Source organism: Rhodopila sp. (genome assembly GCF_035548095.1).
Classification (GTDB): Bacteria; Pseudomonadota; Alphaproteobacteria; order Acetobacterales; family Acetobacteraceae; genus Rhodopila.
Genome location: NZ_DASZUV010000022.1, coordinates 56,925 through 114,595, shown reverse-complemented (window position 1 = coordinate 114,595; position 57,671 = coordinate 56,925). Strand labels below are relative to the sequence as shown.

Here is a 57,671-nt window from a genome sequence, read left to right as displayed (position 1 = left end):
CCCCAGGCGGTGGCGCAGCGCGTAGGAGCCGACCAGCAGGGTCAGCCGGATCGCCGGCATCAGGCGGATGAAGCGGTCCAGCCAGAGCGGGGCGCATTCCCGCCGTGGCGGCGCGTCGCCGCCCTTCGGCAGCCGGCCGGGATAGCATAGCCCCATCGGCACGATGGCGATGCGGCCCTGGTCGTAGAAACGCTCACGATCCAGCTCCAGCCAGCCGCGCAGACGGTCACCGGAGGCGTCGTTCCAGGGAATGCCCGTGGCGTGCACCTTGGTGCCCGGCGCTTGGCCGATGATCAGGATGCGCGCCGTGTCCGAGACCCGGAACGTCGGCCGCGGACCCAGCGGCAGGGTATCGGCACAGAGGCGGCAGGCCGCGGCCTCGGCGGAAGCGGCGGCGAGCGTATCCGCGTCGGCACAGGCGGCGGTCATGCTGCTCCCTCGATCCCCGTATCAGTCAGCAGGACGTCCTGCCGGTCCGCGTCGCGACTTGGCCATGGCAACCGGCGGTGGCCGGTCCGGCCCGGTCCTGCTTCGGGATCAGCTGACCGTGCCGGCTCCGCGCAACGCCTCGATCACCTGATCCGCCAGTTCCTCGGGGCTGGCCTCCAGGGTCCGCAACCGGATTTCCGGGCTCAGCGGTTCCTCATAGGGCGCATCGACGCCAGTGAAATTCCGGATCTGTCCGGCATCGGCCTTTTCGTACAGGCCCTTGGGGTCGCGCCGGCGGCATTCATCCACCGGCGTGTCGACAAAGATCTCGAAGAACTCGTCCTTGGCCACGCGGTCGCGCGCCAGCATGCGCTCGGCGCGATAGGGCGAGATGAAGGAGACGATGACGATCAGCCCGGCATCGACGAAGAGGCGCGACACCTCCGCGATGCGGCGGATGTTCTCCACCCGGTCGGCTTCCGAGAAGCCCAGGTCGCGGTTCAGCCCGTGGCGCACATTGTCGCCGTCCAGCGTCATGGTGTGGTGGCCCATCGCCAGCAGGCGCTTTTCCACCAGGTTGGCGATGGTCGACTTGCCGGCGCCGGACAGGCCGGTGAACCACAGCACGGCCGGCTTCTGGCCCTTCAGACGCGCGCGGGCGGTCTTGTCGACCTCCATCTGATGCCAGACGATGTCGGTGGAGCGGACACCCGCCGTGGTGACCATGCCGGCGCCGACCGTGTTGCGGGTCAGCCGGTCGATCAGGATGAAGCCGCCCAGATCACGGCTGGCCGTGTAGGGCTCGCATACCACCGGATGGGTCAGCGACAGGCTGACGCGGCCGATCTCATTCAGCGCCAGCTCCCGGACCGGTTCTTCCTCCAGCGTCTCCATGTCGATCCGGGCGGTGATGTCGCTGACGGTGGCGACGACGGTCCGCGTGCCCAGCATCAGCAGGTAGGCGCGGCCGCGGAACAGCGGGGTCTCGTCCATCCAGACGACCCAGCTTTCCAACCGGTCGGCGGTCACCGGCTGCGGATCGGCGGACAGCACGTCACCGCGGGAAACATCGATCTCCCGGTCCAGCACCAGGGTGACCGGCATGCCGGCGGCGGCCTCCTCGAGGTCACCGTCCATGGTGACGATCCGTTCCACCTTCGCCTCGGTCCGGGCGGCGGTATTGCGGACGATATCGCCGGGCCGGACGCGGCCGCCGGACACGGTGCCGCAATAGCCGCGGAACAGGTGGTCCGGCCGGTTGACGTATTGCACCGGCAGGCGGAAAGCCCCGTCCTGCTGAGTGGTCGAAGGCCGCGCCGCCTCCAGCGCCGCCAGCAGCGTCGTCCCCGAATACCACGGCATCCGATCGCTCGATGTCGTGACATTATCGCCGTCGCGGGCGACGACAGGGATCATCGTCACGCTGGTGAAATTGAACTTCGGCCGCAACAGCTCAAAATCGGTGTCGATCTTGGCAAAGACTTCCTGGCGGAAGTCCACCAGGTCCATCTTGTTCACCGCCAGCACCACCTGGCGCACGCCCAGCAGCGAGGCAATGGCCGCGTGCCGGCGCGTCTGTGGCAGGATGCCCTTGCGTGCGTCGATCAGCAGGATGGCGACATCGGCGGTGGAAGCCCCAGTCACCATGTTCCGCGTATACTGCTGATGGCCGGGCGTATCCGCCAGGATGAAGCGATACGCATCCGTTTCGAAGAAGCGGTAGGCGACGTCGATCGTGACACCCTGTTCCCGCTCCGCTTCCAGCCCATCGACCAGCAACGCGTAGTCGATGCCGTTCTCTACCGTGCCGAACCGGCGCGAATCACGCTCCAACGTCGCGAGCACGTCGTCCTGAATGCCGTCGCATTCGAACAGCATGCGGCCGATCAGGGTGGATTTGCCGTCATCCACACTGCCGCAGGTGAGGACGCGCAGGACCGATGCGGGCATCAGAAATATCCCTCCCGCTTCTTGCGTTCCATCGATGCGCCTTCGTCACGGTCGATCAGCCGTCCGGCACGTTCCGATACGCGCGTGGTGCGCATTTCCCGCAGCAGCGCCTCCATGTCGCCGGCGTCCGAGGCCACCGCGGCGGAGAGCGGATAGCAGCCCAGGGAGCGGAAGCGGACCATGCGCTCGACCGGTGCCTCACCGGGTTCCAGCCGCATGCGGTCGTCATCGACGACGATAATCTGGCCATCCCGCATCACCGTCGGGCGCGGCGCGGCGAAATACAGCGGCACCACGTCGATCCCCTCGGCGGCGATGTAGTTCCACACGTCCATCTCGGTCCAGTTGGACAGCGGAAACACCCGCAGCGTCTCCCCCGGCGCCAGGTTGCCGTTGTACAGATGCCAAAGCTCGGGGCGCTGCCGCTTCGGATCCCAGGCATGGCCGGGCGCACGGACCGAGAAGATGCGTTCCTTGGCGCGGGACCGTTCCTCATCCCGCCGGGCGCCGCCGATGGCGATGTCGTAATTGCCGGCGGTCAGCGCCTGCTTCAGCGCATCCGTCTTCATGATCTGCGTATAGGCGCCGCCATGGTCGAACGGATTGACGTTGTCGCGTACCCCGTCGGGGTTGGTATGAACACGCAGCTCCAACCCGAAGCGCTGCACGATTTCATCCCGGAAGCGGATCATTGCCCGGAACTTCCAGGTCGTATCGATATGCAGCAGCGGGAAGGGCGGCCGAGCGGGGTAGAAGGCCTTACGGGCCAGGTGCAGCAGGACCGAGGAATCCTTGCCGATGGAATAGAGAAAAATCGGGCGGGCGGCCTGGGCGGCAACCTCACGGAATATATGAATGGATTCCGCTTCCAGACTGGCCAGATGGGCCAGATTGACATTCGGCAATTGAAAATTCCCGGTCTTGAAAGGATGTCAGGGCGGTGAGATCAGACCCGCCGGACAATATAGGTTTCCTCAAGCGCTGCAACGATCGAATTGGCATGCGCCTTGTCCCGCGCTTCCACCATCACCTCCAGCTCCGCCGCCTGCACGGAGGAGGATGCGAACAGTCGTTGGTGTGACACCTCGATGATGTTGCCGCCGGACCCGCCGATCTTGCCGGCGATGTCCGCCAGCACGCCGGGACGGTCGGGGATCTGCAGATGCAGGCGCAGCAGACGCCCGTCGCGCAGCAGGGCGCGCAGCAGCACGTTGGACAGGATGCGGGCATCGATGTTGCCGCCGGTCACGGCGATGCCGACGCGCTTGCCGCGGAAGCGTTCCGGATAGGCGAGCACGGCTGCCAGGCCGGTGGCGCCAGCGCCCTCGGCGACCGTCTTCGCCGATTCCACCAGCACGCCGATCGCCTCCTCGATCGCCCGTTCCGGCGTCACCAGCACGTCGGTGACGCGGCGCTCCACGATGCGGAACGGCGTTTCCCCGATATCGCGGACGGCGATGCCTTCGGCGATGGTGGCGCCGCCGACCGAGACGCTGCGCCCGGCCAGGCGCTGGGCCATCGCGGCGTACGTCTCCACCTCGGCGCCGAACACGGCGATGCCGGGCTTCAGCGCGCTGGCGGCGATCAGGCAGCCGGCCAGCAACCCGCCGCCGCCGGTGGGGATCACCAGCGCATCCAGGTCCGGTCCGTCCTGCATCATTTCCAGCGCCAGCGTGCCCTGGCCGGCGATCACGCCGAGGTCGTCATAGGGATGGATGAAGACGCGGGATTCGGTTTCGGCAACCTGGTGCGCGTGCTGGGCCGCCTCGGCCAGGGTTTCGCCCACCAGCACGACCTTGGCACCCCAGGCCTCGGTGCGGGTCACCTTGGTGGAGGGCGTAAATTTCGGCATCACGATGGTGGCATCGATCCCCAGCAGCTGGGCGTGCCGCGCGACGGCCTGGGCATGGTTGCCGGCGGACATGGCGATGACGCCGCGCTGGCGTTCGGCGTCGCTCAACAGCGCCAGACGGTTCGCCGCACCGCGTTCCTTGAACGCGCCGGTCACCTGCATGTTGTCGAATTTCAGCCAGACCTCGGCCCCGGTCAGGCGGGAGATCGCCTGGTTATACAGGATCGGGGTGCGAACAACCTTGCCGGCGATCCGGTCGGCCGCCGCCTGGACATCGGAGAGCGTGAGCATGCCGGTTCCTGCCATCCCGGCGGAGCGACCGCAAGCCGTTATGCGCCCCTATGCTGCGGGAGCGATCCGCCCTCCCCGCCATCGGAGGCGCCGGCCGCGCTCCGGTCATGACGGGCGGCAAGGAATGGGCGCCGATGCGCCCAGCCGCAAGCGTGACAGGATCAGGTTGACCCTGTCATGCCTTGTCGACTTTTTGGTTCGAGAGCGCGACTCACGCCCTCTCACCGCCGGCTCCAGGCGATCGCACTTTTAGCGGAAATGAATCTCCAAGATTTCGTACGACCGATCGCCGCCCGGCGCGGGGACGGAAATCGTCTCCCCGACCTTCTTGCCGATCAGCGCCTTGGCCAGCGGCGAGGAGATCGACAGCCGGGCAGCCTTGATGTCGGCCTCATGCACGCCGACGATCTGGTAGATCGTCTCCCGCTCCGTCTCCTCATCGACCAGCTTCACATGGGCGCCGAACTTGACGTGCTGGCCGGACAGGGAGGAGGGATCGATCACCTCGGCCGCCGAGGTGATTTCCTCCAGCTCCGCGATGCGGCCCTCGATAAAGGATTGCCGCTCCCGCGCGGCGTGATATTCCGCATTCTCCGACAGGTCGCCGTGCTCACGCGCCTCGGCAATGGCACGGATGACGGCCGGACGCTCCACCGATTTCAGGTGGCGCAGTTCCTCCTCCAGCCGCTGCAGACCTTGGGCGGTCATCGGGAACTTCTGCACGTCGTGGTCCTTCAAGCCCAGTGAGACAAGCCAACAAGACAAGTCAGAGTGAGACGACTCATCCGGTTCCATCCGCGGCAGAGCGTGACCCGGCCGCGGAATTCCGTTCAAAATGAACCGCGAAAGTAGGACTGAAGAGGCGCAACTTCAAGCGTTCCCGCTTTCATCGCCGCGATCGCATGCACCGCGGCCCGGGCGCCGGCCAGGGTGGTGTAGTGCGGGACCTGGTGGGTCAGGGCGCTGCGGCGGATGGCGAAACTGTCCGCCACCGATTGCGGCGTGGACGCGGTATTGATCACCAGTTGCACCTCGCCGGAGCGGATCGCGTCCACGCAATGCGGGCGGCCTTCCAGCACCTTGTTGACCACGCTGACCGGGAACCCGGCCTCCCGGATGCGGGCGGCGGTACCTTTCGTCGCCATGATGGAAAAGCCCATCTCGATCAGCCGGCGGGCCAGCGAGGGCAGGCCCTTCTTGTCGGCGTCCTTGATCGACAGGAACGCCGTGCCGGCCATCGGCAGGATCACGCCGGCGCCGAGCTGGGCCTTGGCGAAGGCACGCTCGAAGCTGGAATCCAGGCCCATGACCTCACCGGTGGAGCGCATCTCCGGTCCCAGGATCGTGTCCACGTCCGGGAAGCGGGCGAAGGGAAAGACCGCTTCCTTCACCGCGACATGCGGAGCGATCGAGTCGTCATCCAGCTCGAAGTCCGCCAGCTTTGCCCCGGCCATGACCCGGGCGCCGATCTTGGCGACCGGCACGCCGGTGGCCTTGGCGACGAAGGGCACGGTGCGGGACGCACGCGGGTTCACCTCCAGCACGTAGATCGTGTCGTCCTTGATGGCGTACTGGACGTTCATCAGGCCGACCACGCCCAGCGCCTTGGCCATCGCCTCGGTCTCGGATTTCAGCTCCGTGATCATTGCCGGGGACAGTGAATAGGGCGGCAGGGAGCAGGCGGAGTCGCCGGAATGGATGCCGGCTTCCTCGATATGCTCCATCACCCCGGCGACATAGACGGTTTCACCGTCGGCGATGCAGTCGACATCCACCTCGATCGCGTCGTTCAGGTAGCGGTCGATCAGCACCGGGTTGTCGCCGGAGACGCGCACGGCCTCGCGCATGTAGCGATGCAGCCCGGCGCGGTCGTAGACGATCTCCATCGCGCGGCCGCCCAGCACGTAGCTGGGCCGGATCACCACCGGATAGCCGATGCGTTCGGCGATCGCCTCGGCCTCCTCGGCGGAGCGGGCGGTGCCGTTGTCGGGCTGCAGCAGGCCCAGGCGCTGGAGCAATTGCTGGAACCGCTCCCGGTCCTCGGCCAGGTCGATGGCGTCGGCCGAGGTGCCGAGGATGGGAATGCCTTCCCGCGCCAGCGCCTGCGAGAGCTTCAGCGGGGTCTGGCCGCCATACTGCACGATGCAGCCCAGCACGGTGCCGTTGCGCTGCTCCGTGCGGATCAGGCCGATCACATCCTCCTCGGTCAGCGGCTCGAAATACAGCCGGTCGGAGGTGTCATAGTCGGTGGAGACGGTTTCCGGGTTGCAGTTGACCATGATGGTCTCGAACCCCGCCTCCTTCAGCGCATAGGCGGCATGAACGCAGCAATAGTCGAACTCGATGCCCTGGCCGATCCGGTTCGGGCCGCCCCCCAGGATCACCACCTTGGTGCGGTCGGTCGGGCCGGCTTCGCAGACCGGGGTGCCGTAGCCGCCCTCATAGGTGGAATACATGTAGGAGGTCTGGGACGCGAATTCGGCGGCGCAGGTATCGATGCGGCGATAGACCGGCACGACGCCAAGCGCCTGGCGGGTGGCGGCGATGTCGGCGGGCGTGCTGTCGGTGATCCGGGCCAGCTGCCGGTCGGAGAAGCCCAGCGCCTTCAGCCGCCGCAGCGCCCCGGCTTCCCGCGGCAGGCCGGTGACCGTCAGGGCGCGTTCGGCATCGGTGATGCGCTGCAATTCGCGCAGGAACCACGGATCGAATTTCGTCGCGTCGTGAATCTCCTCCACCGACAAGCCGGCACGCAGCGCCTGGGCCGCCATCAGCAGCCGGTCCGGCCGCGGCTCGGACAGCGCCGCCCGGAACGCGTCCGGTCCGCCATCGCCGGGAGGCTCCACCGGGTCGAGGCCGGAGAAGCCGGTCTCCATGCTGCGCAGGCCCTTCTGCAGCGCCTCGGCGAAGGAGCGGCCGATCGCCATCGCCTCGCCCACCGACTTCATCGACGTGGTCAGCATCGCCGGCGTGCCGGGGAATTTTTCGAAGGTGAAACGGGGAATCTTGACCACGACGTAGTCGATGGTCGGCTCGAAGCTGGCCGGCGTGACCTGGGTGATGTCGTTCGCCAGCTCATCCAGCGTATAGCCGACCGCCAGCTTGGCGGCGATCTTGGCGATCGGGAAGCCGGTCGCCTTGGACGCCAGCGCCGAGGAGCGGGAGACGCGCGGGTTCATCTCGATGATGACCATGCGGCCGTCCTTGGGGTTCAGGCCGAATTGCACGTTCGACCCGCCGGTATCGACGCCGATCTTGCGCAGGCAGGCGATCGAGGCGTCACGCATGCGCTGATATTCCTTGTCGGTCAGCGTGAGCGCGGGGGCGACGGTGACGGAATCGCCGGTATGGATGCCCATCGGATCGACATTCTCGATCGAGCAGATGATGATGCAGTTATCGGCGCTGTCGCGCACGACCTCCATCTCATATTCCTTCCAGCCCAGAACCGATTCCTCGATCAGGACCTCGGTGGTCGGCGAGGCCTCCAGGCCGCCGCTGACGATCTGTTCGAACTCCTCCTTGTTGTAGGCGATGCCGCCGCCGGTGCCGCCCAGGGTGAAGCTGGGGCGGATGACGGCTGGCAGGCCGGTCAGGGCGAGCGCGGCGCGGGCTTCCTCCATCGAATGGGCAATCGCGGAGCGGGGGGATTCAATCCCGATCTCCGCCATCGCGTCGCGGAACTTCAGCCGGTCCTCCGCCCGGTCGATGACGTCCGCCCTCGCTCCGATCAGTTCGACGCCGTGCCGTTCCAGCGCGCCGGAAGCGGCGAGCTTCATCGCCGTGTTCAGCGCGGTCTGGCCGCCCATGGTGGGCAGGATGGCGTCCGGTTTCTCTCGCGCAATGATTTTCTCGACGACCTCGGGCGTGATCGGCTCTACATAGGTGGCGTCGGCCAGGCCGGGATCGGTCATGATGGTGGCGGGGTTGGAGTTGACCAGGATGACGCGATAGCCCTCCTGCTTCAGCGCCTTGCAGGCCTGGGCGCCGGAATAGTCGAACTCACAGGCCTGCCCGATGATGATCGGGCCGGCGCCGATGATGAGGATGGATTTGAGGTCGGTGCGCTTGGGCATTTGAATCGAACTGCCTAGAAGCTGGGGTTGGATGTTTGAGGCGTGTTCCTCTGATGAGTGTTCCCCGGTGATGAGTATTCCCCGGCGCGACCCTGAGGAGAGGTCGGAACGTTCTGCCCATCACCAGACGTGCGGCCACCGCGAGCCGGACGTTTTCCAGTACCGGCTGCCCGTCCGACATATCATCCGACATATCAGTCAGCGGTCGCCACCAGCCATGAAAGATCGGTGCCGAGGCAGTAAAGCGGGTTGCCCCGGCATGATCCGCGCCGATGGACCTGGTATCGAGAGCGATGATGAATGTGCGGCTGTTCACCGCGCCCGTTCCATCAGCCCCACGAACCGCCCGAACAGATGGTGGCTGTCGGCCGGACCCGGGCTCGCCTCGGGGTGGTACTGCACGGAAAACACCGGCTTGTCGGTCACGACGATCCCCTCATTGGACCCGTCGAACAGCGACACATGCGTCACCGCCACGTTCGGCGGCAGCCTCTCGGCATCGACGGCGAAGCCGTGGTTCTGGCTGGTGATCTCCACCTTGCCGGTCACCAGGTCCTTCACCGGCTGGTTGGCGCCGCGATGGCCGCGCGCCAGCTTGTAGGTCCTGGCCCCCAGCGCCAGGGCCAGCAACTGGTGCCCGAGGCAGATGCCGAACACCGGCACCCCACGCTCCAGCACCGTCCGCAGCACCGGCACCGCGTATTCGGCCGTCGCCGCCGGATCACCCGGACCATTCGACAGGAACACCCCGTCGGGCTGGTGACGGAAAATCTCCTCGGCCGAGGCGGTGGCCGGCACCACGGTGACCCGGCAGCCAGCCGAGGCCAGGCAGCGCAGGATGTTGCGCTTCGCCCCGTAATCCACGGCGACGACATGGAACCGGGCTGCGGTCTGCCGGCCGGCACCCTCCGGCCAGGCCCACTCGGTTTCGTCCCAGTCATAGGACTGGCGGCAGGTGACCTGTTTCGCCAGGTCCATCCCCTCCAGCCCCGGCCACGCCGCCGCCTGGGCCTTCATCGCCGCCAGATCGAACACCCCGTCCGCCGGGAAGGCCAGCACGCCGGTCGGCGCGCCGCCGTCGCGGATGCGCATCGTCAGGGCGCGCGTGTCCACCCCGGCAATGCCGGTGATGCCGCGCGCCTGCAGCCACGCCTCCAGCGTCTGGGTCGACCGCCAGTTGGACGGGTCGGTGATGTCCTGCTTCACCACCAGGCCGCGGGCGGCGATATTCGTCGCCTCCAGGTCCTCGGCATTGGTGCCCACATTGCCGATATGGGGGAAGGTGAAGGTGATGATCTGCCCGGCATAGGACGGGTCGGTCAGGGTCTCCTGATAGCCGGTCAGGCCGGTGTTGAAGCAGACCTCGCCCACCGGCAGCGTCCCGGCCGTCCGAGCGCCGAAGCCGCGCCCCCACAACACCGAACCGTCGGCCAGGACCAGGACGGCGGTCGCGCCAGCCGGCACGGCATCGGGGGAAGCGGACATGGCGGGCGTCTCCGAAGGCTGGGTCATCAGGTCGGCCATGGTCAGGCCGGTCGCGGTGGTGATGGCAGGCCAGTGGCGCGTGGGAATGGCCTTGGCCTGGCGCCATTTGCGCACGGCTTCGGTACCGACGCCGGTCAGGCGCGACGCGGCATCCGCACCGCCGAGACGTTCTATGATAGAGTCGACCGATACGGGCATGCCGACACAGTATGGGAAGAAATTTCCCACCGCAAGCCCGCCTGAATAAGACGGGAAATTCTTTCCTTAAACCGGCCTGCCATCAGAAAGACGCCGTCAGAAAGGATGACAATGGCGGATATCCGACCGTTCATGACCGGCGGCTGCCAGTGCGGCGCGATCCGCTATGCGCTGTACGAAAAGCCGGACTCCACCGTCTGCCACTGCCGCATGTGCCAGAAAGCCGTGGGCGGCCCCTTCGCCGCGCTGAGCAAGGTCCCGCTGGACCGCTTCGCCTGGACCCGCGGCCAGCCGGCCGCCTTTCGCAGCTCGACGGTGGCGGAGCGGCATTTCTGCGCCGCCTGCGGCACGCCGCTGACCTTCCGCTATCTGCGCGGCGAGGCGATCGAGGTCACCACCGGCAGTCTCGACAACCCGGCGGCACTGCCGATCACCCGGAACTTCGGCGCCGACGCCAGGCTGCCATGGATCCCGCTGCTGATGCCTGGGACACTGCCGGACGTGCCCCCTTCCAACCCGCCGCTGGAGAGTTTCCAGCACCCTGACCACGAAACGCCCGGTCCCTGACATTTCTCCCGGCCGGATCGCGTTCTATGTAAGGGCCATTCATTCCCTGTTTCACACCGGAAGCCGACCATGAGCCTGAGAGAGCAATTCACCGATCAGCTGAAGACATCCATGAAGGCCGGCGACGCTCCCCGGACCTCCACCCTGCGCATGATCATGGCCAAGCTGAAGGATACCGACATCGCCGCGCGGCCCAAGGGCATCGACAAGGTGCCGGATGAGGAGATCATCGCCATGCTGCGCGGCATGGCGAAGTCCCGCCGGGAATCGGTCGACCTGTACAAGCAGGGCAACCGGCCCGACCTGGTTGCGAAGGAAGAAGCCGAGATCGCCGTGATCGAAGGGTTCCTGCCCCGGCAGATGGACCAGGCGGCGATGGAACGGGCCGTCGCCGATGCCGTCGCCGAGACCGGCGCCACCAGCATCAAGGACATGGGCAAGGTGATGGCGGCGCTGAAGACGAAGCACGCCGCGTCGCTGGACATGGCCAAGGCCGGTCCGCTGGTGAAGACCCGGCTGTCCGGCTGACACCGACCTGCCATGGCCCTCCCCGCCAGCTTCCTGGAGGAACTGCGTGCCCGCATCCCGCCCCAGTCGGTGATCGGGCGGCGGGTGCGGCTGGCACGCTCCGGCAAGCAATGGAAGGGATGCTGCCCGTTCCATGGCGAGAAGACCCCCAGCTTCTACGTCTATGAGGACGGCTACCACTGCTTCGGCTGCGGCGCGCATGGCGATGTCATCAGCTTCGTCATGCAAAGCCAGGGGCTGGGCTTCATGGAGGCGGTGGAACAGCTCGCCGCCGAGGCCGGGCTGGACGTGCCGAAGCCCACCCCGGAAGCCGCCGCGGCGGAGCAGCGGCGGCTGGGCATCACCGAGGTGCTGGCCGCCGCCGAACAGCATTTCCGGCGTCGCCTCGCCCTCCCCGAGGGCCGCGCCGCCCGCGACTACCTGTCGGGCCGCGGGCTGACCGAGGAGACCATTGCCCGCTATGGCCTGGGATGGGTCGGTGAGCGCGGCGTGCTGACGGCGGAGCTGCGGCGCGACGGCATCGAACCAGCGCAGCTGGAGGAAGCCGGCCTGCTGCGGCGCGACGAGGATGGCGACCGCACCTTCGAGCTGTTCTCCAACCGGGTGATGTTCCCGATCCGGGACCGGCGCGGCACGACGATCAGCTTCGGTGGCCGCATCCTGGGCAGCGGTCAGCCCAAATACGTCAACGGGCCGGAAACCCCTGCCTTCTCCAAACGCCGCACCCTGTTCGGCATGGACCAGGCGCGCGGCGCGGTGCGGAACGGCGCGGCCCTGGTGGTCGTTGAAGGCTACATGGATGTCATCGCCGCCGCGCAGGCCGGGTTCGGCGGTGCCGTGGCCCCCCTCGGCACCGCGCTGACCGGCGAGCAACTGGAGGAACTCTGGCGCGTCAGCCCCAGCGCCATCCTGTGCTTCGATGGCGACGCGGCGGGCGGCAGGGCGGCGGCCAGGGCGATGACGGTGGCGCTGCCGATGCTGACCACCCAGCGTTCCCTGCGCTTCGCCACGCTGCCGGCGGACGAGGACCCGGACAGTCTGGTGCGGAAGCGCGGCGCCCAGGCGTTCCAGGACGTGCTGAATGCCGCGAAGCCGCCCGCCGACGCCTTGTACGACGCGGCCCGGGCGGCGCATGGGATGGCAACGCCGGAGCAGCGCGCGTCCCTGCGGGCTGCACTGGTGGAGGCGGCCAACCTGATCGGCGACAAGGTGCTCGCCAGCGAATATCGCCGCGTGCTGCTCGATCGCTTCTTCGCCGAGACCCGGGCGCCGCGCCCCCGCTACTCAACGCCCGGCAACTCATTCCCTGGCCCCTCATTTCCTGGCCCCTCATTTCCTGGGCGGTCGCTGTCCGGCCGGTCGGCTTCCGATTGGGCCGTGCCGAACGGCAAGGCCGCCACGCCGCCGCGGATCGTGCGGACGCGTATCGATCAGGCCGCCACGCAGGCGGAATGGTCCCGCATCCTGACGGCGATCCTGCTGCGCCATCCCGCGCTGCTGCACGATGTCCACGCCGCCTATGCCACGCTGGCGCTCGAAGGAGCGCTGGCGCGCGTGAGGGATGCGTTGTTTGCGTGGGCGGAAACTGCGGAAACCCTTGACTCCGAGGGGGCAATCGCCCACCTCACGGAATTCGGAAGAAGCTCGGATTTTGAGCAGGTCTTGGCGGCAGGTGCCATGCCCCTGCCGGCATGTGCGCAACCCGGGGCAATGCCGGCGGACGCGGAAGCGGGTTGGTGGCATTTTTTTGGGTTTTTGAACGTGGATCATCTGCGGGAAGAAGTTGCCCTGGCCAAGCTCGAAGCCGACCGCAATCTGACCGCGGATACCCAGCGACGCCTGAGCGCCCTGCGCCAGGCGTTGCTTCGCGTCGAAAGTGGTGAGGCCGACGACAGCGGTCTCGCCGAGGCATCATGAGGCTGATCCCCGGCGCATCGCGCCCCAGATCAACCAGTGGAAACGAAGGAGTGCTCTGAACGATGGCCACGAAGCCCATGGTCGCCGGCGATACCGCGACGGCGGAGCAGGACGTCGAGTCCACGCTGGTCGACGTCACCACGGTCGCGGTCAAGCGGCTGATCGCACGCGGCAAGGAACGGGGCTACATCACGTTCGACGAGCTGAATGCCATCCTGCCGCCGGACCAGAACAGCTCCGAACAGATCGAGGACGTGATGGCCACGTTCTCGGAAATGGGCATCCAGGTCGTCGAGAGCGAGGAGTCCGAGGACGGCGAGGCCCCTGCGGTCAAGGCCGAGAAGACGGAAGACGCCGAGGAGGAGGAGCAGTCCGGCAACGTCGATGAGGCGAGCCTGGGCCGCACCGACGACCCGGTGCGCATGTACCTGCGCGAGATGGGCAGCGTCGAGCTGCTGTCGCGCGAGGGTGAGATCGCCATCGCCAAGCGGATCGAGGCCGGCCGCGACATGATGATCAACGGGCTGTGCGAAAGCCCGCTGACCTTCAAGGCGATCATCACCTGGCACGACCAGCTGAAGGCGGGCCGGATGCTGCTGCGCGACATCATCGACCTGGAAGCGACCGAAGGCGCCGGCGCCGCCGGCGACACGGAAGCCGTGGAAGGCTCGGCCGACGGTGCCGGCTTCAGCGAGGATGTCGACATGGACGACGAGGACAGCGGCCCGTCCATGTCGCTGTCGGCGCTGGAAGAGAAGCTGAAGCCGGAAGTGCTGGCGAATTTCGAGGAGATCGAGGCGCTGTACAAGAAGCTGCACAAAATGCAGCACCGGCGCCTGGAGACCATCACCTCGGGCGAGGAAATGAGCTCCCGCTCTGAAAAAGGCTATGAGAAGACGCGCGAGGAACTGGTCGAGAAGGTCAGCCAGGTCCGCCTGCACAACAACCGGATCGAGGAGCTGGTCAGCCAGCTCAAGCTGCTCAACCAGCGCCTGACCACGCTGGAAGGCCAGCTGCTGCGCATGGCCGAAAGCTGCAAGGTCAATCGCGAGGAATTCCTGAAATACTATCGCGGCGCGGAGCTGGACCCGAACTGGGTGGAGAAGGTCGGCAAGCTGCCCGGCAAGGGCTGGAAGCTGTTCGTCACCAAGCACCCGGACGACATCGCGCGGCTGCGCAGCCAGATTTCCGCCGTGGCAACCGATGCCAGCCTGCCGATCGCCGAATTCCGCCGGGTTTACACCACCGTCTCCCGCGGCGAACGCGACAGCGCGCGCGCGAAGAAGGAGATGATCGAGGCGAATCTGCGCCTGGTGATCTCGATCGCCAAGAAATACACCAATCGCGGCCTGCAATTCCTGGATCTGATCCAGGAGGGCAATATCGGCCTGATGAAGGCGGTCGATAAGTTCGAATACCGCCGCGGCTACAAGTTCTCGACATATGCGACGTGGTGGATCCGGCAGGCGATCACCCGCTCGATCGCCGACCAGGCACGCACGATCCGCATCCCCGTGCATATGATCGAAACCATCAACAAGCTGGTGCGCACCCGCCGCCAGATGCTGCATGAGATCGGCCGCGAGCCGGCCCCCGAGGAACTGGCCGACAAGCTGGGCATGCCGCTGGAGAAGGTGCGGAAGGTCCTGAAGATCGCCAAGGAACCGATCAGCCTGGAAACACCGATCGGCGACGAGGAAGACAGCCACCTGGGCGACTTCATCGAGGACAAGAACGCGATCATTCCGCTGGACGCGGCCATCCAGGCCAATCTGCGGGAAGCGACGACGCGCGTCCTGTCCAGCCTGACGCCGCGTGAGGAACGCGTGCTGCGCATGCGCTTCGGCATCGGCATGAACACCGACCACACGCTGGAGGAGGTCGGCCAGCAGTTCAACGTCACCCGCGAGCGTATCCGCCAGATCGAGGCCAAGGCGCTGCGCAAGCTGAAGCACCCGAGCCGGAGCCGGAAGCTGCGGAGCTTCCTGGACGACTGATCGGGTTCAGGTTCTCGGCGCTGGGCCGATGCCGCCGCCGCCTTCTCCGAACACCACGAACGACGCCCAGAAGAACGGATGCGCGAAATCCGCCGGCAATCCCTTCCCCGCGTCGTCCAGCAGCCCGATCTGCGTTGCGCGCAGCACCTTGGCCACGCCGGCCGTCGGATCCTGTTGCAGGCGGCTCAGGAACTCCGCGATCAGATAGGCCGACGGCGCCTCACCGATCGACCAGTGGGTCACCAGCAGCGCCCGGCTGCCGGCATAGAAGAAGGTGCGGGCGAAGCTGGACAGGCTCTCCCCGCCGCCGGCGCCGCCGGAATTGCAGGCTGACAGGATCACGAGGTCGGCGTCCAGCTGCAGGTTGCGGATCATCGAGGATGTCAGCAGCGCGCCGCGCGCATCGGCGGCACCCGGTGTGTTGGACGTGATGATCGCCGGTTCGCCCTCGCAGGGCAGCTCGTTCGGCAGCACGCCGTGGGTGGCGAAATGCAGGATCCGGTAATCGGACAGCCTGGTGTTCAGCACCCGTTGCGCCGTGAAGGCGGCGCCGAGCAGCTCATCCTGGGCCGAGGCGTTGAACAGCCGCCGGGCGACCTCCAGGGACTTCGTTGCCGCCGGCAGCGGTTCCAGTCCCGCCAGCATCGCGGCGCTGTCGCGACAGACGGATGGCGGGAAGCTCCGCTGCGCCTGCGCCAATGTCACCGGCTTGAAGTCCCCGAAGCCGAACCATTTTCGCGTCGCCCGGGATCCGCCGGCCGCCCGCCGCAGCCCGACGAAATTGCCTGCCGCCGGTACGTGCGCGATGGCGAACCGCCGGACGAGCCAGGGAGCCGCCGCGAGGTTGTCCGAGTCCGCCGGTCCGGTCAGCAGCACCGCGAACGGTACCGACAGAAGCGGACCGGAAGGCGCGACGATCAGGGATTCCGCGCCCTCCAGCGCTGGCGCGACGCGGCCCAGCGTCATGGTGTAGAGCTTGAGCGCGTCAGCGGTGGGGAACGGGCCCGGCGTGGCGCCCGGATCGACCTCGACCGACTTGCGGATGCGCGCCACGCTGGCGGCGATGTCGCCGGTGCTGCCGCCCGTTTCGGCCACCGTGATCTGGTTGCCGCGCAGCACGAAGATCCAACCGCTGCCGCCCCCCTCGGGCAAGGCGATCGTCACCAGGGCCTCATCCGGCCGCAATGCCGCGAACACATCCTTGGCCGACACCACCTGCTGCACCAGCTGGCCGTAATTCGGCGAGGCATCGACCAGGACCCGTTCTGCCTCCTGGGATCTGGCTCGCACATCGGCGATCTGCCTCTCGAGCTCATCCACCTGGCCCTGCGCCGCACCTTGGCTTCCCGCCGGCTGCCCGCCGCCATGCACCAGCTCATCCCGCCGCGACAGCAGGGCGCTCAATTTGTCTTGCAGGTCATGTTGCTGCCGGATCGCCTCACCGACCCTGGGGTCCCGCGCATTCTCGGCCAGCGCCGCGCTGGCCAGAGCGATCTGCCGGCTGGTTACGGTGCCTTGAACGATTTGCGCCGCGGTGAACATCTCGGCCAGCAGTGCCTGGGCATCGGCGCCACCGGCCTTGGCAGCGCGCGCGTAGGCGGTCAAGCAGGGCGCCATCAGGTCAGCCGTCGTCCCGACCCGCAGTGTCATCAGCAGGGACACCGCCTCCCGGCATAACGGAAGCGCGCGGTCGCCATGCCCGAGCCGGGAGCGTTCCCCGGCTTGCAGCAGAAATGTCTCCGCCAGGGGTTTCGAGTCCCGCAGCGCCGACCGGTTGAATTCCTGTGTTGCCGATTGCAGCTGATCAATGGCCTGGTCGGCCTGGTTTTGCGACACGGACGTCAGCGCGGTGGTACGATAGAGGCGCGCAACCAGGGCTGGCGTGAGCAGATCGTTGCCGCGAGCCAGATCGTTGGCCGAGGCCAATAACGCGTCGGCCTCCTGGGGACGGCCGAGCAGGCGCAGGACAACGGCTCGGTTCCGACGCGCCTCTATCACGCCGAGAAGCGCCAACTGGGTCTGCTGGGTGCCCGACGCGCTCCGCGCCGCCGCCAGGGCGGCCGCGTCCGTGGCGCCTACCGGCACCCGCGCGAAGGTGAACGATCGGGCGACGGTCGGGCGTGCCTTCGCCTGCAGCAGGTCGGACGGCACGTTGGCCGCATAGGCGGCTTCCGCCGCCGTCAGCAGCGCCAGCGCCTCATTGAACTTGCCTTGGTTCAAGGCATCCAGCCCGCGATAGTGGTCCAGGCGGGCGAATGTCAGCGGATCCGCGGCACGCGGCGCGAGCCTGGCCGCCTGCTCGAACAAGGTCTGCGCCTCGGCATAGCGCCGCTGGTTCGATAGCTGCCCCGCCAGCAGCAGGCGGGTCGTGGCGGTATTCGGGTCGTCGGGGTTCTTCAGAGCCTTCTGCTGCAGCGACAGGGCGGCGCGGAACGCCTTCTCGGCCGCGTCGGGATCGTTCGCCAGGTTGGCATTCGTTCCGGCCGTGATGAGATCGTTGAACTTGCCGATATCGCCGGAGCTGACGGCCTGCGCGGCCAGGCGCTGCGCCCACAGCGCGTTTGCCTCCGCCCCGCCGGCACTTGGGGATCCGGCGGCGCCGGCAACGCCGGACATGACGCCGATCGAGCGCTCGATCACCGGCGCGGCGGCCAGCGCCCCGTCGGCATACCAGATCGTTCCGTCCACATCGGCAACGAGCGCCACGTGGGGAAAGCCGCCGATCATGCGTGTGCATTGCAAAAGATAGGCCGACCTGCCGCCGAGGATCTGCGTCGCCTGCGGAGCGGCGCACCGGAAACGCGCATCGATGGACACGCGCCACGGGCTGGCGGACACGAACTGCGCAAGTCCGCCGCTGCCGACCGGTCCGCCGTACCGCACCTGCGCGCTTGGCTGTGTCCAGGTGCCGCAATAGATATCCGCCGAGCGGTCGGCCCCGACGGCCTGCGTGCATTCCTCACCGACGCCGTTCTTGCCGATCGCCACCTGCTGGGCCGCGGAGGGGCCGGCCTTGTCCGTGCTGACATAGGCATCGGGCGGCGGCCGGTCGCACCCGCCGAGCAGGGCGAACGCGAGCAGGGCGAACGCGAGCGGGGCGAACGCGAGCAGGTGCGGGGCAGCCTCGGAGGGCATGGCCGCCGGCATGCTCGTCGACACGGTTTTCGCACATATGCGGGAGAAACCGCGCCGGAACCTGCCGCGCGGCGACCGGCCGGCTTCGATACCGCTCATGGCCGTGGCCTCCTCTGATCGTCGCACGCATCCGTCGCATCGGGGCCGTAGCACGGCATCATTTCGTAGCGCTCGTCCGAAACGATCGGCAGGGTGATGTCCCAATCCGTGTCATCGCCGCGTCCGCCGATGAAGATGTCGTTGATGGGATTGCCTTGCGGCACGCCCAGCGACGGCAGCAGGACGCAGTTCACCGAATGGATGACGCAGCCGTTGATCTTGTATTCCTGTGACGATTTCGGCACCGCCCAGGCCGCGGTGGCAGCCGTGGGTCCACCGAGGCCGCCGACCAGCCCCCACAGGGCCGCGCCGCCCGGTGTCGTGTAGCTGACATCGAGCGCGGCCACGTTGATCGTGCCCTGCGCCCGGCCATTGCCGAGTTTCAATACGACCCACGTATCGCTTCCCGAGAGGCCACCGGCATTGTTGAAGGTGACATTGGTATCGGCATTGTCGGCGCCGATCACCAAGGTGCTGGCCGGCTGGCCGGATTTCCGGGTGACGGTGACGCTGCCCTGATCCGTCTGCGTGACGACCGGCGCATAGAGGTAGGTACCCAGGGCCGTCGTGCCATCGGGCGGCAGGGCGGACGCCGCCAGCGGCGTCGGCGGCCGCTTGACCCCGCCGGTCTGGAATGTCGGCCCCGCCAGCGTGATCATCGCCGTGTCCGTGATCTCGATCGTAACGGCACTGACGGTAGCGTTGATCAGCAGCCCGGCGCCGTCATGCAGGATGAAGTGGCTGGGCGATCCCTCCACGGCGAAGTCGGACAGGACCGCGACCTGGTTGGCGGCCGGCGAGGCGCCGCCGAGATCAGCGATCCCCGTTGCGTTGCCGGTCAGGGTGGCCGCCACCAGGCTGCCGGTCGAGCTGATCGTGCCGCCGGCATGCAGTGACAGAATGGTCCCGGCCTTGAACAGGCCGGTATTGCCGATCGTCGTGGCGGCGGTGGCGACAAGGCTGGTGCCGGCATCGATCGTGCCGCTGTTGGCAATCTCGTTGCCGGCGGTCGCCGAGACGTTGGTCCCGGCGCTGAGCGTACCGGCGTTCGACACCGCGCCGGTGCTGGCCGTCAGGGTAACAGCCGCGCGATCCGACCGCATCCCGCCGTTATTGGCGATGGCGGTCCGGGCACTGCCTGACAGGGCGTTCGCCGCGTCGATCAGGCCGCTCGCATCGTTCAGCAGCGATCCGCCCTGCGCGATCAGGGCGATCGTGCCTGTCGGAGCCAGGATCTGGTTGGTGTTCGTGATGCTGTCGCCGGCGATGGCGGTGATGCCGGTGACGGCGTTGAGCGTACCGTTGTTCGACAACGAGCCGGTCGCGGCGGTCAGAACGATGGCTCCGCTATCCGACCTGATGGCGCCATTGTTGGCGATGGCGGTCTGGGCCTCGCCGGTTACGTTGCTGGATGCGTCGATGAGGCTGCCGCCGCCGGTCCAGATCGACCCGGCATGCGCCACCAGGCCGATCACTCCATTCTGGACCAGCATCGTGCCGCCGTTGTCCAGGTCGAGACCGGCCGCCGCCGCGATGCTGGTGGCGGCGCCGATCGTGCCGGTGTTCGTCAGCGTGCCATTGCCGGCGGTCAGCGCGGTGGCCGCGGTGTTCGCGGTGATGGTGCCGCTGTTCGCGACATCCGTGCTGGCGGTCCCCGTGATGCCGGTCATGGCGTTGATCACGCCCGTGTTCGCCAGGGCGCCGGCACTGGCGGTCAACGCGATGGACGCGGTATCCGACCTGATGGCACCGTCATTGATGACATTCGTGCCGGCCTGGCCCGTCACCCCGCCCGATGCCTCGATCAGGCCGCCGCTGGTGATCCAGATCGATCCCGTCTGGGCGAGCAGCCCGATCGTGCCGCCATGGGCGCGCATCGTCGCTGTGTCGAGAATATCCGTGCCGGCGGTCGCGGCGATCCCTGTCGCCGCGTCGATCCCGCCATTGTTCGACAGCGCGCCTTTGCTGGCGGCCAGTGTGACCGCCGCGGTGTCGGACTTGATCGCACCGTTGTTCGTGATGCTGATCTCGGCCTGGCCCGCCACCCCGCCCGATGCCTCGATCAGGCTGGTGGTGCCGGTCCAGATCGATCCGGCCTGCGCGACCAGGTTGATCCCCCCGGTGCGTCCGAACAGCGTGCCGGTATTGCTGATATCCGTACCCGCCGTTGCCGCCATGCTGGCCGCGGCATCGATCGTGCCAGAATTGGACAACGTCCCCGTGCTGGCGGCCAGCCTCATATTGGCCGTATCGGACTTGACCGTGCCGTTATTGGCGATCGCGCTGGCGGCCTGCACGGTCACGCCGGCGAATGCCTCGACCAGGCTGGTGGTGCCGGTCCGGATCGATCCGGCCTGCGCGACAAGTCCGAGCGCTCCGCCATGCGCCAGCATCGTGCCGCCATTGACGATATCCACACCCGCCGTGCCGGTCAGGTTGGTTGCGGTATCGATAAGGCCACCATTGGCCAGCGTCCCCGCGACGGCCGTCACCGTCACCTCGGCCGCCTGGGATCGGATCACCCCGTTGTTGATGACGTCGGCATCAGCGGCGATCGTGGCCCCGCGTTGCGCAATGATACTGGATCCGTTGGTCAGGCTGCTGGGAGCCAGGGTGCCGGAATGGCCCGCGAGAAGATCGATCGACCCCGCCGAGGCGATTACCGGCGCCACCACGGCCAGGCTCGTTCCGTCATGCAGCACAAAGTTCCCGCCGCCCAGCGAGCCGGTGGCAAACGTGCCCAGGTTCAGGACCAGGTTGCCGGGTATCGCAAGCGCGACCAGCGTCGCCCCCATGCCCGCCGATCCGATCAATGTTCCCGCCTGCAGCAGAGCAGTTGCCGGATCCTCGGCGACCGAGGACGTCGCGGATATCAACGAGACCCCGGCGATGCCGGCCACGGTGCCGGCAAACGCGATCGATCCGTAGGCGGTCAGACCGGCCACGCCGGCCGGATTATCGGCGAGGATCACCGCGCCGGCGGATTGGGCGATGTCGCCGCCCTGCGACCACATGGTGAGAGATGGGGTGAACGCACCGCCAGCCGAGATGGAGCCCGCCCCATGCGCGGCGATCAGACCGCCGGTCTGATCGATATCCGTCCCGGCACTCAAGCGCGCCAGATTGTCCGCGATCACCGTCCCGCTGGTGGTGATGGAGGTCCCGGCGACAAGGGTCGCATCGTGACCGGCGATCACGCTGCCCGGGTTGCCGATAGAGGTGCCCGCGGTCAGCGCCGCATCGGCGCCCGCATACACCTCTCCGTTGTTGTCGATAAAGGTGCCCGCAGTCAGGGCGGCATTGGCGTCCGCATAGACCTCTCCGTTATTCTCGATATAGTCCGCCGCGCCGAGTGAAGCGTTCGCGCCCGCACGGACCAGGCCGTTATTGATGATTGCGTCAGCCCCCGCTTGCACGTTGTTCCGCCATGCCGCGATGACGCCGTCATTGATCAGCGTGCCGTACACCGTGATTTGCACGTTGCCCGCGTTCGCCTCGATCGTGGAAGCGTTCGTCAGGTCGGAATCGTTGGTAATGCGGATATCACCGGAGTCCGAAACGACCGTGCCGCGCACGTCCAGACTTGGGCCGTTCATCAGCGCCACGCTGCCGGGCGCGCTGATGCCGGATATCGTTCCGGTATTGAAGGAGGCCGCCAATGTCGCGATGGCGCCCAGGCCGGTGGCAACCGTTCCGATCTGGTTGTAGACACCCTCCAGCACGATACTGCCCGAGGCGAGGATCGGCGTGGGGGACAACGTCCCCGGCAGGGTGCCGCCATCCGTGCTGGGCTTCGCGCCGGCCTGTGCCGCCAGCGCACGGCCCCACAGCATGCCGCCGTTCTCCAGGATATTGCCGGTCGACTGCAGCGTGACGCCGCCGCCGGCGCTATAGGCGGCGATGATGCCGTTCAGCAGCAGGTCGCCGGCGAGATAACGCGTCGTGCCGTTGTCCACCGGCGCGACGACGATCTGCACGCCCTGGCTCTGCGCCGTGCCGTAGTCGATCACCCGCCCGGTCACGGTCAGGGGCTGGCCGTCGCGCAGCAAGAAACCATCGGCGGCGTCGGCAAATCCCAGATTGCTATCGAACGTACCCAGGTTGGCCACGCGGTTCTTCGTCGGTTCCGCCCCGGCGGCGCCCGGCATCGACGCCGCGGCGCCGGCACTGCCATGCAGCAGCCCGGTGATCAGCGCCCCCGACTCGGTGATGCCGCCTCCGGCGAACAGACCGATCGTGCCGCTCCCGCCACTCAGCACGGTGCCGCCCCCGATACCCACGCTGCCCAATGCTCCGGTCTGCACGACGCCGTCGATGACGATCGACCCGGCATTCGCCAGCACGCCCGGCGTATAGGCGCTGACCGGACCGCTGGTCGGCGTCGCCGCGACGTAGTCGACCCCGGCGACCAGATCGGCCGTGCCGTTCAGGTCCACCGCCAGCACGGTCGCGCCGGCGGCAACCGACACGCTGCCCGCGATCGCGCTGTCGCCGGCGCGCAGATAGACGCTGCCCGCCTGCACCATCGCCCCTGGCCGCAGCGTCAGGTCGACGCCGGCGGCGGTACCCGGCACGTCGATCTCGACATAGCCGGACACCAGCGTTCCCGACGCGATGGTGCCCGCCGCGAGGGTCGATCCCTGCACCAGGGTCATGACCTGCAGGCTGGTCGTATCATGGACCAGCACGTTGCCATCGGCGATCAGGTTGGCATTGCCCCAGCCCGCCAGCGTGCCGGCCTGGCCCAGATATGCGATCTGGTTGTTGCCGGCCAGGTAGAAGCTGGCCAGCGTCCCCGCCGCTCCGACCGTTCCGCTGGCTCGGCCGATGAGCGAGTCGGCGACGATGGTGCCGGCGCTGGTCTCCACGACGTGGCCGCCCTGGCTGTACAGCCCCAGCGTCCGAGCGATCGTGCCCATGTTCAAGGCCGTGTCGATGCTGATCCCTTGCGCGAACGGTATGACCGAGGTGCCGTCCACGGTGCCGCCCAGCAACAGGGACTCGGTGCCGGCCGGCCCCGGTTCCGTCGTGGTGAACAGGGTGCCCAGCGTGGTGATCAACCCCAGATCGGCGGTGCCGATCACCAGCGCATCCGGACTCGCGGTGCCGGTCGCCTGGACCAGGATCGGCCGCGCCGTGCGCGGGGCGATCGCGACCTGGCCGGATGGCGCGCTGACCAGGGGCGTCGTGCCGGTGCTGGTGATCGACAGCGAATCCGCCTGAAGCTGGATCAGGCTGGGGACCGGAGCGGTGCCGCCGGCCGGATTCCGGGAGGTCGCCAGCAACGAGCCCGCGCTGACGATGGTGCCGCTGGCCAGCGTATAAGGGCCGGACGCGATCGTGATCCCGCCCGCTTCCAGCGCGATCGTTCCCGCCGGCGCCAGCGTGGACGCGTTGGCGACGACACTGCCCACCACCGTCACCAGCGTGCCGGCATTGATCCGGATGTCGCCGTCGGACACCAGAGTAAGGAAGTCACTCGGGGCAGTCCCGTTGGTGACGAAGCTACCGCCGGAAACCACACGGCTGCCGACATTGCCGATTTCGGAAATGCCGTTGGCCGGGTTGCTCAGGCCGATCACCGCGCTGCCGCCGCTGGACCGTCCGGTCAGCGAAACGACAGCGAGACTGCCGGCACCGTGGTTTTGAATCGGCCCGTTCGCTTCCAGCACCAGGTTTCGCGCGATGCCACCGGCGCCGGCGCCGGACAGGCTGATGCCGCCGACGATGTCGATGCCCGTCGCCGTCGGAAGAATGGTGCCGGCATTGAGCAGCGCCCCCAGCAGCAATGTCTGGGTGCCGGCGGTGCCGGCGGTCGTGCCCATGGTGTTGATGCTGCTCAGGACGGACTGCGACAGGCCCAGCGTGCCGCTGCTGGAGAGCGAGGTACCCAGGGCGATCGTGCCGCCACCACGCGGGGCGATCGCGACGATCCCGTCGGGCGCGTCGATGACGGTGCCGTTGGCGGCGGCGGGCGTCAGCGTCAGATTGTCTGTGTGCAGTTGAATGGTACCCGGCGACGCGATGCTGCCCGCTATCAGGCTGCCCTCCGGCGCGACCAGCGAACCCGCCATGGCGATCGTCTCGACCGGTGTGATGGTCCCATGGGGAATCGTGTAGATGGACCCGGATTGATCGACAGTCACCGCCGGTGCGGACAGCAGCACCGTCGACGCGGCGCCGGCCGACACCGACCCCATCACCGTCAGCGTGCCAGCCGATGGGGTGTCGTTGAATGTGAAACCACCGGCCGCGACGGCGAAGGATCCAAGGTTGTCCACCCGGTTCGTCGCCACGGCGGTGCCGGTCAAGCCAAGCCTGGAATCGCCCAGATCGACGCCGGTGGCAGCATGCCCGTCCAGCAACCGTGCGCTGATGAGGCCACTCGCCACTTCGGTGATGCCGCCGGTCAGGGCATTGAGAGTGACCCACGTGGCGCTGAGCGTCCTGCCGGCTTGAATATCGATGTGTCCCTGCGTGACAGTCACATGGTAGGGATCAGGCGCGGTCGTGCCATTGCCCGGAAAATATGTGGACGGCAGTGAAGGCGGACCATTTTGCCAGACTGTGCCACAGAGGCAGAAAACGGTCGTGCTTCCTTTGGCGACCAGGACACTGCCGATATAGGCGGGCAGGGTGCCGTCCGCGAACACCGTGTCGATCGTATCACCGCCAAGGGTCGCGGTCCCGGTCGCTGTATAAGTCTCGGCAGTGAAAGAGAGGGTGTTGCCGGCGGAGATCGTCCCGCCGGTGTGGCTGACGTCGTGTGTGACCTGAACTGTCAGATCGTCATTCGCCGCGATCGTGCCCGACGACGACAGCGTCTGCGTGTTGATGCTGCCGGTCCCGGCGCCGATGATCCGCCCATTCGCGTTTATCGTTCCGGCGGTGATCGTAAAGCCGGTGTTCGAGCCCATGTAGCCGGCCGGTTCCTGCCCGAAGGACCCGGCGTTGACGATCAGCCCGTCCGGCGTGCCGGTACCGACTGAAACGATGGTGCCGCCGGTTTGCTGCACCGAGGTGCCGCCGGTGATGCTGATGCGGGCGGCATTGATCAACCCGCCGCCCTGGATGAAATCCTGGTCCGCTGTCAGCGTCGCGGCGCCCTGCGCTCCGATTACGGCGTCCGTTCCGACGGTTATGGTCCCGGCATGGATGGTCAGCGCGTCGCCCAGGGCGCAAGCGCCGATCGTGCCATCGATGATGAGGCTGCTGAATGCGCCGGTCTCCGTCAGCACCACCGTATTGCCGGACAGGACGGAGCCGTTGGGAAGCAAGGTGCCAAAGGCGGTCGGCTGGTTGGTGATGGTGATGTCGGCGGAACCGTCATTGGCGATGATCGTGCCGATCGTGCCGATCGCGTTTGCCGGGGAGCCGGGATCAAGCGTAATGGCGCCGCCGCTATAGGCGCTGAGCGTGGCAATGTTCAGGAACCCGGCGGCGGCCTCGGAAATCGTTCCGCTCGCACGCAGTTCCAGGGTCGGCACGGCGGCCGGTGCCAGGCTCACGCCGCCGGCGACGGTCAGTCCGGTTGCCGGCGTCGTCAGTGAACCCGCGTTCAACGGATCGTGGTAAGCGCCCACGCGCAGCACCGCGGCGTCGATGCCGTGCAGCAGGTCGGTGCCGACAGCCAGGGTGCCATTGGTCGGAACACCCGCAATTGAAACCGGTATGGCGGACGCCGGCGCAATTTCAACCGTTCCGCCGGTACCGGCGTTGATCGAGCCGCCACTCACCCCCATCGTGATGGTGTTGGCGATCAAGCCGATGGTGCCGTCGTTGGCGATGATGGACCCGCCATTGAACCCGAGCGTGTGGCCGGGCAGCACGTTGAGGAAGACGTTCGCGGTAGCCCTCAGTTGCCCCGCAACATTCAGATCCGCGGCATTGTTCAATGTGAGCGACGTCACCTGGACATCACCCAACGCGGCGATCTGGTTGTCCTGCGGCAGGCTGACGTTTCCCGCGCTGCCTGAAATCTGTCCAGCGGTCACCACGCCACCGGTCTGCGTCACATCCCCCGCCAAGGTCAGCGATAGCGTCCCGACGCCGGCATCGACATCATTGCGGAGGGTCAGAGCCTGGCCCTGAATCGAAATGTCGCCACCGCCGGTCAATAATTGCCCAAGACTCACCGTCCCAGGCGTGAAGCTGCCGCCGCCCGCCGCCAGATTCGCGGTTGCGGCGCCCATCGTGATGTCGATCTTTCTGGAGCCGACACTTGTATCTATGACAATGCCCGGGGCCAGCTCGAAATTGCCTGCTCCCGACAGGCGGTCGGCCGCCGTGCCGCTGAAGAAGGCGCTGTTGTTCACGTCGGCAGTGAATTGTCCGCCGTTGAGGGTGATTCCGGCATTGATCTCCGTACTCCGGCCGGACACGAATCGCAGGCTGTTGGTCGCGCCCGCGTTGCTCCTGGCATTGATTTCGTCATTCACGAAGACATCGTTCTGCGCCGAAATCACTACGTTGCTCGACGTCAGATCGGAAACCACCTGCGCCGGTGTTTCATCACCACCAGAGGCTGCGATCACCCAGTCACCCGCAGGATCCAGAAGCCAGGTGCCCACGTTGCCCCTCGACGCCCGCGTGTCGACCCGAGCCGTGGGTGAAAGTGCCAAGGATGCACCCGACGTCTCGACGAACCCGCCATCCCCGCCCGCCGGACCGCCTCGCGCCGTCAGCGTGCCGGCGATCGTCGTCCGGTCCCGCGACAGGACCGTCACCCGCCCGCCCGGACCCGCGGCGGTGGCATCCGCCGATACCACCACGCCTTCGGCGATCGTCACCGACGACGCGGTGTGCCTGGACACCACGCCGGGCCCGCCCTTCGCCCGCGCCAGTGTCGTGCCGATCGCCACCGTGCCGCCTCCCGCGGCGCCCGAGGCGCTGACCCGCGCCGTCGGCGCCAGCGCGACGGCACCGGTGGCGTTCACCGTGACGGCGCCGCCGGCGGCACCCGGCGCGGAACCTTCCGCCAGCAGCGCGCCATCCACCGTGACCGACCCGCCGATGCCCTGGACCGAGATGCGCCCCTTCCCCGCGCCGACCGTGGCCGCTCGGATCTTGCCGCCGGCCTCCACCAGGTTCGTCACGACGCCATCGGCCGCGCGCGCGGTGAGCTGGACGGAGCCGCCATCGGCGACGATCACCCCGGTATTGGTCACCAGCGCCGTCGCCCCGTCCGGCTTCTGCACCACCTGCCCGGTCACGTCGACCGACAGCATGCCGTCGCCGTACATATCCAGCGTCGCCTTGCTGGCGCCGGCCAGCACGACCTTGCCCAATCTGGCGGTGATCACGCCGGCATTGGCGACCTGCGGCGCCACCAGCGCCGCCAACCCGGCCTCCTTCACCGTGATGTGGCCGCGATTGACCACCGCGGCGTTCGGATTGGCCGCCTGGTCCATCACCAGCTTGCCGCCGCGCATGAATTCCTGCACCGCGCGGTCGCTGCTGGTGGTGGCGGTCACCATCAGCCCGGCGGTGTTGACCTGCGCCCCCTTGTAGAAGATCACCCCCGCCTGGTTCTGCAGCACCACCTGGCCGTTGGCGGTGATCTGACCGGCGATCTGCGACGGATTGGCGCCCTGGACCCGGTTCAGGGTGACCGCGGCGCTGGAAGGCTGGTTGAACTGCACGCTCTGCCGGGCGCCGACATCGAACGTCTTCCAGTTGATCGCCGCGCGCTGGCTGGACTGGTCGATCGTTGTCTGGGCGGCGGTCTGGCCGATGGTCGCGGTCCCGCCCACCACGGTGCCGCCGGTGGGGCGCGCGTTCGGGGCCGGCTGTGCCGCCGCCGGCAGCGCCACCAGCAGCGCCACGGTCGAACAGATGGCCGTGCTGGCCAGCAGCGCCGGACGCGGCAGCGGCACGACACGCAAACGCGGATCCGCCGTGGCATTCCGGCGCGCCTTGGTCCCGGTTGTAGGCCGCCTCTTCATCCCGCTGTCCCTTTGTGGTCCAGGTTCACGCCATCCATGCGCCCCGTCAGAATCGTCCGACGACCCGCCAGTAAAGCCCGATGCCGTTCAGCGCCGAGACGGTCGGGCCGGACCCGTTGGGGTACCGGTTGAACCGGGCAAGCGCCTCGAAATCCACTTCCACGTTGTGCGTGACCTGAACCCGCGTGCCGCCGCCGGACGAGTTGATCATCGCCGGCAGGATGGTCGCGTTGTTCTCCCACGTTTCGCCCCAGTCATAGAAGACATAGAACTGCGCCGGCACTTCCCCGGACAGGCGCAACGCCGACAGGTTGAGCGTCGTGTTGAACTGAAGCTCCGCCGTCGCCGCCAGCGCCTTGTCGCCGGCGACCTGGCCGGCATAGTAGCCGCGCGTGAAACGGAGCCCGCCCAGGTAGAATTGTTCCGCCGGCGGCAGAACAGCATCACTCCATTGGCCAGTCAGCAACCCCATCAAGGCGATCGAGTTGCCGTTCTGGAAAGTATAGAATGTCTGGGTGCGTGTCAGTTCAAAGTTGAGCTTGAAAAAATCGGCCTGCTCGCCCTGCCTGGCGGCGTTGGCGGCATAGCCGTTGGTTTCCGCCCCCAGGATCGGCAGCCCCTTCGACAACCGGACAGACAGCGTATTGAACGCCGGCCTCTCGGTGCCCAGCCAGAGATCCGACATCGCGTAGTCCTCACCCAGGCGCAGGACTCGCAACGAGTCATAGCTCGTCGTGGTCAGGTCCGATGGCGCGGGCCCGGTGCGGATATTCGACTCCAGCGCGTCGAAGTTCAGGACCCCGTTCAACGTCTGCTGGCGCGACCGGATGAACGGGTAGATGAAGGCGGCGCCGAAGACATCGGTGAAGCCGTGGTAGTTGGCGGCCGACAGGGCCTGCGTGCCGCTGCTGTCGGGGATCGCGTTGCCGGCACCGCCATAGACACGGACCTTCAAGCCGGACCCGCCCAGGAACATCTCCAGCGCGGCCTGGCCGAAATTCTGCGTGTTGAGGAAGGTGTGGTAAAAGCTGAGCTCGGTCTTTTCCCCGTATGAGGTGAAGCTGTTCAGATCCATGACCAGCAGGCCCTCGACCGGACCAGTCTGGTAGAAGGCCCGGTTGTCGAAGATGCCCAGCCCGGACACCGCCTGCCGGCTGACCTGCGCGACCAGGTTCAGCGCCCCCGGCTCGCTGTCCGACGGCTCCAGGATCGATTTGACCGTTACACCGGGAACGTCCCCCGCCAGCAGCAGATATCGTTCCAGCGTGGCCGCGTCGATCGGCTGCGCCTCGGTCAGCCGGTTCAGGAACCGCAGGACCTGCACGCCCGCGGGCCCGATATCGCCGGACAGCTTCACGCTGGCGATATGGCCTTCGGTGACGATGAACCGCAGTTGCCCGCTGGCGTCCAGCGATGCCGACACGGCGGACAGGACATAGCCGGCGGACCTGTACGTCTGCAGGATGGCCTGCCGGGCGGCATCGATGCGGGGCAGCGGTATCGCCGGCCCCACCAGGTCCCGCGTATATGCATCGAACGCCGACGCCGGAAAGACCGTGGCGCCATCCACCGAGACGCCGGTAATCCTGACGGTCCGGTCCGGCAGCCCGGCACCGGCGGGCGGCAGCGGCGGCACGCCGCCGTTCGGTGAGACGCTTGGCGGTGCGGGCGGCAGGATCCGCGGGATCGGCGAGCCCTGCGGCACCGGCGATACCGGCTGCATCTGCGGATAATTCGGCGGCGGTTCGGCCGCACGCGCGGACGGCCGCAGGGCCGGGAGAGCAACGCCGATCGCCAGGACCATCCGACTTGCCCACAGACGGACCAGACCCTCGACACGGCATGACCGACGCCTGGCAACAAGAACCCCGTTGCACGGACCGCGCATTTCGACCCTGCCTTCGTTAAGCGTCGATCAATCGGCGATGTCGATAGATCGGCGATGTCGATGAATCGGCGTGATGATCGTATGTTACGACCCACGACCGATCTTCGCAACGATATCCTGTCCGCCGGTCGCTTGTAAGCGATCGGCAACAGAGCGCCGGCGGCGTGGCCGCGGCGGCCGTGGCCAGGTGCTGGCGAGGACGGGTCCCGACCCGCTCGGCCGGCGCGCGGATGCCGCGCCGCTCTGCAACCCTGCCAATCTACTACCCTGCCAATCTGCCACCCTGGTAATCTGCCACCCCGGCGGCGTGCCGGGCCACGAAGGTCTTGCGAAGACCAGCCCGAACACGTATTGATTGCATTCATTGTTGGATCGGAGGCGTTCATGAGTGCGAGCATCCATGAGAAGCTGCAGCGCGTCCGCCGTCCACGTGTTCACATTACCTATGATGTCGAAACCGAAGGCGCCATGGTGCAGCGCGAGCTTCCGTTCGTCGTCGGCATCATGGGTGAATTCTCCGGCGATCCAACCAAGCCGCTTGCTTCGCTCAGTGAACGGAAGTTCGTTCAGATCGATCGGGACAATTTCAACGATGTCATGGCGCGTATCGGTCCCGGTCTCAACCTGAAGGTTGAGAATACCCTTGCCGGTGATGGCAGCCAGATCGCCGTCGATCTGAAGTTCAACGCGATCGAGGACTTTGAGCCTGGGCGGATCGTGGAGCAGGTGCCCGCGCTGCGCAACCTGCTGGAGACCCGCAACAAGCTGCGCGACCTCATGAGCAAGGTGGACCGGTCCGCCGACCTGGAAAACCTGCTGGAGCAGATTCTGCAGAACCAGAACGATTTGTCCTCCCTGTCCAGCACGTTGGGCGTCGAGAAGAAGGAGGGCTAGCCGATGTCGGAGTCCCAGGCCTCGCCGCCGGCCGCCGCCGCGACAACCGAGACGGTCAGCCTGCTCGACCAGGTGGTGTCGGCAACCCGGCAGACGGAACCCGACCGGGCCAAGGATCTGGTCAAGACGATGGTCGAGGAAGCCCTGAAGGGCACCATCACCTTCGATCGCAACCTGTCGCGTACCTTCGACAAGGCGATCCAGGTCCTGGACCGGCAATTGTCATCGCAGCTTAACGCGATCATGCATGACCCGAAATTCCTCAAGCTGGAGGGAAGCTGGCGGGGACTGCACTATCTGGTCCAGAACAGCGAAACGGGCGGTAGCCTGAAGCTGCGCGTCCTCAATGTCGCCAAGCGCGAGCTGACCCGCGACCTGACCCGGGCGGTGGAATTCGATCAGAGCCAGCTCTTCAAGAAGATCTATGAGAATGAGTTCGGGACCCCGGGCGGTGAGCCGTACGGAACCCTGATCGGCGACTATGAATGGACCAACGCGCCGGACGACATCGAAACGCTCCGGCTGATCTCCAACGTGGCCGCGGCCGGCTTCTCACCGTTCCTGTCCGCCGCCGCCCCGCAGCTGTTCGGCTTCTCCGACTACACCGAGCTGCCCAGGGTCCGCGATCTCTCGAAGATTTTCGAGTCCCAGGAATACATCAAGTGGCGCAGCTTCCGCGACAGCGAGGACGCACGCTTCGTGTCCCTGGTAATGCCACGCGTGATCGCCAGGCTGCCATACGGGGAAAAGACCAAGCTCATCGACGAATTCGGCTACGAGGAAGCGCCGGCCGACCCGGCAACCGGCGCGGCGAAGCCCATGGGGCACCACGACTATTGCTGGATGAACGCCGCCTATGTGATGGGCGCCAGGATGACCGACTCCTTCGCCCGCACCGGCTTCTGCATGTCCATTCGCGGCGCCGAGGGCGGCGGCAAGGTGGAAAACCTGCCGCTCCACATCTTCCAGTCCGATGACGGCGACACGGACCACCAGTGCCCGACCGAGGTCGGCATCACCGACCGCCGGGAAAACGAGTTGTCGAACCTGGGCTTCCTGCCGCTGTCCCACTACAAGAATACGGACTACGCCGTGTTCTTCGGCGGCCAGACCGTGCAGAAGCCGAAGAAATACGACCGTCCGGCGGCAACCGAAAACGCCGCCATCTCGGCACGCCTGCCCTACATCATGATCACCGGCCGCTTCGCGCACTACCTGAAGGTGATGGCGCGCGACAAGATCGGCAGCATGATGGACGTAAGCAACTGTGAGGTCTGGCTGAATCGCTGGATCGGCAATTACGTCAATACCAACGAGAAATCCGGTGAGCAGTCGAAGCTGGAACGGCCGCTGCGTGAGGCTCGGGTCGAGGTCAGGGAAGTCCCCGGCAAGCCGGGCGCATACAACGCCATCGCCTATCTGCGCCCCTGGCTGCAGATGGAGGAACTGACCGCCAGCATGCGGCTCGTCGCCAATATTCCGCAGAAGGCATAACCCATTCTGGAGCGGGCCGCGCCATCCGCGGAGATCCCGTCGCCACCAAGGGGAGCAACCAGGCCAGCCCCGGACCCGCCACTGCGCGACACCGTGCTGGCAGGCCGGTTCCTTGGCGGCCACCATGCCCTTGAGGCGGAGCGGCTGGCTACCTTCCTCACCGGTGATACCGATACGGATGCCCATGCCGGCAGCGCCCTGCGGGCCTGGTTCGGCATGGATCCGGCGGCGCGGCTCCTCGGCCAGGGCCGGGCCGCCCTGCGCGGCGCGATCGACCGTGACATCGCCGCCATCGACGCCCTGATCGGCCGCCAGCTCGATGCGATCCTGCACCATGCGCGCCTGCGCGCGCTGGAAGGATCCTGGCGCGGCCTCGCCTGGCTGATCCGGGGCCTGGATCCCACGGCGCGCATCAGGGTGCGGCTGATGACCATCGCCTGGCCGGAAATCTGCCGCGACCTCGACCGCGCCATCGAGTTCGACCAGAGCACGATGTTCCGGCTGATCTATGAAAACGAGCTGGGCACGCCTGGCGGCGACCCGATCGGCCTGCTGCTGATCGACCACCCGGTCCGGCACCGCCCCGGCCCACAGGCACCCACCGATGACGTCGCGGCCATCGCCGCCTTGTCCGCCGTGGCCGCGGCGGCATTTTGCGTCGTCGTGCTGGCGGCCTCACCGGCCTTGCTGGGTGTCGACGAATTCGGCGACCTGGCAATGACCGCCGACCTGGCCGCGCCGCTGCGCCAGGCATCGCACGCGCGCTGGCGCGGCCTGGGCAACCGCGAGGACTCGCGCTTTGTGTGCGTCACCGTCGCCAGGGCGCTGGCCCGTCCGCCCTGGCGCAACGATCCCGACCGCGCCGATGGCTTCCGCTACGCCGAGTACGCTCCCGACGCCGCCAGCCGCGTGTGGATGTCGGCGGTCTATCCCTTCGCGGCCGTGGTTGCACGCGCCCAGGCGAACCACGCCTGGCCGGCCGACATCCGCGGCGTCGATACCGATCGGGAGGGTGGCGGCGTGGTGACCGGTCTGCCCGTGGAATGGTTCCGCACGGATCCACCGCTCTCCTGGCCGCGCCTGCCGCTGGAGCTGGTCTTGACGGACGGGCAGGAGCGCAGCCTGGTCGATGCCGGCCTCATCCCGCTGATCTCCCTGCCATACACCGCCGACGCGGCCTTTGCCTCCGTCGCCAGCCTGCACCGCCCGCAACGCTACGCCGGGCCGACCGCGGCGGCGGCCAATGCCAACGCGCGCCTGTCCGCGCAGATCAATGCCATCCTCTGTGCCTCCCGCTTCGCGCACTACATCAAGGTGATCGGCCGCGACATGACGGGCAAGATCACGACGGCCACGCAGATCGAGCAGCGCCTGCAGGCCTGGCTGCGCACATACATCAACGCCGCGATCGACGCGGGCCCAGAGAGCAGGGCGCAGAAGCCGCTTGTGGACGGACGGGTGACGGTGCGTGAATATCCCGGCCGCCCGGGCGTCTTCGGCTGCACCATGCACCTCAAACCGCATTTCCAGTTGGATGAGGTCGCGGCCGAATTCGACCTTCGGGCGGACATCGCCGACCCCCGCCGGGCGAGGTGACCAGCCGGATGATCCCTCGGACACCCTCCAACGCGACCGTCATCTGTGACAGGCAGGAGCTGCTTCCATGAGCGAAACCGGAGAGACCGCCGGCACCCTGTTCAAGGCGGGCAGGCTGAATGAGGCGGTTGCCGCGGCCGGCGCCGCGGTGCGGGCAGCGCCGGCCGATCTGTCGGCGCGGATCTTCCTGGCCGAGCTGCTGCTGTTCGCCGGCAATTTCGAACGTGCCGACGTCGTTCTGGATGCCGCCAGCGTCATCGAACCCGAAGCCGCCATCGTGGTCGCCGAGTTCCGCCAGCTTCTGCGCGCCGCCACGGCGCGGCGCCAGGTGCACAGCGACGGGCGGCTGCCGGAATTCCTCGACGAACCCACGCCCGCGCTGGCCGCGATCCTGGAAGCCCATGTCGCGCTGCGCGCCGGCGATGCCGCCACCGCCGCCGCCATGGCCGGACGCGCCGAAGAGCTGCGGCCCAGGATCGATGGCCGGGCCGGCACACGGCGCTTCGACGATTTCCGGGACGCGAGCGACCTCAATTCCGGCTTTTTCGAGGTCCTGACGACGACGGGCAAATATTTCTGGATCCCGGCGGAACGGGTCATGTCGGTCGAATTCCACAAGCCGCTGCGGGCGCGCGACCTGTTCTGGCGCCGCGCATCCATGTCCGTGCGCCAGGGGCCGGACGGCGATGTCTACCTGCCGGTCATCTACGAAACCACCGACCCCGCATCCCCCGACACCCTCCGGCTCGGCCGAGCGACCGAGTGGGTGGAGCGGGGCGCGGGGTTGGTGCTGGGCGCCGGCCAGGCCTCGTTTCTGGCAGGTGACGACCTGGTGTCGATCATGGACCTGACCACGCTGGACTTCGGCGCCGGGGCCGGCGCGCCATGAGCGGAACGCGCGATCGTTTCGCGGGCACGCGCGACCAGCCCGTCCAGCGCGTCCCGGCCCGGGCGCAGTTGCCACTGCTCGACCGGCTGATCGACGATGCGCCGGAACGGACCGGCGACCAGGCGCTGTCCGCCGCCGAGGCAATGGCGATCCTGCGGCGCTCCGTCCGCCGCGACATCGAGGCATTGCTGAACGGCCGCCGGCGCTGGCGATCCTGGCCGGCGGCGCTTACCGCGCTGGCGCTGTCACCGCTGAATTTCGGCATCCCCGACTGCACGGCCGGGCGGTTCCACGGCACGTCCGGCCGCGACGCCCTGTGCCGCGAGGTGGAGGACACGCTGCGCCTGTTCGAAAAGCGCTTCCGGTCCGTCAGCGTGTCGCTGGCGCCGACGGGCGAGGGTGAGACGACGCTGCGCCTGCGCATCAACGCCGTGCTGCACGCCGAACCCGCCCCCGAACCGGTGAGCTTCGACATGGAGCTGGATCCGGTCACCGCCGATGCGGTGGTACGCCAGCGCGACGACCTCTGATGCGCACATTCCCGTCTGCACCCTTTGGCCCGCCTGCACCCCTTGGCATGCAATCAGCGGGACGCGGCCGCATGACCCGCCGATCCGCCCTGATCGCCGGATAGATGATGTCCGACTCCCTGCTCCGCTACTTCGATCGCGAACTGAACAGCGTGCGGGCGCTGGCCACGAAGGAATTCGCCGCCGCCAACCCGAAGATCGCCGCCCGGCTGCGCATCTCGGAAACCACGGTCGACGACCCCCACGTGACCCGCCTGCTGGAGGGCCTGGCCTTCCTCGCGGCCCGCGTCCATCACCGCCTGGACGACGATTTCCCGGAACTGACCGACGCGCTGCTGGGTGTGCTGTATCCTCATTACCTGGCGCCGGTACCGTCCTGTGCGATCGCGCAGCTGCAGTGCAAGGCGGAGCTCTCGGCGTCGGCGACGATTCCGTTGGGACTGCCGCTCGACACGGAACCGGTCCGCGGCGAGCCCTGCCGCTACCATACCGCATACCCCGTTACGCTATGGCCGATTACGATCGAAACCGTCCGGCTGTCCGGCCTGCCGCTGGCCGCGCCGGCCAACCCGGACGCACCCGGCGCGGCCGCGGTGCTTCGCATCGGCCTGACATGCATGACGGCGGAAGCCAGCTTCACCACGCTGGGCGTCGACCGCCTGCGCTTCTTCCTGCGCGCCGCGCCGCGCGTGGCGCTGGCGCTGCATGAGCTGCTGTGCCAGCACACGATCGGCGTGGCGCTGGCGGACGGGCCGAACGACCCCTCGCCGGTGATCCTGCCCGCCGACGCGGTCCAGCCGGTCGGCTTCGGGGCGGATGAGGCGCTGTTCCCCTGGCCGGCGCGCAGCTTCAGCGGCTTCCGGCTGCTGTCGGAATATTTCGCCTTCCCCGAGAAATTCCTGTTCATCGACATCACCCGGCTGGATGCCAAGACCCTGCTGTCCAGCGGCAACCAGCTGGACATCTTCCTGTATCTGGATCGCGGGGCGCCGGACCTGGAACGCGCCGTCGGCAATGATGCCCTGGCGCTGGGGTGCACCCCGATTGTCAATCTGTTTCCGTACCAATGCGAGGCCCTGACGCTGACGCACACCGAGACGGAGTATCGGATCGAGCCGGATGAACGGCACAAGGGGGCGCTGGAGATCTGGGATGTCACCCGGGTGCAGGAAACCCGGCCCGACGGCACGGTCCGCGCCTGGGCGCCATTCTACCGGCTGGGCGCGCGGGACCGGGTGGAGGGCGGTCCGGCCGGCTTCTATCACCTGTCGCGCAGGGACGCCCCGGTGCCGCCCGGCGGCACCGACGTCCTGCTGTCGACATTCGATCCCCGGTTCGATGCCGAAAGCCCGGCGGACACGGTGCTGTCGATCGATGCGCTCTGCACCAACCGGTCCCTGCCGGCCGACCTGCCCGTCAGCCCACGGTTGAAGCTGGTGGACGGGGTTGCCGCCGTGGACCGCCTCGTCTGCCTGACGGCGCCCACCGCGCCGCTTCAGGTGCCGCTGCGGGAACGCGGCTTCTGGCGCCTGATTTCGCACCTGTCGATCGGCCATCTGTCACTGGTCGGCGACGGCGCCGCGGCCGATGCGCTGAAGGAGGTGCTACGCCTGTATGACCTTCGCGGTGCGCCCGGCGCGCCGGGAACGATCGACGGGCTGCTGTCGGTCTCGGCGCGTCATGGCGTCGCTCGCGTGCCTGGCGAGCGGGCCGGCTCGTTTTGCCGCGGCATCGACGTGACGCTGGAATTCGATGCCGGGGCGTGGCAGGCCTCGGGCCTCTACCTGCTGGCCTCGGTGCTCGACCGCTTCCTGGCATTGCACGCGACGGTCAACAGCTTCGTGCGCACCCGCGTCGTGCTGCGCGGCCGGGAAGGCACTGCGGCGGCCTGGCCGGCACGAGCCGGCGCGCGGGTGCTGGTGTGAAGCCCGCATCGCCGGGCGTGTCGCCGCCCACGTCGTCGCCCATGTCGGCGCCCATGTCGCCGCCCATGTCACCACTGGAGCGCCTGGCGTCCGAACCGGAACGGTTCGACTTCGACGCCGCGATCCGGGTGCTGATCCACGCGGCGCATCAGCCCGACCCGGCGGATATCGTTCGCTTCCGCTCCCTGGCCCGCCTCGCCTATCCGGCCTCGGACGTGACCGCGCTGCGCCCGCAAGGGGCGGAGCTGCCACCGGAACTGGTGGTCAGCGTGATGGGCCTGACCGGTCCTTCCGGCGTGCTGCCGCGTGGCTATGCCGAGGTCCTGCATGAGGCATTGCGCGCGAGGTCCGGCGCGCTGCATGAGTTCCTCGACATGCTGTCGCACCGGATGGTCGCGCTGCTGGCCCGCGCGGGCGGCAAATACCGGCCGGCGCGGATGGCGGAAACCAGCGCGCTGGCCGGACAGGACGCCGACCCGCTCGGCCAGGCGCTGCTGTCGCTGGCGGGGTTCGGCACGCCGCACCTGCTGCCGCGCCTGGCCGCCGGGATGTCGCCCGTGATGCACTACGCCGGACTGCTGTCGGCGCACCCGCGCTCCGCCGACCGGCTCCAGGCCCTGGTGTCCGATTGGCTCGGCCGTCCCGTCGAAATCCGGCAATTCGCGGGCGCCTGGGTGGAGCTGCCGCCGGACCAGCGGTCGCGCCTGCCAACCGGACGCCGGGCGGGCCGCTTCAACCGGCTGGGACCGCCGCCGGAGGAGGAGCTGGGCCCCGGCACGCCGGGCGAGCGGCAGGATGCCACGCTGGGTCTGCGCACCTGGGACGTCCAGGCCGGGATCGTGTTGCGAATCGGGCCGCTGACGCGCGCCGGCTTCGCCGAGTTGCTGCCCCACCGGCCGACCTTGCCGCGCCTGGCGGCCCTGGTGCGGACCTATTTGAATTTCGCGACCGGCTTTGCGATCAACCTCGTGGTCACGGCAGGCGAGGTGCCGCTGTTGCGCCTGGGTGGCGACAGCGAGGACGCACCGTTACTGGGGTGGAACACCTGGCTGTGCCCGCCGGGCGGCAAGCGCAAGGCCGACGCCGCCGACCCGCTGTTCAGCGCCGAGGCGATCGAGGCACGGGCCGCGGCGGCCGGGCACGGCCGCTGATCCCGCGGACGCGGCGTGCGGCGCCGCCGGCCGGTCGGGGCCGGCCGATAGGGGCCGCCTGGCGGCACACGGCATCCGCGGCCTGTTGCATGGCCCGCATCCTCAGCGATCATACCGAATGAGACCGTAATTCCTGATCACCCATTTCAGCGTGAACCCGTATTGAGGATCGGTGGCGTACACGCCGGTCAGTGCGTCGGCGAAAGCGTCCGGATTGGTGACGAACGTCATCGCGACCTTGTAGACGGGCGCGGTCGCCAGCAGCTTGCCATGCAGATCGAACGCCTCGGTCAATGACGTGAACTTGCGAAACCGCGCGGTGGTCACGATGCTCTGGCCGTTGACGACCTCCCGCGTCTGGCTTTCCACGGCGGGCTGGTCGCCGCTTGCCTTGATGCCGAACGGATTGTTGCTGTCCGGCGGCATCGCGGTGCCCCAGGCGCTCTCGACGATCCATTGTGCGATCGTGATGGATACCGGCACGTTCCAGTGCATGTGAGAGACAATGGCGGCGTCGATCACGTCGTTGGGGAGCTGGCCGTAATGACCGGTGGCCTTCTGCGGCGTGTCGTCGACCAGCGGTCGCGCCGCCAGCGAGTAATACGTGGCGCTGCCCGGCTCGACCCGTCCGCTGGGCGGCAGCATGTTCAGCATCACCGCCTGATAGGCCTGGATCGCCAGGATCGTCCCGGGATCGACCGCGCCGGTCACCGGCACCGGCGAATGCGGCTTCGGCAGGCGCTGATTCAACAACGACTGGATGATGAAGACATCCTTCGGATCGTTGACCCCGTCACGGCCCACCGAGGCGACGATCGGCGGCGCCACGCGCCCCATCGCATCCGTGCTCAGTACGGTGGGAGACGGAACCAGACCCACGCCGACCTCGATGATTATTCTCTGTATCGCTCTCGGAGTATAGCATAACAGTGCGCGGGGAACGGTGAAACGGCGCGTGCCGGCACCGGTACCTTGATGCGGGATCAGGGCGGCATGAAATCGGCATTGGGCATTCTGTTCTCCCGCTGGGTCTTGAGCGGCATCGGCGTGACGCTTGTGTGCCTGCTGGTCTGGTTCCTCGGCCCGCTGCTGCCCGTGCTGGAAGGATGGATCGTCCGGCTGGCGGTCGTTGCGGTCCTCGTGATCGCCTGGGCCGCCGCAAACCTCACGCTGGACCTGCTGAAACGACGGCGCGACGAGGCGCTGACCGCGGGGCTGACGGATACCGCCGACCCGCGGGCGGAGGCCGTCGCCGGCGAGGCGGCGGCGATGCGCGAGAAGCTCGCCAAGGCGCTGGAGCTGCTGAAACATGCGCGCCACACACGCGGCTACCTGTATGAGCAGCCTTGGTACGTCATCATCGGGCCGTCGGGTGCCGGCAAGACCACTGCCCTGTTGAATGCCGGCCTGCGATTTCCGCTGGCCAGTGAAATGGGTCCCGACGCGGTGGCCGGCGTCGCCGGCACGCGCCTGTGCGAATGGTGGTTCACCGATGAGGCGGTGCTGATCGACACATCCGGGCGCTACACCACGCAGGATTCCGACGCGGCCGTCGACCGCACGGGCTGGGAGACGTTCCTGGACCTGCTGAAGCGTACCCGGCCGCGCCAGCCGTTGAACGGCGTCCTGGTGGCGATCGGCATCGATACCGTGGCCATGGCGCCGGAAGCGGAACGGATCGCCAATGCACGGGCGATCCGCCGGCGGATCAAGGAGCTGGAGAGTCGCTGCGGCCTGCGGCTGCCGGTCTATCTGCTGTTCACCAAGGCCGACCGCATCGCCGGCTTCACCGAGTTCTTTTCGGACCTGACGCCGGAGCGGCGTGCCCAGGTATGGGGGGTGACGTTCCCCATCGCCGCCGGGGAGGCCGGTACCGCCAGCCTGTTTCCCGCCGAGCTGAAGGCGCTGGTGGAGCGCCTGGACAGCCAGTTGCTCGACCGCCTGCAGGAAGAGCGCGGCGCGGAGCAGCGGGTGATGATCGGCGGCTTCCCCGCCCAGCTCGCCAGCCTGGAGCAGCCGCTCGCCGCTTTCGTGCAGGAAGCGTTCGGCGGTTCCCGCCTGGACGCCGCGCCGATGCTGCGCGGCGTCTATTTCACCTCCGGCACGCAGGAAGGCACCCCGATCGACCGGCTGACCGGCGCGCTGGCCCGCGGCTTCGGACTGGACCAGAAACGGCTGCCGAGCCTGCGGCCGGTACAGGGGCGAAGCTATTTTCTGGCGGGCCTGCTGCGGGACGTGGTGTTCAATGAGGCGATGCTGGTGTCGGAACGTCCCGGTGCCGGACAGCGCCGGCTCTTCCTCCGCATCGGGGCGTTCGCGGCGATCGCGCTGGTGGTGGTGCTGGGCAGCGTCGCGATCTGGGCGGCGCGGCAACACGGCGCGCGCCAGGTCGCCACCATGGCCGTCGCGCTGGACGCGTATGGCCAGGCAGCGCGGCGCGTGACGCTGGACCCGGTGAATGACGGCGATCTGCCGCGTGTCCTGCCGCTGCTCGACCGGGCGCGCGACCTGCCGCAGTCCATCGAGCCGGCCGCCGGCGGGTTCTGGACGTTCGGGTTGTCCCAGGACGCCAAGCTGACGGCGGCGGCGCGCACCGTCTACGGACACGCATTGCAGCGCGTGCTGCTGCCCCGGCTGCTGTGGCGGCTGGAAACGCAGATGCGCGGGCGGATGAACCAGCCGGACTTTCTGTACGAAGCCACCCGGGTCTACCTGATGCTGGGCTCCGCCGGCCCGCTGGACCGCAGCCTGGTACACGACTGGATGATGCTGGACTGGCAGGCCGCCTATCCCGGCGCCGCGGCCGCGCCGATGCGGGAGGCGCTGCTGCAGCACCTGGACGCGCTGCTGGCCGAACCCCTGCCGCCAGTGCCGCTGGACGGCGACCTCGTGGCCAAGGCTCGGGCCACCTTCAGCCGCGTATCGCTGGCGCAGCGCGTCTACACGCGGATCAAGCCGTCCGCGGCCGCCCGCGCCATTCCGCCCTGGCTGCCGCGCGATGCGCTGGGCCCGGCCGGCGCCGGTGTGTTCCAGCGGCTGTCGGGCAAGCCGATGGACCAGGGCATCCCGGGTTTCCTGACCCTCGACGGGTTCTACCGCGTGCTGCTGCCCAGCCTGCGCGATGCCGCCCGCAGCGTGGCATCGGAAAGCTGGGTCCTGGGCGCGAAGATCGAGATCGACCCGAACGGCCCGGCCATGGCGACGCTGGAGCATGACGTGGTCTCGTTGTACGAGACGGACTACATCCAGGCCTGGGATGCCATGCTGGAGGACCTGAATGTCGTGCCGATGCGCAGCGTCTCCCAGGCGGCGCAGGACCTGTTCATCCTGGCCTCGCCGGACTCCCCGATCCGCGCGCTGCTGACCTCGATCGCCCGCCAGACGACGCTGACCGTGCCGCCCGCCGATCTGGCCAAGGCGAACGAGGGCAAGCCTGGGGGCTCGGCGCAGCCGGCGGCGATTGAACGGCTGCAAGGGCTGTTCAGCACCGCCCAGGCGGGGCAGCCGGCGCCGATGCGGCTGGGACAGCGGGTGGACGATCACTTCAAGGCACTGCACGACCTGGTCGGCACCGGGCCGGGCGCGCCGCTGGATTTCCTGTTGAAGTCGCTGGACGACGTCCGCCAGCAGATGGCGAAGCTGGCGCAGGCGCCGGTCGGGGCCACGCAGCCGGCGCCGGCGCCGGGCGACGACCCGACCCCCGCGCTGCGTGCCGAGGCGCAGCGGCAGCCGCCGATGGTGGCCCGCTGGCTGAACACCGTGGCAAGCGGCGCGGTCGCGCTGCGCGGCGGCAACGCGCGCCAGCAGATCGTTGCGGCATGGAACGGCACCGGCGGCCCGGGTCCGCTCTGCGCCCTGGCTGTCGCCGACCGCTACCCGTTCGTTGCCGATTCCACCAAGGATGTGCCGCTGGATGACTTCACCCGGCTGTTCGCGCCCGGCGGATTGATCGACGGCTTCTTCAACACCTATCTGCGTCCATACGTGGATATGTCCGGCAAGGTCTGGCAGTTGCAGCCGGCCGAGGGCATGAAGCCGCCCGCGAGCCCGGCGGACCTGGCGCAGTTCCAGCGCGCGGCGATGATCCGCGACCTGTTCTTTCCGGCGGGCGCCACCGCGCCGACGGTTCGATTCGATATCATTCCTGTCAGCCTGGATGCGACATCGACCCAGGCGATGCTGGATTTCGACGGCACCAGCGTGCTGTCGATCCACGGGCCGCCCCGCGCGACGCAGATCACCTGGCCGGGACAGACCCGGATGCAGACCGTGCGGCTGGCATTCCAGCCGCCGCCCGCTTCCGGCGGCGCGCTGCAGGACACCGGGCCCTGGGCCATGTTCCGCATGTTCGGACATGCCCGCATGGTGCAAGGCGATTCGCCGGAGCGGTTCAGCCTGACCTTCCAGCTTGGCGACCGCCAGGCGGTGTTCGAAATCCGGGCGGCGTCGATCCAGAACCCGTTCGCCGCCAGCGTGCTGCAGGCATTCAGATGCCCGAAGGTCGAGTGATCGGGCACGCCACCCGCCGCTGACGGCCGTCAGCGATCGCGCGTATCCACCGCCAGCAGCCGGCCGGTCAATCGGACGCCCCGCCGCTCCGCCGCCTCGATCGCGCGCGCCAGGACCGGCAGATATGCGCGCGCCGGCTCATCCTGCCGCACCGGACCGGCCGGAAACAGCGGTGCCGAGGAGGCAATGGCCATCACCATGTCGGTTCCGAATGGCGGTCCGACCTCCAGCCCTTCCCTGACCGCGGCGATCCCGTTTGCCCGCTCGATCCGCACCGGCTTGCCGCGCGCCGGCAGCAGATGCGCGACACCGCCGTCGCTCACGAAATAGTCCAGGATGACGTAGGCGGGAAAATCCGGGAGCCTGATCACGGGACGGATCGGATCGCCGCGTTTCAGACGCGTCACCCCGTCCGCCAGGGTAAGATCCATGGGCGGCGTCCCCGGCTGGACGATCGGGCGGACCAGGTCGAGCAGATCGCAATAGGGGCCGGCCACTCTCCGCGTGTCCCAGGTCAGGGCGCCGGCATCCGGGACCAGGGCCCTGACCGCATCCGCCAGCCCGGTATCCGCTGCTCCGGCCCCCACCAGCCCGGACACGACGACCCGCCCGGCGTCCGACACGGTCACGCGTGGCACCGCGCAGGAGGCGTTGGCCGCGAGCCGCGCAAGCCCCTCCCGCATCGTCTGCAGGTTCGGCTGTGCCAGCGCCAGCGTGGTCGGCGCCGGACTGGGCGTGGCGGATGCCGTGGGCGGCTCCGCCGCCGCAAGGCCGGATCCGCCCTCTGGTCCGGATGGTCCCGACACGGTCGCCGCGGCTGATGCCCCCGAGGCCGTGGTAACCGGGGACGCGGCCCCTTGAGAAGCAGCTTCCGGGAAAGCAGCCCCCTGGGATCCACTCCCTTGGGATCCACTCCCTTGGGATCCAGCCCCTGGGGACCCAGCCCCTGGGGACCCAGCCCCTGGGGACCCAGCCCCTGGGGATCCAGTCCCTGGGGACCCAGCCCCTGGGGATCCAGTCCCTGGGGACGTGCCGCCCTGGGACGTTATGCCCGCGAATCCGCTCCCTCCGGGTGCCGATCCCGCTGGCCCGGGCGACGCGGCGTTGGCGGCCGGCTGCGCCGCGGGCGAGGCGGTATCGGCGGCGGCCGCGGAGGCGGGTGGCTGGGGAATCGGCGGGGAAGATGACGGAGCGGACGACGCGGGGAACGACGCGGGGGACGACGCTGACGCACCGCCGGCGCCTGGTCCCGACCGCGCGGTGTCGGCTGGCAGCGGCACCGCATCCGTCTGCCGGTCCGCCGGCGCGGCGGATGGCGCCGGCAGCGGCGGCGGGCGAAGCAGCAGCCACGCCCCGCCGCCGGCCAGCACGACGACCACCGCAGCCGTGGCACCAAGCAGGGCCGGCAACCGGCTGCTCGCTCGGCGCTGTGGCGCCGGGTGCCGGTCGGACGCGGACCGGCCCGACCGAGCCGGAGCCGCGGACGGGGCGTCGCGCGAGGGTGGCGGGGGGACGTCGACGGGCAGCATCGTGACGGGCGGCATCGTCCCGCCCGCAACCGATTGGGCGGCGGCCGATCGGGCGGGGATCACGGTGGTACGATCATTCCCGGCGGAACCGGCAACGGCCGAGCCAGCAGGGGGTGAACCGGCTGGGGGTGAACCGGCTGGGGGTGAACCGGCTGGCGGCCGCGGCGTCCCCGCCGCGCTCTCTGCCTGCCGCAGCGCCTGGGCGAAGGCGTCGGCGCTGGGATAGCGGTCATCCGGCCGTTTCGCCATGGCCGTCGCCACCACCGCATCGAGCGCGACGGGCGCGGTGACCGACAGCTCCGACGGACGCGGCGGCACCGTGTTCAGCACCTTGTGGATGATCGCCGTCAGGCCGCCATGGAACGGCTTGTCGCCGGTCAGCATCTGATACAGCACCACCCCGGCCGAGTAGATGTCGCTGCGGGCGTCGACCGGTTGCGCCATCAACTGCTCCGGCGACATGTAGGCCGGCGTGCCCAGGATGGTGCCGGCCTGCGTCATCGTGCTGCTTTCGATCCGAGCGATGCCGAAATCAGCGAGCTTGACGGTCCCATCCGTGGTGATCATGACGTTGCTGGGCTTGATGTCGCGGTGGACGACGCCCTTGGCGTGACTGAACTGCAGGGCGGCCAGGATCTGCTGCATGATCCGGACGGCCTCGGCTGGCCCCGGCCGCTCCTCGGTGCCCAGAAGGACGTCGAGCGAGCGTCCCTCGATGAATTCCATGACGATGAACGCGGTATGTTCCGACTCGCCATAGTCGTGGATCGCGACGATGTTCGGATGCGACAGCCGGCCGGCGGCCTTCGCCTCGTTGCGGAAGCGGGCATAGGCGTGCTGGGCGTCCGGATCGGAATCGTCGACGATGCCGACGGTCTTGATCGCGACCCGCCGGCCGATGACGGGATCCCAGCCATCGTACACGACGCCCATCGCGCCGCGGCCGATGACGCCACGCACCTCATATTTGCCGAGGTTCTTGGGGACGACGTTGGCGGAGCTCATGGTGCCATGATGTCTACCACCACCACGGTGACGTTGTCGTTCGCATCGCGTTGCAGCGCCGCCGCCAGCAGGGCCTCGGCCGCCGCGTCGGCGTCACCGGCCGGCAGCAACCGGCCGAGGGTCGCGTCGTCCATGGTCTTCGACAGGCCGTCGGAGCACAGCAGGAAGCGGTCCCCCGGCTGCAGCCGGCCGATCACCTTGTCCAGCAGCACGGTATCGGCCGGGTCGCCGACGGCGCGCGTGATGATGTTGGCGCGTGGGTGCGATTCGGCCTGGTCCTCGGATAGCTGGCCGGCATCGACCAGCTCCTGCACCAGGCTGTGATCGCGGGTCACCCGGGTCAGCACGCCGTCCCGCAGCAGATAGGCGCGCGAATCCCCGGCCCACAGACAGGCGAAATGCGCCTCCCGCACGATCAGCACGACGACGGTGGAAGCGACGATGGCGCCGTCTCCCTTCCTCGCGGCGGCTTCCTTCAGCGCGAGATGGGCCGCCGCCATGCGCAGGCGCACCTGCGTGAGGGTCTCCTCCGCGGTCAGCGCCCCGGGGATCGTCGCCAGCGCGGTCGCGATCAGCTCCGACGCGACCTCTCCGGCCTCATGGCCGCCGGCGCCGTCCGCCACCGCCCACAGGCCCAGTTCCGGGTGGGCAACGAACATGTCCTCGTTATGGTCGCGGTGGGCACCCGGATGGGTGACGGCGCGGGAGCGGTACTGCATGGCGTTACCGTCGGCTGGGCGGCGCAGAGTAGCGTCGCCGGACACCAGCTCCAAGCAACATCAGGACATCCCGGCGATCGACCGCACGCCCTGCCCGGATGTCACGGGGCCGGACGCCACGGCGACGAACATCACGGGGCTGGACGCCAGCGCCAGGATGTCGCGCGACACGATGTCACGGGGCCGGATCGGCCATGCCGGGGCATAGCGACGCATCCAGCATGCACAGGAACCGATCCGGCTCGGGCATCCCGTCCAGCACCAGCCCCTGCGCCGGCACCAGCGGCGAGCCCTCGGTCCACCACAGCGCGGCGCCCGGGCGCGGCACGAGGCCGTAGGGCAGGCCGGTCGCGGGCCCGGCCGCCAGATCAGGGCAGGCGGGAATCAGCGCGGCAAGCCGATCGGGGGCCAGATCATCCGCCAGAGCGGACCGGCCGGCCATTTCCGCCGCGTCGAGCCAGGCGCCCCCGCACCTGGCCATGCACGCCGGCGCCGCGCCGGGACATGTGCCGGCGATCATCAGCGGAAAATACCGCCCGACCTTGTCGACACTGGGCATCCACAGGCCCAGCAGCGGCTCCGGCCCGCACATCCCGGCCGGCAGCGCGAAACGCCATACCGGCGCGACCAGCCAGACGGAAGCGAAGCGTTCCGCCAGCCGCACCCGTGCCGCGGTCAGAACGGATGCGACGGCGCGGTCCCACACGCCAACCGCCATCGTGGCCAGGCCATTGCTGACGAAATCGCCACGGGATGGTAACTTGCCGAAGAAGCCGGCGGAGCCGCGACATGGATCGGACATGACGCCGAATGTTCCCTGAACGCGACAGGCAACTCAAGCACCGCGTCGGGCACCACATCGGGCACCGCGGCCGCCCGCCCGTCGCACGCGGCCGCCGCACCGGTTCGGTGCCCTGCCTTGACCATCGACGGCCTGACCATTGACGACCTGACCATCGACGGCCTGACCATTGACGACCTGACCATCGGCGGCCTGACCATTGACGACCTGACCATCGACGGAACGAGGAACGCGGACATGTCGCAAGCAGGGATCGCCGAACCGCCAGCAGCCGAAGCCGACGGGACGGGGCTGCGGATCGTACTGACACCGATCCAGCTCGCCGCGATCATGGGCAGCGAAACGATCACGGCGCCCGAAAATCACTCCGGCCGGCTGATGACACGCCTGGTGGGTGGCGCGGAGCTGGTGGGCGGCGCCCTGGAGCTGATCGGCGCGGGCGCCCTGTTCCTGGCCCCGGAACCCACCATGCTGACGAAGGCGGGGGGCGCGGTCCTCGGCACCAACGGGCTCGATAACGTCGGCACCGGCCTCTATCAGCTATGGACCGGCTGGCCGCGCACCACCTTGACGGAGCAGGCGGCGACCGAGCTGGCGCGGAAGCTGGGCACCAGCCCGCACACGGCGCACAATATCGGCGTCGCCATCGATATCGCGGTTCCCCTCGCCGTTGCCGGTGCCATCGGGGCGGTGCGGGCCCTCAGCATACGCCGCGGCTTGATCGTGCTGCTTGAGGAGGAGGAGGCCGGGGGTCACACCATCCTCAAGCATGTCGCCAAGGATGATGAATTCCTGCTGAACCGCCTGACCGCCGAACCCCGCATCCCGGCCGCCGGCTCCTTCGCGTCCGTCCGCGACGCGGAACGGGCGATCAGCGACGCGATCAAGGCCAACCGGACCGCGATCACGCAATGGGCGGCGTCCGGCGCGACCAGGGACCTGCCATTCTCGGTCCATCTTGGCCGCGACGTCGGCACCACCATTTTACGCGGCTCGTCCAGTCGCATCACGGTTCAGTCGGTTCGACTGGTCCTGAGACGGACGACCATCAACCAGAAGCTCTACTTCGTGCTCACGGCCTATCCGGTGCCCTGATGCAAACGACCACACCGTCCATTCCGATCCTGCATGAATACCCGTATCTGTCGCAGCTATGCGACGCGTACCTGTTCTCGGATTACACGATCTACGGGCCGGAGCCGGCTGACGCCGTGACCGCCTATGCGCGCGACGAGGGCTGGCTCGACATCGTTGCCGCCCGGGCGGATATCCGGCGCTTCATGGCGTTCTATCGGGACAGCCTGGATCAGGAGCTGGCGCGGCGCTATCCCGACCTGGCACGGCTGCCGGACCAGAGCGCGGCCGATTTCCTGACCTGGCTGGACGCGCAGCTGCTGCACCACCAGGCCAGCGTGAAACCTTGAAGCGCGACCGCCGCACCTGAAGCATGGCAGGATCAGGTCGATCCGTCATGCTTCATCAAGCCCTTGATTCAACAGCGCGATTCACGCCTTCTCCGCCGCCCGCTTCAGGCGATCGCGCTCTACCCCTCGCGGTGCAGCACCACCTCGATCCGCCGGTTCTCCTCCCGCCCGTCCGGCGTCGCATTGCTGGCGATCGGGTCGGCGTCGGCGCGTCCGTCCGTGGTAATGCGCCCGGCCTCGCCGATCGTGCGCGCGATGATCGCCGCCGCCGCCTTCGCCCGAGCGGCGGACAGCTGATAGTTTGACGGAAACCGCACGGTGCGGATCGGCTGGTTGTCGGTATAGCCGATCACCTGCACCGGACCGCGCTCCGCCGACAGCGCCTGGCCGATCCGTTCCAGCAGGGCGGTGAACCTGGGCTGCACATCCGCGCTGCCGGACGGGAACATGCCGCGGTTGCGGATGCGTACCACCGGCACGGCGTCGGTCCCCACCACCGACACCAGCCCCTGCTCGATCTCCGGCCGCAGGAAGCCGCGCAACTTGTCCATCGCGCCGAGTTCCGCCGCCGGTGGCGGCGGCGGTGGCGGCTGCACCGGCGCGGCGCGCTGGATCACCGGCATCCGCTCCGGCGGGGCCGCCATCATGCGTTCGAACAAGCCGTCCGATTCGCCGTTCAACCCGAACGTGGCCCAGATGAAGACGGCACCGATCACCGCCAGGCCGCCGATGCCGGCCAGCCATACCGGCACCTCGGCCCGCACCGGCCGGTATGGCGCGTCGACGCCCCGCCAATGCGGCGACAGCGCCGGCTCGCGCGGCGGGCGCTGGCGCGCGATCACCGCATAGGTATCCTCCCGCACCCGGTCCAGCTCCGCCGGCCCGCGCGGCGACAGCCGGAAACGGCCCTGGAAGCCGAACGCCAGGCACAGATACATCAGCTCCAGCACCGGCAGGAACCGGCCGGGATTCTGCTTCATCTGGTCCAGCAGCTGGAAGAACCGCTCCCCGCTCTGCACCTGGCGGTCGCGCTGGTGGAAGGTGGTGACCAGCGACCGCTGGGCCCAGCCGCCCTGGCCGCCCCAGGGCGTCGCCTGCACCACGTCATCCAGGCTGGCGCACAGCGCGTAATGCGCCGGCTGCAGCTGCTCGATCGGCACCCCCGCCTCGCGCGTCGTCTGCTCGAACCGGCGCATCTCGGCCACCGCCCGCTCGCGCAGCGCATTCGGGTCCGGCTGCGACAGGGTGTTGCGCAGCCGCCCCAGAAGCTGCAGCAGCGGCGAGGCGGCGGCCAGGATCGGCGAACCCCCGACCGCCACCAGGTCCGGCCCGGCCACCTCGGCCGGCGGCACCGCCTGGCGGGCGGTACCGCCCAACGGCGCGCCGAGGCCCCCGCCGCCAGGCGGAGCGGCGAAGGCGGATGCGGGCGCCGTGCCCACCGTCCGGCCCCCCGCCATCTGCTCCGTTGGCGACGCCGCCGGACGCGGCTTGCCGCCCGGCATGGGCCGGATGATGGTGCGGCCGTCATCCTCGGGTTCGGCGAACGGATTGTCGCTTGGCACGGCTCAGCCTCCGTCACTGCCGCGGATGGCCCACAGCTCCATCTGCAGGTTCGGGAACTCGCCTGACACGAAGATCGCGAAGCCGCCCGAGGACTGCATCTGCTGCCAGTGCGGACTGTTGCGGTCCAGTTCGAAATAGGTCGCGCCGGCGTAGAAGGGGATCTGCCGCGGCGCCGTGCTCAACGGCCGCACCGCGATGCCGGGCAGCGCGACGTTCACCAGGTGGGTGATGTGCTCCACCGCGCCGATCTTGACCTGCGAGGGAAACAGCCGCCGCAAGGTCTCGGACGGCATGTCCGCTCGGACCGACAGCACGAAGTTGGCGGTGCGCAACAGGCCGCGGTCGTTCAGCGGGCCGACGCGGACGCCATGCCGCCGTTCCTGCAGCGGGATCGCCACCGCCGTGGTTTCCAGCACCGCCGACAGCGACCGCCGCAGATCGGCGACCACCGGCGTGAAGCTGCGCTGCAGATCCTCGTGCCGGTACGGCGGATAGTTGTTCGGCCGCCGCGTCGCCTCGGTGAAGGTGGCGAACTCACCCGCCATCTGCACCAGCGCGGCATAGAAATCCTCGGGATGGATGTTGCCGGACTCCACCCAATGGCTCAGCAGCTTCTGCCAGCGGTTGATCATCTGCAGCAGCAGGAAATCGGTCACCTCGGCCACGCCGCGCGCGCCGGGGGAGCCCAGGCGGCTGGCCAGCGCCTCACCGCGCTGGTTCATCATGCCGGTCAGTTCCGCCAGGAAACCCGTCAGCGGCGGCGCGGCGGCACACAGCAGGGCCGGGGGAATCCAGCGGTCATCCAGCGCGACGCGCCGGTCGGCCCCCACTTCGGCGATGCGCGCCACGGCGATGCCGTGATAGCCGGCCCTGTCCTGCGTCTCCAGCATGTAGCGCAGACGCAGGCGGCCGACCTGCAGCTCCGCCGGCTGCGGCGCATCGGCGCGTGACCGCGGCTGCGTGTCATACGCCTCGAACCCCTTCACGGTATAGCGGCCCTCGGTCTCCGCATCCTCCAGGACGACTTCCGCGGCGCCTTGCTGGCTGACCGGTGTCGCCAGGTACACCAGCGCGTTGCGCACGGTCGCCGCCGGCTCCAGCGGTACCGGATGGTCGGCTTCCGCCGGCAGGACGAACGGCGTCCCGTCCTCGAACACGCCGGCCGCGGATGACAGGGCAAAGCGCCCCGTGGCGAGCAGGTTGCGATCGATCGAGCACGCGGTCAGGCCCCACGGGTAGGGTCGCAGCGCACCGGCCCTGGCCTGCAACAGCGCCTGGGTCCAGCGATCCTGCTGCTGGAAGTGCTGCGCCCGCAGGAACATGCCCTCCTGCCAGATCACGCGGTTCGTCCAGCTCATGCCATGCGTCCCTTCCGGCCGATCATCTGCCGGCCGGCTTGAGAGTGACCGAAAGGCTGCCGACCTCCAGCGTCAACCGGGTGGTGCCCTTGCCGGCGACCGGCGCGCTGGCCCGCCATTGCGCCTGGTCGATCTTCTGGAACAGCGCGACCACGCCGATCGCCTGGGTGCCCGGCTTCAGCTCCTTCTTCAGCTGCTGCGTGGCCGAGGGGCGCAGCACGAGACCGGTCGACCCCAGAAGGTCGGGGCCGAGGGTGGCCTGTTCCCGCTCGATCAACGCGAACACGTCCGCCTGCTCGAACTTCTGGGTCGAGGCCAGTTCGAACACGTGCAGCGAAACCGGCTGCGGTGCGCCGGCGGGATCGGGGTTCTGGCCGGCGCTGCCGGTCGCGGTCAGTTCCAGCACCGGCGGCGGCGGGGGCGACGCGGCGCAGGCCGACAGCAGCAACGCGCATCCGATGAGGCCGGCCTGGCGGCGGTTCATCGCCGGTTCCTCCGCCCGGCGGCCAGTTCCTCGACGATCTGCTCATAGGCCAGGGCGAACTGCTTGCCGAACACACTGTCGAAATTATCCGTCAGCCCGCGGGCGATCTGCCCGTGCAATGCCTCATACGCGTCCCATGCCCGAGCCTTGCGATTGCCCAGCAGGGCGAGGCCGCCGCCGGTCTCGGCCTCTTTCTGGATCGCCTCGGGGCCCAGCCGCGTCACCAGGGCGCGCACCGCGGCCTGCATGGCGGGCATGGTCGCCAGCTCATGCTGGCAGATATCGTCCAGCGCATCCCTCACCGCTTCCTCGGGGCTCATGTCACTGCGGCGGCCGACGCCCAGCAGGCCGATCAGGGCATCGTCATCATTCGCCGAGAATTTCAGCGGATTGTTGCCCTGGACCTGGATCATGGTGGCGCCGATGCGGAATTCGCGCTTGGTGCTGGACCGGGTGATCAACGCCTGGCGCAACCCGGCCACCAGCGCCCGGAACGCCGCTCCCAACCGTTCCATCGTCTGCTCGGCGTCCGCCGGATTCACCCCTTCCAGCCCCGCCCCCCGCAGGAACGCCGCCAGCAGGTCCGGTGTGGGGGCGGCGGGTGTGGGGGCGGCGGGCGTGGGGGCGGCGGGCGTGGGGGCGGCGGGCGGGGCGGCTTGCGCGGGAGCGGGCGGGGCGCGCTCCGGCGCCGATGCGGGGATGCCGATCCGGGGCACGGGCATCGGTGGCGCGCCAATGCCAGGCGTCGGGATCGGCGAAGGCATGTCTGGCAGCGGCGCGGCCGGCGGCGCATTGCGCGGTTCGGGCGCAGCGGGCGGCTCGTCCAGGTCCCAGTCATTGGGGAGCTGAACCTTCGGCCATGGCAGGTTCACCGCGTCGGACACCGCCGGGGCGTGGTCCGGCGCGGTCGGGCCGGACAGGAACGCCTCCTCCTCCGGCAGCAGGGGATTGAAGTCGGCCGGCAGCGACGGCGCGCTGAACCCCATCTCCGGCGCCGGCGGCAGCACCGCGGGCGGCGGCGCGAACGGATCATCGCCGAAACCGTCGCCGAACGGCGAGCTGAACCCGCCGCCGGCGCCGAAACCGCCGGCTCGTGGCTGGCCGACCGGGCGACCCGCCGCATGACCGATCCCGTGGCCGATCGCGTGATCGATCGGGTGATCGATCGCATGACCGATCCCTGGGTCGCTCCGCTGGTCGTCGAGCCCGACTTCGATTTCATAGGCGCCGAAACGAATGCGGTCGCCGTGGGCCAGCACGCGGGGCCCGGTCTCCTCCAGCCGCTCCTCCCCGCGATTGAGGAAGGTGCCGTTCGCGCTGGTGCCGGCAATGCTCCAGGCGCCGTTCCGGAACGCGATCACGCAATGGCGTCGCGAAACCTCCTTGTCCGAATCCGGCAACACCCAGTCGCTGTCGGGCGAGCGGCCGATCGAGAATTCGCCGCCGCTGAGCTGACGCACGTCCGGCACGACGGTCGGCGGACACCGCAGCATGGTCAGCGTCAGGATCACGTGTCTATCCGATCAGCACGGTCGGCGCGCCCGGACCGACCACGGCGCCGCCATGCACCGTGCTGTCGCCGACGCGGGAGGCGGGCTGGCCGCCGACCAGCACGGTAAAGGCGCCCAGCGCCATGGTGCCGGGCGGGCCGACGCATTGGTGCATGTCGCCGATCCGGCTGAGCGGCAGGCCGCCGGCGAGGACGGTGGGACAGCCCAGGGTGAGCGGGCCGCCGACATGCGGCACCACGCCCGTCACCATCGGACAGACATGCATGTCGGAGATTCGGGCAGCGGGCTGGCCCATGCTATGTCAGCTCCTCATGCGGCATGCGGCCGGCCCCGCCATTGGCGATCTCCAGCCCGCTGGCCAGGAAGCGGCGCATCCGATCCTCCCGCCGCTCCGGATAGGTGCGGACCGCCGACAGCACCACGGATCCGATCACCGCGGTTCCGGTCAGATGCGGGGCCGGTGGCGTCTTGGGCTGGCCCAGCGGCGACATGGAATCCCCGCTCCAGAACGCGGCGACCGCGGCCCAGGCCTCGGGCGTGCCGAAATTGGCCTGCTGCGCCTTGTCGAAGGCGTCGCGCCGCATCTCATCGGTCTGGCCACGCACCCAGGCCTCGGCGGCGCTGATCGCGGCCTTGTCCAGCGCCGGCAGGTCCGGCGGTTCGGTGTGGCGGGCGCACATGCAGGCCCACCAGACGCTTTCCCGCTTCGGTAACGCGTGCGCAACGAGCTTGGCTGCCTCGCCGGGCAGGCCGGCGGCATCCAGGCGGGTGATCGCGGTCGCAATATCGGTATCCGCCTGCACCAGCGCCGCACTGTCACCGGTCAGGCCCGCGCGTGCGCGCACATCCTCCATGGGAATACTGCGGAGCTTGAAAAAAGATCCTTCAGCCATGGCTCGATCAATTCAACATCATGACGCCGCCCTTCAGCACCAGCATGCCGTCGGCGTTCACCTGCGCCATGGGGCCCTTGATCTGCACCATCGCCTGGCCCTGGACCTTAATTTGCATCGCGTCGATTGTCACGCCCTGGTTATCAATGGTGATCTTGTTTCCCCCCACGGTCAGCTCGATGCTTTGCATGGCCTGCACCGCGATCTTGCCGGCATTGGCCTGAATCGAAATGTTGTCGGCGCTGGCGGTGATGGTCAGCCCGCCATTCTGCACGGTCAGGCTGTCGCCGGATTTGATGGTGGTGGTGCGGCCGTTATCGACCGAGACGGTCTGCTTGTTCTGCACGGTCAAGGTCTGGTCGTGCTTCACCGTCGTCGTGTCGTCGTGGTCGACCGTCGTCGTGCGGTCGTTCTCCACTTCCACCGTCGCATCCTTTTCGGCGTGGAGATAGACCTTCTCGCTTCCCTTGGTGTCATCGAACGACAGCTCCGAGAATGTCGAGGTCGAGCCCTGCTTGGTGGAGCGGCTGCGGAAGCCGCTCTTGTTCTGTTCGCCGGGGATCGGAAACACCGGCATCATTTCGGCGTTGTAGAAGCCGCCAACCACGACCGGGCGATCGGGGTCGCCGTCCAGGAACGCCACCGCCACTTCCGTACCGACCCGCGGCAGGTGCTGCCATCCCCAGCTATTGCCGGACCAGGGCTGGATCACCCGCGCCCAGATGGTGGAATCCGCCGTCGCGTCATCGCGATGATCCCAGAAGAACCGCACCTTCACGCGGCCGTACTGATCGGCGTGAATCTCCTCCCCGTCATTGCCCAGCACGACCGCCGAATACAATCCGCCCATGGCCGGCCGCGGCGTGATCGTCCGGTCCCGCCAGGGCACCGACGCCTTGAAGGCAACGATGCGGTTTCCATAGTCGGCCTGGGCATCTCCGCCAAGCCAGCTGCGGTCATGGCCGCTGCTGCTGACGCTGCGCACGATGTAGTCGACATTCTGCGAGTCGTCGAACGGATCGCGGCTCAATGTGAAGCGGCCGCCGGGCAGCAGCAGCGGATTTTCGCCCAGCGCCTCCACCAGGGCGGCCTCCGCCTCCGAGGCCTCGATCAGGCGGCGCGCCTTGGCGCTGGCCTCATCGGAGGTCTCCGCCAGCGCCGGCCAGGCAAACACATCGCGCGTGGGCGCGCCGGCGGTGCCGAGCTTGGTCGGCTGCTGGCCTTCGGGCGGTGTCGACGGTTTCAGGGGATCGTAGTCGCGCAGGCTGTATTTCCCGTGCGCGGTGGCGCCGATGCGGTGCCAGCCGGTCAGCACGTCGATCCCGCCGCCCTCGTGCGCGACCGAGAGCTGGGGCTTCGGGTCCTGCGGGAACGCCGAATTGGCGTCCGCCAGGACGAGCGTGTGATTGCCATCCTGGTGCTTGAAGTAATAGAAGAAACCGGATTCCTCGGCGAGCCGCGACAGGAAGGCCAGGTCGGTTTCGTTGTATTGCGTAACATAAGGCTTCTGCGGCTGGCCGGCGCCGACCTTGACCTCGATCGTCTGCTTCGCCTCATCGCACAGCGTGGATATGATATCCGTAACGGATTTGTTGCAGAAAACCCGGCAATCGCTCGTCTGGCCCATGAACCACAGCCGCGGCACGAAGGTCAGCCTGTACGAGAACCGGCCGCGCTGCGGCTCACCCGTCGCGGCGAATGAGCGCACGAGGCCGTGCAGGATGCGCGGTTCAGCTGTCCCGTACGTGACTTTCAGACAGGCCGGATGATACAGCACGGCGTCCGGGTCGACGCTGGCGTTGTCACTGACGACATCGACGGTGACAGCATAGGGCGTGCTGATGGTTTCATCGGCATGGAACGCGACCGGCTGCAGCACATCCTGGCCGAGCGCGGTCTGCAATGACAGCAGCCGCTTGCCCTGACCTTGCGTACCCGACATGACATGCTCCTCAGGCGAGACGGCGGCGATCCGGCGGCCGCGCAGCCGGCATCCCTGTCACCGCGATCCCAGTCACCGCAATCCCTGTCACCGCGATCCCTGTCGTCGACGTCTTTGGCGTGGAAACCCCTGATGCCGCACCCCCTGGCACGGGACTCCCTGATACGAGACTCCCTGGCACGGGACGTCCCGGCGTGGCACGCCCGGATGCGGGGATTCCCGGCGCCGGGATGATGGCACGGCGCCGCATCATTCGTCCTCGCCGCGCGGCGGCTGGGGCGGGCGGATTCCCAGCGATGTCAGCATCGCGTTGCGGGTCGAGTCATCGGTCACCAGTTCCGCCAGCAATTCGGGCCAGGACATGCGGCCGCGGCGGACGGCATCGTCCAGCGTGTAGGCCAGCGGCGATTGCGGCTCGGTCCGGCGGAAATAATCCGCGATGCGGATGAGCTCGCGCAGCATGTCCTCCCGCGTGACCGCCGGCCGCGCCGCCGCCGCGCCCTGCGCCGGCGCGCCGTCGGCCGGTGCCTCGGCCGGCTCGGCCTCGGCCATCGCGTCATCGTCCGGGTCGTCCGGCGGCGCGAAGACGATGGTGATGTCGAGCATCGCCCGCAGCAGGTCGCGCACGCGTCCGGTCGGCGGACCGTCGGCGCCGGCCCGCGCATCCAGCACCTCCCCCATCCGTGTCCAGGCCTGCAGGGCCCCCTGCAGCAGGCGCCGCAAGGCCGTGAAATGGGCCGCGCCCGCCCGGCGCGCCGCCGCTTCCATGGCATCGAACGGCTGCACGCCGGATGCCAGCCACTGCTTGCGCCGGTCCTCGTCGGCGATGGTTTCCAGCTCCCGCGACTGCGCGTATTGCCAGTAGGAGACCATCTCACCGTCCGGACCGGGGAACAGCGGACATTTGCGCAGCGGCTGCATCAAGGTGCCGTCACCGCTCGCGCCGTTCAGCCCGGTCACCGGGGCGGTGCGTCCCTCGATCCCGTCCTCGTCCGGCAGCGGATACAGCCCCTCATCCCACAGCACATCCGCCAACTCGGCGATCAGCGTGGCGCCGGTGGTGATGCCGGAGAGCCCTTCCAGCCGCACCAGCGCCTCTG

The 57,671-nt window shown here is 68.4% G+C and carries 36 protein-coding genes (2 of these 36 cut by a window edge); 14 read left to right on the top strand and 22 right to left on the bottom strand.

The genetic code is table 11. The features are described from left to right. From VHC04_RS17130 to carA, 7 genes are all read right to left on the bottom strand, one after another. Nucleotides 1-429, bottom strand: partial view of a uracil-DNA glycosylase family protein gene (locus tag VHC04_RS17130; RefSeq protein WP_325683489.1) — the 5' portion only. It extends 171 nt beyond the left edge of the window; only the first 429 of its 600 coding nucleotides appear in the window; the start codon lies at nucleotides 427-429; its stop codon lies beyond the left edge, outside the window. Nucleotides 430-537: 108 nt separating this feature from the next. After that, nucleotides 538-2,379, bottom strand: a complete 1,842-nt coding sequence (gene cysC, locus VHC04_RS17125) for an adenylyl-sulfate kinase (protein ID WP_325683487.1) — start codon at nucleotides 2,377-2,379, stop codon at nucleotides 538-540. Further along, nucleotides 2,379-3,284, bottom strand: coding sequence for a sulfate adenylyltransferase subunit CysD (gene cysD / locus VHC04_RS17120; protein ID WP_413789122.1), 906 nt, complete (start codon nucleotides 3,282-3,284; stop codon nucleotides 2,379-2,381). Before cysD ends, cysC begins: the two co-directional genes overlap by 1 nt. 41 nt (nucleotides 3,285-3,325) lie before the next feature. Then, nucleotides 3,326-4,522 carry a threonine ammonia-lyase gene (locus VHC04_RS17115; RefSeq protein ID WP_325683485.1) on the bottom strand — a complete coding sequence of 399 codons (1,197 nt, stop codon included), beginning with the start codon at nucleotides 4,520-4,522 and terminating at the stop codon, nucleotides 3,326-3,328. 249 nt (nucleotides 4,523-4,771) lie between these two features. Then, entirely contained in the window at nucleotides 4,772-5,245 is a 474-nt protein-coding gene (gene greA, locus VHC04_RS17110) for a transcription elongation factor GreA (protein ID WP_325683483.1), read from the bottom strand. A 107-nt stretch (nucleotides 5,246-5,352) separates the two neighbouring features. Next, entirely contained in the window at nucleotides 5,353-8,595 is a 3,243-nt protein-coding gene (gene carB / locus VHC04_RS17105; protein ID WP_325683480.1) for a carbamoyl-phosphate synthase large subunit, read from the bottom strand. Between the two features lie 312 nt (nucleotides 8,596-8,907). Next, nucleotides 8,908-10,278, bottom strand: coding sequence for a glutamine-hydrolyzing carbamoyl-phosphate synthase small subunit (gene carA / locus VHC04_RS17100; RefSeq protein WP_325683497.1), 1,371 nt, complete (start codon nucleotides 10,276-10,278; stop codon nucleotides 8,908-8,910). Nucleotides 10,279-10,389: 111 nt separating this feature from the next. Here carA and VHC04_RS17095 point away from each other — a divergent pair, with 111 nt between their 5' ends. The 4 genes from VHC04_RS17095 to rpoD all read left to right on the top strand — a co-directional run bounded on the left by VHC04_RS17095 (nucleotide 10,390) and on the right by rpoD (nucleotide 15,287). Further along, nucleotides 10,390-10,845, top strand: coding sequence for a GFA family protein (locus VHC04_RS17095; RefSeq protein ID WP_325683478.1), 456 nt, complete (start codon nucleotides 10,390-10,392; stop codon nucleotides 10,843-10,845). A gap of 69 nt (nucleotides 10,846-10,914) precedes the next feature. Beyond that, nucleotides 10,915-11,373, top strand: a complete 459-nt coding sequence (locus tag VHC04_RS17090) for a GatB/YqeY domain-containing protein (RefSeq protein WP_325683476.1) — start codon at nucleotides 10,915-10,917, stop codon at nucleotides 11,371-11,373. 12 nt (nucleotides 11,374-11,385) lie between these two features. Next, nucleotides 11,386-13,290, top strand: a complete 1,905-nt coding sequence (gene dnaG / locus VHC04_RS17085; RefSeq protein WP_325683474.1) for a DNA primase — start codon at nucleotides 11,386-11,388, stop codon at nucleotides 13,288-13,290. A gap of 62 nt (nucleotides 13,291-13,352) precedes the next feature. Then, a complete protein-coding gene (gene rpoD, locus VHC04_RS17080) occupies nucleotides 13,353-15,287 on the top strand; it encodes an RNA polymerase sigma factor RpoD (protein ID WP_325683472.1) in 1,935 nt (644 codons plus the stop codon). A 6-nt stretch (nucleotides 15,288-15,293) separates the two neighbouring features. On the opposite strand, the gene VHC04_RS17075 is transcribed toward rpoD, so the two are convergent. The 3 genes from VHC04_RS17075 to VHC04_RS17065 form a co-directional block, all read right to left on the bottom strand. Continuing rightward, nucleotides 15,294-18,521, bottom strand: coding sequence for a CHAT domain-containing protein (locus VHC04_RS17075; protein WP_325683470.1), 3,228 nt, complete (start codon nucleotides 18,519-18,521; stop codon nucleotides 15,294-15,296). Further along, nucleotides 18,518-28,396, bottom strand: coding sequence for a filamentous hemagglutinin N-terminal domain-containing protein (locus VHC04_RS17070; RefSeq protein WP_325683495.1), 9,879 nt, complete (start codon nucleotides 28,394-28,396; stop codon nucleotides 18,518-18,520). The genes VHC04_RS17075 and VHC04_RS17070 overlap by 4 nt, the downstream gene beginning before the upstream one ends. 115 nt (nucleotides 28,397-28,511) lie before the next feature. Continuing rightward, a complete protein-coding gene (locus VHC04_RS17065) occupies nucleotides 28,512-30,269 on the bottom strand; it encodes a ShlB/FhaC/HecB family hemolysin secretion/activation protein (protein WP_325683468.1) in 1,758 nt (585 codons plus the stop codon). A 468-nt stretch (nucleotides 30,270-30,737) separates the two neighbouring features. Here VHC04_RS17065 and tssB point away from each other — a divergent pair, with 468 nt between their 5' ends. The 7 genes from tssB to tssG all read left to right on the top strand — a co-directional run bounded on the left by tssB (nucleotide 30,738) and on the right by tssG (nucleotide 38,832). Continuing rightward, entirely contained in the window at nucleotides 30,738-31,247 is a 510-nt protein-coding gene (gene tssB / locus VHC04_RS17060) for a type VI secretion system contractile sheath small subunit (protein WP_325683466.1), read from the top strand. A gap of 3 nt (nucleotides 31,248-31,250) precedes the next feature. Further along, on the top strand, nucleotides 31,251-32,741 hold the full coding sequence (gene tssC, locus VHC04_RS17055) for a type VI secretion system contractile sheath large subunit (protein ID WP_325683464.1): 1,491 nt from the start codon (nucleotides 31,251-31,253) through the stop codon (nucleotides 32,739-32,741). 93 nt (nucleotides 32,742-32,834) lie between these two features. Beyond that, complete coding sequence (gene tssC, locus VHC04_RS17050) at nucleotides 32,835-34,337, top strand: type VI secretion system contractile sheath large subunit (protein ID WP_325683462.1); 1,503 nt, start codon at nucleotides 32,835-32,837, stop codon at nucleotides 34,335-34,337. Nucleotides 34,338-34,404: 67 nt separating this feature from the next. Next, the gene (locus VHC04_RS17045; RefSeq protein WP_325683460.1) at nucleotides 34,405-35,226 is read left to right on the top strand and encodes a type VI secretion system accessory protein TagJ; all 822 of its coding nucleotides are present in this window, start codon (nucleotides 34,405-34,407) and stop codon (nucleotides 35,224-35,226) included. Next, the gene (gene tssE / locus VHC04_RS17040) at nucleotides 35,223-35,756 is read left to right on the top strand and encodes a type VI secretion system baseplate subunit TssE (protein ID WP_325683458.1); all 534 of its coding nucleotides are present in this window, start codon (nucleotides 35,223-35,225) and stop codon (nucleotides 35,754-35,756) included. Before VHC04_RS17045 ends, tssE begins: the two co-directional genes overlap by 4 nt. 107 nt (nucleotides 35,757-35,863) lie before the next feature. Next, complete coding sequence (gene tssF, locus VHC04_RS17035) at nucleotides 35,864-37,681, top strand: type VI secretion system baseplate subunit TssF (RefSeq protein WP_325683456.1); 1,818 nt, start codon at nucleotides 35,864-35,866, stop codon at nucleotides 37,679-37,681. 65 nt (nucleotides 37,682-37,746) lie between these two features. Continuing rightward, complete coding sequence (gene tssG / locus VHC04_RS17030; RefSeq protein ID WP_325683454.1) at nucleotides 37,747-38,832, top strand: type VI secretion system baseplate subunit TssG; 1,086 nt, start codon at nucleotides 37,747-37,749, stop codon at nucleotides 38,830-38,832. A 102-nt stretch (nucleotides 38,833-38,934) separates the two neighbouring features. Here tssG and VHC04_RS17025 read toward each other — a convergent pair whose 3' ends face one another. Further along, the gene (locus VHC04_RS17025) at nucleotides 38,935-39,711 is read right to left on the bottom strand and encodes a glycoside hydrolase family 73 protein (protein ID WP_325683452.1); all 777 of its coding nucleotides are present in this window, start codon (nucleotides 39,709-39,711) and stop codon (nucleotides 38,935-38,937) included. Between the two features lie 114 nt (nucleotides 39,712-39,825). Between VHC04_RS17025 and tssM the strand changes: the two genes are divergently transcribed. Further along, nucleotides 39,826-43,341: a type VI secretion system membrane subunit TssM gene (gene tssM / locus VHC04_RS17020; RefSeq protein WP_325683450.1), complete on the top strand. Its 3,516-nt coding sequence runs from the start codon at nucleotides 39,826-39,828 to the stop codon at nucleotides 43,339-43,341. Nucleotides 43,342-43,370: 29 nt separating this feature from the next. On the opposite strand, the gene VHC04_RS17015 is transcribed toward tssM, so the two are convergent. The 3 genes from VHC04_RS17015 to tagF all read right to left on the bottom strand — a co-directional run bounded on the left by VHC04_RS17015 (nucleotide 43,371) and on the right by tagF (nucleotide 47,396). Beyond that, nucleotides 43,371-45,875 carry a serine/threonine-protein kinase gene (locus VHC04_RS17015; RefSeq protein WP_325683448.1) on the bottom strand — a complete coding sequence of 835 codons (2,505 nt, stop codon included), beginning with the start codon at nucleotides 45,873-45,875 and terminating at the stop codon, nucleotides 43,371-43,373. Beyond that, nucleotides 45,872-46,639 (bottom strand): PP2C family protein-serine/threonine phosphatase, encoded by a 768-nt coding sequence (locus VHC04_RS17010; RefSeq protein ID WP_325683493.1) that lies wholly within the window; start codon nucleotides 46,637-46,639, stop codon nucleotides 45,872-45,874. Before VHC04_RS17010 ends, VHC04_RS17015 begins: the two co-directional genes overlap by 4 nt. Before the next feature lie 130 nt (nucleotides 46,640-46,769). Then, the gene (gene tagF, locus VHC04_RS17005; RefSeq protein WP_325683446.1) at nucleotides 46,770-47,396 is read right to left on the bottom strand and encodes a type VI secretion system-associated protein TagF; all 627 of its coding nucleotides are present in this window, start codon (nucleotides 47,394-47,396) and stop codon (nucleotides 46,770-46,772) included. 117 nt (nucleotides 47,397-47,513) lie between these two features. Between tagF and VHC04_RS17000 the strand changes: the two genes are divergently transcribed. Both VHC04_RS17000 and VHC04_RS16995 read left to right on the top strand, forming a co-directional pair. Beyond that, nucleotides 47,514-48,491 carry an RNase A-like domain-containing protein gene (locus tag VHC04_RS17000; protein WP_325683444.1) on the top strand — a complete coding sequence of 326 codons (978 nt, stop codon included), beginning with the start codon at nucleotides 47,514-47,516 and terminating at the stop codon, nucleotides 48,489-48,491. After that, nucleotides 48,491-48,820: a contact-dependent growth inhibition system immunity protein gene (locus VHC04_RS16995; RefSeq protein ID WP_325683442.1), complete on the top strand. Its 330-nt coding sequence runs from the start codon at nucleotides 48,491-48,493 to the stop codon at nucleotides 48,818-48,820. Before VHC04_RS17000 ends, VHC04_RS16995 begins: the two co-directional genes overlap by 1 nt. Nucleotides 48,821-48,939: 119 nt before the next feature. On the opposite strand, the gene tssL is transcribed toward VHC04_RS16995, so the two are convergent. The 8 genes from tssL to tssA form a co-directional block, all read right to left on the bottom strand. Continuing rightward, the gene (gene tssL, locus VHC04_RS16990) at nucleotides 48,940-50,382 is read right to left on the bottom strand and encodes a type VI secretion system protein TssL, long form (RefSeq protein WP_325683440.1); all 1,443 of its coding nucleotides are present in this window, start codon (nucleotides 50,380-50,382) and stop codon (nucleotides 48,940-48,942) included. 3 nt (nucleotides 50,383-50,385) lie between these two features. After that, entirely contained in the window at nucleotides 50,386-51,741 is a 1,356-nt protein-coding gene (tssK, locus tag VHC04_RS16985; protein WP_325683438.1) for a type VI secretion system baseplate subunit TssK, read from the bottom strand. Nucleotides 51,742-51,763: 22 nt separating this feature from the next. Next, the gene (tssJ, locus tag VHC04_RS16980; protein WP_325683436.1) at nucleotides 51,764-52,225 is read right to left on the bottom strand and encodes a type VI secretion system lipoprotein TssJ; all 462 of its coding nucleotides are present in this window, start codon (nucleotides 52,223-52,225) and stop codon (nucleotides 51,764-51,766) included. Then, nucleotides 52,222-53,736: a type VI secretion system-associated FHA domain protein TagH gene (gene tagH, locus VHC04_RS16975; RefSeq protein WP_325683434.1), complete on the bottom strand. Its 1,515-nt coding sequence runs from the start codon at nucleotides 53,734-53,736 to the stop codon at nucleotides 52,222-52,224. The genes tssJ and tagH overlap by 4 nt, the downstream gene beginning before the upstream one ends. A gap of 4 nt (nucleotides 53,737-53,740) precedes the next feature. After that, complete coding sequence (locus tag VHC04_RS16970; RefSeq protein ID WP_325683432.1) at nucleotides 53,741-54,031, bottom strand: PAAR domain-containing protein; 291 nt, start codon at nucleotides 54,029-54,031, stop codon at nucleotides 53,741-53,743. A gap of 1 nt (nucleotide 54,032) precedes the next feature. Then, nucleotides 54,033-54,629, bottom strand: coding sequence for a DUF6931 family protein (locus tag VHC04_RS16965; RefSeq protein WP_325683430.1), 597 nt, complete (start codon nucleotides 54,627-54,629; stop codon nucleotides 54,033-54,035). A 7-nt stretch (nucleotides 54,630-54,636) separates the two neighbouring features. Beyond that, on the bottom strand, nucleotides 54,637-56,571 hold the full coding sequence (locus VHC04_RS16960; protein ID WP_325683428.1) for a type VI secretion system Vgr family protein: 1,935 nt from the start codon (nucleotides 56,569-56,571) through the stop codon (nucleotides 54,637-54,639). Nucleotides 56,572-56,820: 249 nt separating this feature from the next. Further along, on the bottom strand, nucleotides 56,821-57,671 hold the 3' portion of the coding sequence (tssA, locus tag VHC04_RS16955) for a type VI secretion system protein TssA (RefSeq protein WP_325683426.1). It continues 283 nt past the right edge of the window; 851 of the gene's 1,134 nt are visible here — the last part of the coding sequence; its start codon lies beyond the right edge, outside the window; the stop codon is at nucleotides 56,821-56,823.

Coding starts and splice junctions, on each gene's coding strand:
- tssB (WP_325683466.1), top strand. CDS start 30,738: ATGAGTGCGAGCATCCATGAGAAGCTGCAGCGCGTCCGCCGTCCACGT.
- VHC04_RS17045 (WP_325683460.1), top strand. CDS start 34,405: ATGAGCGAAACCGGAGAGACCGCCGGCACCCTGTTCAAGGCGGGCAGG.
- VHC04_RS17115 (WP_325683485.1), bottom strand. CDS start 4,522: ATGCTCACGCTCTCCGATGTCCAGGCGGCGGCCGACCGGATCGCCGGC.
- VHC04_RS17065 (WP_325683468.1), bottom strand. CDS start 30,269: ATGGTCCTGGCGATCGGCGTTGCTCTCCCGGCCCTGCGGCCGTCCGCG.
- VHC04_RS16965 (WP_325683430.1), bottom strand. CDS start 54,629: ATGGCTGAAGGATCTTTTTTCAAGCTCCGCAGTATTCCCATGGAGGAT.
- dnaG (WP_325683474.1), top strand. CDS start 11,386: ATGGCCCTCCCCGCCAGCTTCCTGGAGGAACTGCGTGCCCGCATCCCG.
- tssJ (WP_325683436.1), bottom strand. CDS start 52,225: ATGAACCGCCGCCAGGCCGGCCTCATCGGATGCGCGTTGCTGCTGTCG.
- tssK (WP_325683438.1), bottom strand. CDS start 51,741: ATGAGCTGGACGAACCGCGTGATCTGGCAGGAGGGCATGTTCCTGCGG.
- carA (WP_325683497.1), bottom strand. CDS start 10,278: ATGCCCGTATCGGTCGACTCTATCATAGAACGTCTCGGCGGTGCGGAT.
- VHC04_RS17095 (WP_325683478.1), top strand. CDS start 10,390: ATGGCGGATATCCGACCGTTCATGACCGGCGGCTGCCAGTGCGGCGCG.
- tagF (WP_325683446.1), bottom strand. CDS start 47,396: ATGTCCGATCCATGTCGCGGCTCCGCCGGCTTCTTCGGCAAGTTACCA.
- carB (WP_325683480.1), bottom strand. CDS start 8,595: ATGCCCAAGCGCACCGACCTCAAATCCATCCTCATCATCGGCGCCGGC.
- VHC04_RS17015 (WP_325683448.1), bottom strand. CDS start 45,875: ATGAGCTCCGCCAACGTCGTCCCCAAGAACCTCGGCAAATATGAGGTG.
- tssG (WP_325683454.1), top strand. CDS start 37,747: ATGTCACCACTGGAGCGCCTGGCGTCCGAACCGGAACGGTTCGACTTC.
- VHC04_RS16960 (WP_325683428.1), bottom strand. CDS start 56,571: ATGTCGGGTACGCAAGGTCAGGGCAAGCGGCTGCTGTCATTGCAGACC.
- VHC04_RS17075 (WP_325683470.1), bottom strand. CDS start 18,521: ATGAGCGGTATCGAAGCCGGCCGGTCGCCGCGCGGCAGGTTCCGGCGC.
- tssE (WP_325683458.1), top strand. CDS start 35,223: ATGAGCGGAACGCGCGATCGTTTCGCGGGCACGCGCGACCAGCCCGTC.
- tssC (WP_325683464.1), top strand. CDS start 31,251: ATGTCGGAGTCCCAGGCCTCGCCGCCGGCCGCCGCCGCGACAACCGAG.
- tssM (WP_325683450.1), top strand. CDS start 39,826: ATGAAATCGGCATTGGGCATTCTGTTCTCCCGCTGGGTCTTGAGCGGC.
- VHC04_RS17090 (WP_325683476.1), top strand. CDS start 10,915: ATGAGCCTGAGAGAGCAATTCACCGATCAGCTGAAGACATCCATGAAG.
- rpoD (WP_325683472.1), top strand. CDS start 13,353: ATGGCCACGAAGCCCATGGTCGCCGGCGATACCGCGACGGCGGAGCAG.
- cysC (WP_325683487.1), bottom strand. CDS start 2,379: ATGCCCGCATCGGTCCTGCGCGTCCTCACCTGCGGCAGTGTGGATGAC.
- VHC04_RS16995 (WP_325683442.1), top strand. CDS start 48,491: ATGCAAACGACCACACCGTCCATTCCGATCCTGCATGAATACCCGTAT.
- VHC04_RS16970 (WP_325683432.1), bottom strand. CDS start 54,031: ATGGGCCAGCCCGCTGCCCGAATCTCCGACATGCATGTCTGTCCGATG.
- tssF (WP_325683456.1), top strand. CDS start 35,864: ATGTCCGACTCCCTGCTCCGCTACTTCGATCGCGAACTGAACAGCGTG.